The organism is Ruegeria sp. H4 (assembly GCF_056533065.1).
The window spans coordinates 614,346-671,232 of sequence record NZ_JBQFOC010000002.1 but is presented as its reverse complement, the minus strand read 5'-3'; the positions used below and the strand labels follow the sequence as shown (position 1 = coordinate 671,232).

Sequence of the window (56,887 nt, the reverse complement as noted above, 5' to 3'; positions counted from 1 at the left end):
ATGCGCTTTTCTTAACGTCGCTGCGATGCAGCATCAATTCTTTAATTTACTTCGGGTCAGCTGATCCAAAGAAAAGGCGCCCATCTGTCCCATGTTGGACAGCATATCTTGTTTCAGAATCTCGATCACATGGGCCGGACCTAGCGGTCCCAAGGCTGCCATCCCGTACAAAAAAGCCCGCCCCAGCATGACAAAATCCGCCCCACAGGCCAGCGCGCGCAGGATGTCCAGGCCACCTTCGATGCCACTGTCAAAGATCAGGGGCAGGTTGGTTGCCGAACGCAGCTCTGGCAAGACGTCGATACTGGCGGGGGCCGCATCGAACTGGCGTCCGCCGTGGTTTGACACCCACAGCGCATCAACGCCCTCGCGCTCCAAAGGTTCGGCGTCTTCGGCACGCATCACACCTTTGATGATCAATGGCCCGTCCCAGTGATCGCGCAGCCAATTAACATAGTCCATGTCTGGCGAAGTGCGCAGCAGGTACCCCACATGGGCGGTTGGCGGCAGGTTCTGTCCGCTGTCGATATACTTGTCCAGCGTGCGCATTCTGGGCGACCCCTGCCGCAACATCCCTAACGCCCAGGCCGGTCGCATCGCGATCTGTGCCAACAGTCGTGGCGTCAGCCTTGGGGGTTGGGTAAGGCCCGAGCGTGTTTGACGTTCACGCCGCGAGGCCACTGGAACATCAACGGTCAGCACCAAAGTCGTAAAACCCGCGTTTCGTGCGCGCGATAGCAAATCGGCGCGTATCCCAGGGTCTTTGGGCGGATAGAGTTGGAACCATGCATTGTCGCCAATACTGGGTGCCAGATCTTCGGGGCTTTGTGCCGCGACCGTAGAGAGCGTGTAGGGCAGGCGGGCCTTGGCGGCGGCGCGGGCCAACAGACCTTCGGCATCCGGCCAGACCAGTCCGGACATGCCGATCGGGGCAATACCAAATGGCATCGGGTAGTTCTGGCCCAAAAACTGTGTGCGGGTGTCAAAATCTCTCTCACCACGCAGGATTGCGGGATAAAGGACCACGCGATCCAACGCATCCCGGTTGCGCTGCAGGGCGGTTTCCATCCCTGTTCCGCTTTCTACGTAGTCCCAGACAAAGCGCGGCAACCGCCGCCGCGCACGTTGCTTCAGGTCCGAAGTACCAGGGTAAGTGCTATGCAAATCCATGCGGATTGATCCGCCTTGTGCTGCGATTCGGCAAGCATCTGAGGTTGTTCTACGGGTCTGACTCTACTTTCAGGTGGGGTTCGTGCGTGATTTGTGGGTATTCGGCCTCAAAAAAAATGAGTGAACAAGCCGTGAACAAACTCTTCCCCTCGGCACGCAACCCGCGTAGTTTAGGGGTATGAGCAGTTACGACGAAATGGACGCCTTCGAGGGCGCATCGCTTTCGGCGCGGGCGATGCCTGCAGCCTCGGCAGAGTATCTTAATGATCTCAACCCGGCGCAGCGCGAAGCGGTTGAACATCTGGACGGGCCGGTTTTGATGCTGGCTGGGGCTGGAACGGGCAAAACCAAGGCTCTGACGGCGCGGATCACCCATCTGCTCAGAACCCACCAGGTGCGCGAAAACGAAATTCTGGCGGTGACCTTCACCAACAAAGCTGCGCGCGAGATGAAAGAGCGTGTTGGGCGTATGCTGGGTCGGCCCGCCGAGGGTATGCCGTGGCTTGGCACCTTCCACGCGATCTGCGTCAAGCTTTTGCGGCGTCACGCAGAGCTTGCCGATCTGAAATCGAACTTCACCATTCTGGACAGTGACGATCAGTTGCGTTTGCTCAAACAGTTGGTGCAGGCGGCCAATATCGACGACAAGCGCTGGCCCGCGCGTATGCTCGCCGGCATCATCGATGACTGGAAGAACCGTGCGCTAACACCTGACAAAGTGCCCGCTGCGGATGCGGGGGCGTATAATAACAAGGGCATTGAGCTTTATGCTCAATACCAGACCCGATTGCGCGAGCTGAACGCTGTGGATTTCGGCGACCTGCTTTTGCACATGGTCACGATCTTCCAGACCCATTCGGACGTGCTGGAACAATATCAACGCTGGTTCCGCTACATCTTGGTGGATGAGTATCAGGATACCAACGTCGCCCAATACCTCTGGCTGCGTCTGTTGGCTGGGGGGCACAAGAACATTTGCTGCGTGGGCGATGATGACCAGTCGATCTACGGATGGCGCGGGGCCGAAGTGGGCAACATCCTGCGGTTCGAGAAGGACTTCCCCGGCGCTTTTGTGGTGCGGCTGGAACAGAACTACCGTTCCACACTGCATATCTTGGAATCGGCGACCAATGTAATTGCTGGAAATGCGGATCGGCTTGGCAAAGAGCTTTGGACAGACGCCGAGAAAGATGGTCACAAAGTTCGGTTGATTGGTCATTGGGATGGTGAAGAAGAGGCGCGTTGGATCGGAGAGAAGATTGATGACCTTGTTAGCGGTAGGGCAATCGAAGCACAGAACAGGTTTAATCCTAGGCTAAGAAGCTTCGAGCAGGAGTTGGATCGACGAGCAAAGGCAGGGCTGGGTCCAATTGACAAGCACACATACATCAAAGAGGCGTTTGAAACGGGTGCTGTTTATATCGATATCAAGACCCAGAATCTCGTAGTTGAGCTGCTATCTGGGGATGAAAAGTCATCCAATATGCTTCGGTCTGTTTTGGTGAGTCGATCGAAAAAGTTCAGTCTCGACGAGATCGCCATTCTGGTCCGCGCCTCTCACCAGATGCGCGCGTTTGAGGATCGGTTCTTGACCATCGGTCTGCCTTACAAGGTGATCGGCGGGCCGCGTTTCTATGAGCGGATGGAGATTCGCGATGCTATGGCCTATTTCCGGCTGGTGGTCAGCCCTGAGGATGACCTGGCGTTTGAGCGGATCGTGAACACACCCAAACGCGGTTTGGGAGACAAGGCACAGCAGACGATTCAGGTGGCGGCGCGTGAGAACGGGGTGTCTCTGGTCGAAGGCGCACGGCTTGCGGTCGAAAATGGCCTGATCAAAGGCAAGGGCGGCACGGCGCTGCGCGAACTGATCGACGGTCTGGCGCGCTGGAATACGATGACACGGGGCCCGCGGATTGAGGTCGATGATGACTCGGTCATCGACGATGGCGTGTCGCCGATCCGCTATGGCGCGCCCGAGCATACGCATATCGAGCTGGCGCAGATCATCTTGGACGAGTCCGGCTATACCGGTCACTGGCAGAACGAAAAAACACCCGAAGCGCCGGGGCGGCTGGAAAACCTCAAGGAACTGGTCAACCAGTTGGACAATTTCGAGAACCTGCAAGGGTTTCTGGAACATGTCAGTCTGGTCATGGACAACGAGCAGGATTCCGATGGGGCCAAGGTTTCCATCATGACGCTGCACGCAGCCAAAGGGCTGGAGTTTCCCGCCGTGTTCCTGCCGGGGTGGGAGGATGGTCTGTTCCCCTCGCAACGGTCGATGGACGAATCCGGGCTTAAGGGACTCGAAGAAGAACGGCGCTTGGCTTACGTGGGTATCACCCGTGCGGAAGAGGTCTGCACGATATCCTTTGCGGCCAATCGGCGGGTGTTTGGGCAGTGGCAGAACTCCTTGCCCTCGCGATTCATTGACGAATTGCCCGAGGATCATGTGGAGGTGCTGACACCTCCGGGGTTGTATGGCGGCGGGCAGGTCTCGGCGGGTATTGAAACCCGCGCAGCCGAGGCGAATGTGTACAACTCGCCGGGCTGGAAGCGGATGCAGGCGCGGCAGGGGCAATATGGGATGTCGCAACCCAAAGAAAGCCGCAATACGGTGATCGATGCAACGGCAGTGGCTAGTTTCACCTTGGGTGAGCGCGTCTTTCATCAGAAATTCGGCTATGGCGGGGTGGTTGGTATCGAGGGTGACAAGGTTGAGGTCGAATTCGACAAGGCGGGGACCAAGAAAGTTGTCTCTCGGTTTCTGACGACCAAGGACGACGTGCCGTTTTGATCTTTTGCGAGGCTCTGCCTCGCGCTCCGAGGTATTTTTGAACAGAAGAAGGTGGGGGCGTTCGCGCCCCTTTTTGCTGTTTGCAAAGTAAAAACGGCGGTTCCCAGGGAGGAGGGAACCGCCGTTCTTTGCAACATCAGGGCAGGGAGGAGGAGAGCCCTGATGTATCAGCACCCGGGTTTGAACCCGGTATGAGGAAGACGCGGCGACGTCAGGGAGGAGGTAGACGTCACCGCGCGCTTTCAACATCAGAGCAGGGAGGAGGAGAGCCCTGATGTATCAGTTTCCGGCTATTTGGGCCGGTATAAGGCGCGGCAGCATCAGGGAGGAGGTAGATGCTGCCGCTGATTACAGACCCTAAAGGGAGGAGGAAGGGCCTGATCTCGGTTGTTCTGGGCGCTTAGCGCGCTGTGTGTTCGTCGGCGGCTTGCTTGGCCAGACGTCGGATCATCGAGCGATGCAGGCCGAGATCGGCGAGTTCCCGATCCGAGAGGTTGGACAGCTCATTGACTGTCTGACGATACATCCGGTAGCTGGCGAAGCGGGTTTTGGCGGCTTCGATCCATGCGTTCAGCCCGTTGCTGTGTGCGCCTTTCAGCGCGGAAGTGTTGGTTGCGACTGCCATGTGCTCACTCGCTTTCATCTCTCTGTGCTGGTCATTTCCAGCGTTTGCTTGAGACTGAAGATAAGCCAATGCTGCAATTGCACAATAGGTAGCGATAACAATGCTGCTATGCAGCAAATGCATAGATATCAAAAACTTGATGCCCTGCACCTCGATTGCCCCTAAAAACATGAGTTCTGGGCAGATCATTTGCAAAATCGTTACATTGAAAAAAAATTGATGCACGATCTGAGTGCGCGATGTTTGAGCGACAAATCACAAAATTTAGGCGTTCACGGACCGGGTATCGAACGGTGTTGGGGTCCTTTGGAGGCGTCCTATGACCTTGCTGGGAATTCGTGGGATGCGGTGAACTCGGGCGATATCTCTGAGTTTTTTGAGAGGTGATTCGACTTCACGAGCAAGAAAATCGGTTAAAACACCCGGTTCTCTGAAAAAATCTGAGAATGTATGGGAAATCATGGGGTCAAATGGGTCGACGAGATTTGCATACATATAGTGCCTTGCTTGACGAAAGGCACTACAGGAGGTGCCTGAGGTTTGCTACAGAAAGATTTGAGGGCCATTGTTTGGCCACTGAGCTGGTATCGGGCCTAAATTTCCTGTTGATTTCCATGAATTCCCATGGCATCCCTATATGCATCCGATGAGGACGAGGCAGCAGGGGCACAAAACGACCCCAAACCAAATAACAAACAGGTTTCATACAGGCACTTCGCTTTCATCACTCTGAAGATCCGGCGCGCGAGCGAGCAGACATCCCCCCAGGTGGCGCGCGCAGCTGGACATCCCGCACAGCGGGTCAATGCGGCGGGTTGATCAGTGGCAGCAGATCAACTCGCCGTTTTTCATCCGGGGGACGTGAATTTTGAGGTGGGGCGCAAGCGAAAGGGACAGTCGTCTTGGCGCGCAGGTTTAGAGGTGAAAGCCACCATAAGGTGGACACGAAGGGCAGGGTGTCGATCCCGGCTTCGTTTCGCCGTGTGCTTGAAGCTTCTGATCCCAACTGGCAGCCCGGTGATACTCCTGAGCTTGTGATTGTCTATGGCGACCACCGTCGCAAATACCTTGAATGCTATACGATGCAGGCGATTGATGAGGTCGATGACAAGATCGATGCCTTGCCGCGCGGCTCGATGGAGCGGCGGATGCTGCAACGTATGTTCCACGGTCAGTCCTTCCCTACGACCGTAGATGAGACCGGACGTCTGGTCCTGCCCGCCAAGCTGCGCAACAAAATCGACCTTGGAAATGAGGCATTCTTTATTGCTGCCGGTGACACCTTCCAGATCTGGAAGCCCGAAACCTATGAGGTCGAAGAACTGGCCAAGACCGAAGAGTGGATGGACGATCTGCCAGATGATTTCGACCCGATGGTCTATCTCGATGGCGTTGGGGACGCGTAACGGCATGTCCGGCGCGGTCTCCTCATCTTCGAACCCACATATTCCTGTCCTGCTACGCCCTTTGCTGGCGGCGGTGTCTCCGGTGTCGGGTGTATGGTTGGACGGAACCTTCGGCGCAGGCGGCTATACGCGGGGTCTGCTTGAGGCCGGCGCCGACAAGGTGATCGGCGTGGACCGCGATCCGCTTGCGTTTGAGATGGCAGCAGATTGGGCGCGTGACTATGGTGACCGGCTGGTGATGCAGCCGGGTGTGTTTTCGCGGTTGGATGAATATGCGAAGGATTTGGAAGGAGTCGTTCTGGATCTTGGCGTGTCGTCGATGCAATTGGATCAGGCCAAGCGCGGGTTCTCGTTCATGAAAGACGGGCCGCTTGATATGCGCATGAGCCAAGAGGGCGAAAGCGCTGCTGATCTGGTGAACGGCGCAACCGAAGCTCAACTGGCCGATATTTTGTTCCATTTTGGCGAAGAACGGGCCAGTCGGCGTATTGCCAAAGCGATCATCAAAGCACGGACTGAGGCACCGATCACAACGACGTTGCGATTGGTCGAGATCATCGAATCTTGCCTGCCGCGTCCGAAACCCGGTCAATCTCACCCGGCGACGCGCAGTTTTCAGGGGCTGCGGATTGCTGTGAATGCCGAATATGAGGAGCTATTTCAAGGGCTTATGGCGGCTGAACGGGCCTTGAAACCTGGCGGACAATTGGCCGTTGTGACCTTTCATTCCATCGAGGATCGGATGGTTAAGCGGTTCCTCCAATCGCGCGCGGGCAAGACCGGTCGGGCCAATCGCTATGCGCCCGAAATCGAACAGGAACTGCCGCAATTTACCCTGAAGACCCGCAAGGCCGTGGGGCCGGATGAGCAGGAGTTGCAGGAAAATCCACGCGCGCGTTCTGCCAAGCTGCGCGTTGCGGTTCGGACAGAGGCTCCGGCAGGGGAAATCGATGCGCGGGCCATTGGCATGCCGCAGCTGGGGGAGAAGGCAAGATGAAGAGTATTCTGTATGTGTTGACTGCCATGTCGGTGTTTGGTTTGGCGCTTTGGGCGTATCAAGAGAACTATCGCACCCAGCAGGTTTTGAAGGAAACTCAGTCACTGCAACGCGAAATTGGTACGGCGCAGGTGAGGCTGGCGGTTCTAAACGCCGAATGGGCTTATCTCAACCGACCGGATCGGTTGCGTGAACTTGCCGATCTGAACTTCGAACGTCTGGGCCTGCTGCCCTTGCGGTCTGAACAGTTCGGGCGTGCAGATCAGATCGCCTATGCCGAGGATCCTGATCTGCCAATTGTTGATCCGATTGAATTGCAGGCCATTACGGATCTGCAGGCTCTGGGCGAGGTTCAGCTGCCATGACACGTACCCCACTTCGCCCACTGGCCCGTGTTCTTGAAGCGCGCGCGAAAGGGGAGAACCCCAAGGTCATCGAGCGCGAGAATATCCGGCAACGCCACGAGCAGATGAAAGATCGCGCGCGTGCCCGCGCTGAGGGGCGTTTGCTTGTGCTGGGCCTGTTCTTTTTCTGCGCGTTTTCGGTTGTTGGGGTCCGTATGGGCATGCTTGCGACCTCTGAAGCGCAAGAGCCGCTGGCGAGCGCGCCTGGGGCTTCGATTGCTATGCAACGTGCCAATATTGTGGATCGTGAAGGCCGTATTCTGGCGACCAATCTGGACACCTATTCCGTCTATGCCCAGCCGCCGTTGATGATCGACCCAATTGCGGCGGCAGACCAGTTGGTAGCGATCTTCCCCGATCTGGAAAAAGAACTTCTGGTCAAGGACTTCACTGGCAATCGCAAGTTCCTGTGGATCAAGAAGCGCATCTCACCTGAGCAGAAACAGGCTGTTCACGATATCGGCGATCCGGGCATTCTGTTTGGCCCGCGCGAAATGCGCCTGTACCCCAATGGCAAACTGGCTGCGCATATTCTGGGGGGGTCCGGTTTTGGACGTGAGGGCGTAAGTGCCGCCGAAGTGATTGGCGTCGCTGGCGTCGAAAAGAAGTTTGATAACTATCTGCGCGACCCGGCCAATGGTAACAAACCGCTACAACTGTCACTGGACCTGACCATTCAAGCCGCAGTTGAGCAAGTTTTGTATGGCGGCATGAAGATTATGAATGCCAAAGGGGCCTCGGCGGTTCTGATGGATGCGCATACGGGCGAGGTGATCTCAGCCGCGTCTCTGCCTTCGTTCGATCCCAATGATCGCCCGCGCCCGCCGACCTCGGGTTTTGATCCCTCCGACAGCCCGTTGTTCAACCGCTATGTGCAGGGCGTGTACGAGCTGGGCTCGGTGTTCAAGATTTTCACCGCAGCACAGGCGGTGCAGCTTGGGTTGGTGAATTCTGAGACTATCATCGATACTTCAGGCCCAATGAAGATCGGTCGTTTTCCGATTGGTGAGTTCAACGGCAAGAACTACGGCAAGATCAGCGTGGCTGATGTGATCGTCCACAGTTCGAACCGGGGAACCGGCCGGCTGGCCCTGCAGATCGGGGCCAAAAGACAGCAGGAGTTTCTGGAAACGCTGGGCATGTTCGAACCAACACCGTTCGAGATTGTCGAGGCCTCCGGGGGCGCGCCGCTTAAGCCCAAGAAATGGGGTGAGTTGAGCACGGTGACCATTTCCTATGGCCACGGCCTATCGACCAGCCCGATGCATCTGGCAGCGGGCTATGCGGCGATTGCCAATGGTGGCCACTATGTCAGCCCAACGATCCTGAAGAAAAACGGCCCTCAATACGGCCCGCGTGTCTTAACGGACAGTGCTGCTTCGCAGGCGCAGAAGATGCTGCGCAAGGTGGTGACCAACGGCACTGCCAGCTTTGGTGATGTCAAAGGCTACGATGTGGCGGGTAAAACCGGAACGGCAGACAAGCCAATGCCGCGCGGCGGCTACTATGATGACAAGGTTATCGCGACCTTCGCCACGATCTTTCCGGCGTACGATCCGAAATACGTGCTGATTGTTACGCTGGATGAACCGTCGATTGTGGCCTATGGCGAAAAGCGCCGGACAGCGGGGTGGACGGCTGTCCCTGTAGCGGCAGAGTTGATCGGACGTGTGGCGCCACTGTTGGGCTTGCGTCCGCGTCTTGAGCCCGAGGCGGGCGCTGCTATAACCCTAACCTCGAATTAGGGTGCCAGAGAACAGGTGGGTCATGGGCGCAAGAACAAAAAAACTCAGCCAACTGGCCCTAACCGCACGCGGTGGCGCAAATCCGGATATCACCGGGCTGGCCGTTGACAGCCGCGAGGTCAAAGACGGTTTTCTGTTTGCAGCCCTCCCCGGCACTCGGGTTCATGGTGGCGAGTTCATCCAATACGCCTTGCGCATGGGGGCCTCAGCCGTTTTGACCGATGCCGAAGGTGCACGGATCGCGGCGTCCGAGCTCTCCGCCTCCGATGTCGCTCTGGTTGTGGTCGAAGACCCTCGTCAGGCACTGGCGGGGTCCGCCGCGCTTTGGTTCGGTGCGCAGCCTCAGACGATTGTCGCTGTCACCGGGACCAACGGCAAAACCTCGGTTGCCACATTCGTCCGCCAGATCTGGGCTGAGCTTGGCCATGCCGCCGTCAATCTTGGCACGACCGGGGTCGAGGGCGCATGGACCGCGCCGCTGGCTCACACAACGCCCGAACCGATCACCCTGCATCGCTGCCTGTCCGAGGCCGCCGAGAATGGCGTGACCCACGCAGCGATGGAGGCGTCCTCTCACGGGTTGGAACAGCGGCGTCTGGACGGCGTGCATCTGACTGCCGCCGGGTTCTCGAACTTCACGCAGGATCATCTGGACTATCACGAAACCTTCGAGGCGTATTTCGCTGCCAAGATGGGGCTGTTCGACCGGGTTCTGCCACAGGACGGAACTGCGGTCGTCAACCTTAGCGACCCCAAGGGCGCTCAAGTCCGTAAGATCGCCGAAGCGCGGGGGCAGTCGGTGCTGACCGTTGGGCTGGGCGAGGCCGACCTGTGCTTGATGAACCAAAGGTTTGACTCGACCGGGCAGGATTTGCGGTTCTCGTGGCAGGGCAAAACCTTCCAGACGCGCCTGAACCTGATCGGTGGGTTCCAGGCTGAAAACATCCTGCTGGCCTGTGGGCTGGTCATCGCAGCAGGCGACGACCCTGAGAGAGTGTTCGAGACCCTGCCGCATCTGACAACGGTCCGGGGTCGCATGCAACTGGCCGCCACCCGCGACAATGGCGCGGCGGTGTTTGTAGACTATGCTCACACGCCCGACGCTGTTGCGACGGCTTTGAAGGCGCTGCGCCCGCATGTAATGGGCCGCTTGATCGCCATCGTCGGCGCGGGCGGAGATCGCGATGCCACCAAGCGCCCGTTGATGGGCAAGGCCGCAACCAATCACGCCGATATCGTTTTCGTCACCGATGACAACCCGCGCAGCGAAGATCCAGCCACCATCCGCGCGGCCGTGATGGAGGGTGCGCCAGGCGCGACCGAAGTGGGTGATCGGGCCGAAGCGATCTTGCGCGGCATTGACGCTTTGCAACCCGGTGACGCGCTGTTGATTGCAGGCAAAGGCCATGAAACCGGCCAGATCGTTGGTGATCAGGTTTTGCCCTTCGATGATGTTGAACAGGCGAGCATCTCCGTGGCCGCCCTGGATGGGAGGGTCGCATGACGCTCTGGACAGCGGCAGAAGCTGTCGAGGCCACCGGCGGTCGTGCGACGACTGATTGGACGGTGGATGGCGTGTCGATTGATACGCGAACCTTGCAACCGGGCGACCTGTTTGTTGCCTTGAAAGCTGCGCGAGACGGGCACGATTTTGTGGCTCAGGCGCTTGAGAAAGGCGCGGGGGCAGCCTTGGTCTCGCATGTCCCGGAGGGCGTGCCCGAAGATGCACCGCTGTTGATTGTTGAGGATGTTCAGGCCGGTTTGGAATCACTGGGCCAAGCCGCGCGTGTGCGCACTGAGGCACGTATCGTCGGGGTGACAGGCAGCGTCGGCAAGACCTCGACCAAAGAAATGCTGGCGACCATTCTGGAAAGACAGGGTAGGACCCATGCCAGCGTTGCCAGCTACAACAACCATTGGGGCGTGCCACTGACACTGGCGCGTATGCCGCAGGACACGGAATATGCTGTGATCGAGATTGGGATGAACCACCCCGGCGAGATTGCTCCACTCGCGTGTCAGGCCCGCCCGCATGTGGCTTTGGTGACAACGGTAGCCGCGGTGCATCTTGAGGCGTTTGAGTCGGTTGAAGGGATCGCCCATGAAAAGGCGGCAATTTTCGAGGGGCTGGAACCCGGCGGCGCAGCCATCGTCAATGCCGATATCGAGCATGCCAAAATTCTGCGCCACACGGCGCAAGCCCACGGCGCAGGGATCGTCGAGTTTGGCCGACAAGCCGCAGATTACAAACTGACGGATGTGACCGCCGGGCCGGATTCGATTCAGGCCCAAGCCTCGGTTGGCGATACACGGTTCACCTTCGACGTCCAATCCGCTGGTACGCATTTTGCAATGAACGCGTTGGGGGCCTTGGCGGCCTGTGTCGAACTGGGCATCGATCTGGAACAGGCCATCGATGGGCTGCAGCACTGGTCTCCGGTCAAAGGTCGCGGAGTGCGCGAGACTTTGCCTTTGGCTAATGGTGGGCAAATCGAACTGTTGGACGACAGCTACAATGCCAACCCGACCTCGATGGAGGCTGCTTTGGATGTTCTGGCGGCATCCCAAGGTGCGCGCCGGATCGCCTTTTTGGGGGACATGAAAGAGCTTGGGCCGCAGGAACAGGCCATGCACGCGGCGATGGCGCAGGTCAATGCGATGGCCGTTGTGGATAAGGTGCATTGCATCGGCCCGCTGATGCAAGCGCTGCATCGGGCTCTGCCAGATGATAAGCGCGGGCTCTGGTTCGAAACCAGCGCTGAGATGGCTGAGCACCTGCCTGACCTGATCAAAACCGGCGATAGCGTGCTGGCCAAGGGCTCGCTAAGCATGGCCTTGGCGCGGATTGTTGACGGTCTGCGCAAAATGGGGCAAGGGGGCGCGCTTGACGGGTGAACTTGCCCATGGGCCTCGTGTAAGAAAGGTTTTGTAATGCTGTATTGGTTGACCGCCTTGTCGGATGGAGGGGATTTCTGGAACCTCTTCCGCTACATTACCTTCCGCGCAGGCGGGGCCTTTCTAACGGCGCTGATCTTTGGCTTCATCTTCGGAAAACCGCTTATTAATGTGCTGCGCAAGAAGCAGGGCAAAGGCCAGCCGATCCGCGACGACGGCCCTGAGGGGCATTTTTCCAAGGCTGGTACCCCAACCATGGGCGGGTTGCTGATCGTCGGGGCTCTGGTCACTTCGACCCTCGTCTGGGCGCGGTGGGACAACCCTTATGTCTGGATGGTTCTGTTCGTAACTTTGGCCTATGCGGCCATTGGTTTTGCGGATGACTACGCAAAGGTGTCAAAGCAAAACACGAAGGGCGTTTCCGGCAAGATGCGGATGGCTTTGGGTGTCATCATCGCTGTTCTGGCATCGCTATGGGCAGTTCTGCACCATCCTGAAGCGCTGCAAAATCAACTTGCTGTGCCCGTTTTCAAAGATACGCTCGTCAATCTGGGCATCTTCTACATCCCGTTCTCGATTGTCGTCATCGTGGGGGCGGCGAATGCGGTGAACCTGACCGATGGTTTGGACGGCTTGGCGATCATGCCCGCGATGATCGCGGCCTCGACGCTTGGAATCATCGCATATGCCGTCGGGCGGGTCGACTTTACCGAGTACTTGGACGTGCATTATGTGCCCGGGACAGGAGAAATCTTCATCTTCACCTCGGCCCTCTTTGGCGCGGGGCTTGGCTTCTTGTGGTACAACGCCCCGCCCGCCGCGGTGTTCATGGGCGATACCGGATCACTGGCACTGGGCGGCGCGCTGGGGGCTATTGCTGTGGCGACCAAGCACGAGCTGGTGCTGGCCGTCGTCGGCGGGTTGTTCGTGGTCGAAGCGCTGAGCGTGATCATCCAGGTCCTCTATTTCAAACGCACCGGCAAGCGCGTTTTCCTGATGGCCCCGATCCATCACCACTATGAGAAAAAGGGCTGGGCCGAGCCGACCATTGTGATCCGCTTCTGGATCATCTCGCTGATCCTGGCGATGATCGGGTTGGCGACGCTGAAGGTTCGGTGAAGAAGCGTCGGGTTGTACTGTCCGGATGTTCGGGCGGTGGCAAGTCCACCCTACTAGAGGAAATGGCGCGACGCGGCTATGCCACGGTCGCGGAACCGGGTCGTCGGGTGATCGCAGCCGAGCAAGAGCACAGCGGAGATGGTTTGCCCTGGATCAATCCCGATTCGTTTTGCCGTAAAGTGATCCAAACATCTTTCGATGATGTGACCAAGGCTCCAGATGGTTTGGTCTTATTCGACCGTTCCGCGCTGGACGCTTTGATTTGGTTTGATCGAACCGGCGCCAATCTGGAGAGTTCACTCCGGGATAAGATACTAAGCCTAGGATACGATCACTGCGTTTATCTGTTCCCACCGTGGCGCGAAATTTATGTAAAAGACGAACAGCGAAGGCATGACTTGTCCGACGCACTTGAAGAGTATGAGGCTTTGTGCGACCGCTTACCAAAGCTCGGGTTCCAAACTGCGCTTGTTCCGAAAAAGCCAGTTGCAGACCGAGCAGATTGGTTTGAGGCGCAGCTAAACAAAGGGCAGACGACATGATCCCGGTCAAAGGGTTTTCAGGACAAAAAGTTGCGGTTCTGGGGCTGGGCCGATCTGGGCTGACCACCGCACGGGCGCTGCGTGCGGGTGGGGCACAGCCGGTGTGTTGGGATGACAACCCGGACGCACGGGACGCTGCTCAGGCCGAGGGGTATGACTGTACTGATCTGCGCCGAAATGGGGCGTTCGAGGGCATTGCGTCTCTGATAGTCTCGCCGGGAATCCCGCATCTTTATCCTTCACCAAATCCTATCGTTGCGACCGCCTTGGAGGCAGGCGTTCCGGTGGACAATGATATCGGCCTGTTCTTCCGCTCCTTCGCAGGGCCGGAATGGAACAACTTTGATACTCCACCGCGCGTGATTGCCGTCACAGGGTCGAACGGGAAATCAACCACCGCTGCTTTGATCCACCACATCCTGACCGAGGCAGGACGATCAGCCGAACTGGCCGGCAATATCGGGCGTGGCGTGCTGGATATTGATCCCGGCACGGATGGTTCGGTCGTGGTTCTGGAACTCAGTAGCTATCAAACCGAACTGGCCCGGTCGCTGACACCGGATGTGGCCGTGTTTACCAATCTTTCGCCAGATCATCTGGACCGCCATGGCGGCATGGGTGGTTACTTCGCCGCCAAGAGACGGCTGTTTTCCGAAGGTGGGCCCGATCGGGCTGTCATTGGCGTGGATGAGGCCGAAGGCGTGTTTCTGGCCGGGCAGATGGCAGAGGGGCCAGCGGATGACCGGGTTATCCGTGTCTCGGTTGATCGTAAGCTGACGGGTCCGGGTTGGCAGGTCTTTGCGCGCAAGGGGTTCTTGTCGGAATACCGCAAGGGGCGACAGGCGGGCTCAATTGACCTGCGCGCCATAAAGGGCTTGCCGGGGACACATAACCACCAGAACGCTTGTGCGGCATATGCCGCCTGCCGTTCGTTGGGCCTGGCCCCTCGGGTGATCGAGGACGCGCTGCACAGCTATCCGGGCCTGCCGCATCGCAGCCAAATTATCGCCGAAGCGCAGGGTGTAACTTATGTGAACGATTCCAAAGCCACAAATGTCGACAGTGCGGTCAAGGCGCTGGGGGCGTTCAAGCGTATACGCTGGATCTGTGGCGGGCTGGAGAAAGAGGGTGGGCTGGCTGCTCTGAACGAGGCAACCACCGACGTGCTAAAGGCTTATGTCATTGGGCGCGAGGCTGCGAAATTTGCAATGCAATTGAACGTCGAAGCACAGGTTTGCACAACCATGGCTGTTGCGGTTGAACAGGCGATGGCAGATGCCGAAGCCGGTGATACTATTTTACTTGCGCCTGCTGCTGCAAGTTTTGACCAGTATGATAGTTTTGAACGACGTGGCGAGGATTTTGCTGACAATGTTCTGCAAAGACTGGCTGAATAGAGCGATTACAGTTTGCCGCTTGTTCACAAGGGCAAATGGGCTATCGTCTTGACGCCCTAGCGGATTTGGTCTTGCCTTGGCAGGACTTTAGAAAACGAGGTTACGGATATGTCCAACCGAAAGAAATTTATGGTGTTGCCAGCGGTGCTGTTGGTCGGAGCCTGTGCCAGCTCTGGCGCGAACTACACGCCTATCATCGATGGCAATATCGGTCCCAATTACAACGCAGACCTGGCGCAGTGCCAGGCTCTGGCCCGAACACAGCCAACGGTTGATGGCAGAACAGCGGGTGCGGCGGCGATTGGTGCTGCAGGTGCCGCTGGTACAAAAGCGATCATCGATGACAGTGCCAGCGATCTGGGCCGTACCGCCGTTGCCGGTGCTCTGATCGGTGCGGGTGCAAGCGCGCTACAGAACACCCAAAATCAAGAGGTTATCGTGCGCAACTGCATGCGCGGGCGTGGCTATAACGTCGTCGGCTAAGGGTTGATCGTCAAAACGAGTGGCTTGCGATTGCGGTTCCAGCGGCGTGGCCGGAGGACCATGCCCATTGGAAGTTGTACCCACCCAACCATCCGGTGACATCCACCGCTTCACCAATTGCATAGAGGCCGGGGACATCCCTGGCCTCCATCGTTTTTGAGGACAGGTCATCTGTGTCGATCCCGCCCAGCGTGACCTCGGCCGTACGGTAGCCTTCGGTGCCCGATGGGGTCAGTTGCCAGTTGGACAGGGCAGAGATCAGATCGCTGAGCGCCGCATCAGACTGGTCGGCCAAATTGCCATGCATTGGCATCTGCTGGCTGAGGTAATCGACCAGTCGCGCGGGCAAGTGGCGCGCCAGTTCGGTGGTCAAATCCTTACGCCCAGCGCTTTGGCGTTGATCCCGCAGCAGGTCGAACAGCGGCAGATCGGGGATCAGGTTCACGCAGATCCCCTCTCCCTCGCGCCAATAGCATGAGAGTTGCAGTACCGACGGCCCACTTAGGCCGCGATGGGTGAACAGTAGCGCTTCGTCAAAACTGGTGCGCTCGTTTGACAGTCGTGCGGGCAGCGAGACGCCCGATAGGTCTTTGAACTTCCCATCTGAGAACGTGAACGGGACTAGCGCGGCGCGGGTTTCGGTCATTCGCAACCCGAATTGCAGCGCGATATCATAGGCCAGCCCTGTCGCGCCCATTTTGGGGATTGACTTGCCGCCTGTGGCCAGAACCAGATTGGAGCAAGTCAGGCTTCGGCGCTGTCCTTCGCGCTCGACCTCCAGTGTGAAGCCACATTCGGTCTTGCGCAGGTCCTTGAGCTCGGTTCGCACCCACAGCTCCGCTCCGGCACGTGTCATCTCATCCAGCAACATCTGGATGATTTGCTTGGAGGACCCGTCGCAGAATAGTTGGCCGAGTGTTTTCTCGTGCCATGCGATGTTGTGGTGTCCGACCAGATCGACGAAATCCCACTGCGTATATCGCGCCAGGGCGGATTTGCAGAAATGTGGGTTCTGCGACAGAAAGTTTCCCGAGCGCGCATACATGTTGGTGAAATTGCACCGCCCGCCGCCCGAGATGCGGATTTTCTCACCCGGAGCCTTGGCGTGGTCGATCACCAAAACGCGCCCGCCGCAATGGGCGGCGCACATCATACCTGCTGCACCGGCCCCGAGGATGATCGTGTCATAGGTCATGGGTGGGGGATGGCTTGGATTGAGCCGGAACGCAAGAGCGTGCCATCGTCTCGTTCAGGCTGCAATCCCGCGCGGGAAATCCGGATTGCCAGTTGCCGGACGCACTGTCATCCTGCGGTGATAACTTACCTGCATAGAAGGAACAGTTTATGCAATTCCCGGATTTTATGGTGGCCTTTCCAAAACTCGACGTTCCTTTCCCCGAAGATGTGGTACAGACGGCCGTAATTCGCTCGGACGCGGGGCTGGTGGCGTTCTTTACCTTTCTGAAGGAAGTGGAGCTTCCGCTCCATTCTCATGGCGCGCAATGGGGTACAGTCGTTGAAGGTGAGATTGAACTAACAATCGGAGATCAGACGAAAACCTACCGTCCTGGTGAAAACTACTCGATCCCAGCCGGGGTCGAACACGGAGGCCGGATCAAGGCAGGTACGCGCGTGATTGATGTCTTTGAGGAACCGGACCGGTACCCGATCAAAGCGTAACGCACTTTCATATCTCTGGGGCTGATCGAATTCCGCCTATGCCCCTCATTTCCCTAGCCCAATCCCCAAAATCCCTGTACACTTCTACCCAGACCCCGAAAACGGGGCGTTAACGAGGCAGTAAGTGGCGGTATCTCATGACTGAGATGGTGTATGGCGCGGTCCAGGACCAGCGCGGCGAACCGATTCTACCAAAGTGGTGGCGCACGATTGATCGCTGGACGATGTCCTGCGTTCTGATCCTGTTTGTCATCGGGCTATTGTTGGGGCTGGCATCTTCGCCGCCACTGGCAGGGCGCAACGGATTCGATCCGTTTCACTATGTCGAACGGCAGGTGCTGTTCGGTGGGCTGGCGCTGATTGCGATGTTGCTGACCTCTATGATGTCGCCGACCCTGGTACGCCGTCTGGCAGTGTTGGGCTTTCTGGGGGCCTTTGTCGCGCTCGCTTTCTTGCCAATCTTCGGCACGGATTTCGGTAAAGGGGCGGTGCGTTGGTATTCGCTCGGCTTTGCCTCACTGCAACCGTCGGAGTTTCTCAAGCCCGGATTTGTGGTTGTTGCCGCGTGGTTGCTGGCGGCATCGCAGGAAATCAACGGTCCGCCGGGGCGGTTATGGTCTTTTGCCCTGTGTATGGCGATTGTTGGGATGCTGGTGATGCAGCCTGATTTTGGGCAAGCTTGCCTTATCCTGTTTGGTTGGGGCGTGATGTATTTCGTGGCAGGCGCACCCATGCTGCTGCTGGTTGGCATGGCGGGTGTGGTCATTCTGGCGGGGATGTTCGCCTATTCCAACTCGGACCATTTCGCGCGCCGTATTGACGGATTTTTGAATCAAGAGGTCGATCCGACCACTCAGCTTGGCTATGCCACCAACGCCATACGTGAGGGCGGTTTGTTTGGCGTCGGCGTGGGCGAGGGGCAGGTCAAATGGTCTCTGCCCGATGCGCATACAGATTTCATTATCGCCGTCGCAGCCGAGGAGTACGGCCTTATCCTGGTGCTGATCATCATCGCGCTCTATTCGATCATAGTGGTGCGCTCGCTGCTGAGGCTGATGCGTGAACGGGATATGTTCATCCGCTTGGCGGGAACTGGTCTGGCCTGCATGTTTGGCGTTCAGGCAATGATCAATATGGGTGTTGCGGTGCGACTGCTGCCTGCCAAGGGTATGACGCTGCCTTTTGTCAGTTACGGCGGCTCGTCGTTGATTGCAGGCGGTATCGCGATCGGCATGTTGCTGGCCTTCACCCGAACCCGCCCGCAAGGCGAACTGGGCGATATTCTGCGCGGACGAAGCTGATGGGCAAACCCTACCTTCTGATTGCGGCGGGCGGCACCGGGGGCCATATGTTCCCGGCGCAAGCCCTGGCTGAGGCGATGTTGCACAAAGGTTGGCGGGTGCGCCTGTCTACCGATGCCCGTGGGGCCCGCTATACCGGTGGCTTCCCGCACAGTACCGAGATTGTCGAAGCCTCGTCAGCCACTTTCGCGCGAGGCGGTTTGGCGGCTAAGGCACTGGTCGGCCCTAAGATTGCTGGTGGTGTCGCCAGCATGGCGTTTCAGATGATGCGGGACAAACCGGATGTGGTCGTGGGCTTCGGCGGATATCCCTCGATCCCAGCCCTGGGTGCGGCGGTGATGCTGAAACTCCCACGCATGATCCATGAGCAAAACGGGGTGCTGGGCCGGGTGAACCAGCTGTTTGCCATGCGCGTTTCACAAGTGGCCTGCGGTGTCTGGCCGACCGATCTGCCGGACAGTGCGCAGGGCATACACACCGGCAACCCGGTCCGAGCCTCGGTTTTGGAGCGGGCCGGGGCGCCCTATATCCCGCCCGGCGAATATCCGATGTCGGTTCTGGTGATGGGCGGCAGCCAGGGTGCCCGTATTCTCAGCGATGTGGTGCCTGAGGCGATTGCCGCTCTGCCCGAGTTCCTGCGCGGATTCATCCGCGTTTCACACCAGGCCCGGGACGAGGATGGCGCGCGCGTCACGGCCTTCTACGCCGATCACGGTATTCGCGCCGATGTTCAACCGTTCTTTGACGATGTGCCACGGCGCATGTCGGATGCGCAGCTTGTCATCAGCCGTTCGGGCGCGTCGAGCGTGGCCGACATCTCGGTGATCGGTCGGCCCTCGATCCTGATCCCTTTCGCCGCCGCTGCAGGGGATCACCAAACCGCCAACGCCCGAGGGCTCGTGCAGGCAGGGGGGGCGATCATGATCCCTGAAAATGCTCTTGACGTTGCCGCGTTGACCGAGCAAATGACCACGGTTCTGACAAACCCCGAAGCCGCACAGAAAATGGCCCATGCCGCCTTGTCGGTCGGGGCACCGGACGCCACCGAGCGTCTGATCGCCCTTGTCGAGCAATTGGCGCAGAAGGAGACCACATGACCCCAGCAACCAAACTACCGCAGGACGTAGGACCTATCCATTTTGTTGGGATCGGCGGGATCGGGATGTCGGGCATCGCCGAGGTGCTTTTGAACCTAGGGTATCAGGTGCAGGGGTCAGACCTGAAGGCTTCAAAGATCACCGATCGGTTGGCCTCGCTGGGGGCGGAGATATTCGTGGGTCAAAAGGCCGAGAACCTGCAAAACGCTGCTGTCGTGGTTACATCCACGGCGATCAAGCCTGGCAACCCGGAACTGGATCAGGCGCGCGCGCAAGGTCTTCCTGTTGTCCGTCGTGCGGATATGCTGGCCGAGCTGATGCGCCTGCGGTCGAACATCGCCATTGCCGGGACCCATGGCAAAACCACCACGACAACGATGATGGCCGAATTGATGGTGGCGGGTGATTTCGACCCCACCGTCATCAATGGTGGCATCATCCACGCCTATGGCTCGAACGCGCGGATGGGGCAGGGCGAATGGATGGTGGTCGAGGCCGACGAATCCGACGGCTCGTTCAACCGCCTGCCCGCAACCATCGCCATCGTCACCAATATTGACCCCGAGCATATGGAGCACTGGGGCGATTTCGACAGGCTGAGGGATGGGTTTTATGAGTTTGTGTCGAACCTGCCCTTCTACGGCCTAGCCGTTTGCTGCACGGATCATGCCGAGGTGCAGGCACTAGTGGGCCGTATCACTGACCGTCGTGTGCGCACCTATGGGTTCAACGCGCAAGCTGATGTGCGCGCCGAAAACCTGACCTACAAAGCCGGTGTCGCGCATTTCGACATTCATCTGCAATACGAAGACAAGGTGATTGAGGGCTGCACGCTGCCGATGCCTGGCGATCACAACGTCTCAAACGCGTTGTCTGCCGTGGCTGTTGCCCGTCATCTGGGGATGAAAACCACTGAAATCCGCGAGGCGCTGGCCAATTTCGGCGGCGTGAACCGGCGTTTCACCAAGGTCGGAGAGATTGATGGCGTCACCATCATCGACGACTACGGCCATCACCCGGTCGAAATCGCCGCCGTCCTGAAAGCGGCCCGCCAAGCGACCGAAGGCCGCGTGATCGCCGTTCACCAGCCGCACCGCTACTCGCGCCTCGCCAACCTGTTTGACGACTTCTGCACCTGTTTCAACGACGCGGATGTGGTGGCGATCGCCGACATCTTCGCGGCTGGGGAAGACCTGATCGAGGGGGCCTCGCGCGATGATCTGGTGCAGGGGCTGATCCGCCACGGCCACCGGCACGCCCGGGCCTTACTGGACGAGGACGATCTTGAACGCCTCGTGCGCGAGCAGGCGCGCCCCGGAGATATGGTCGTTTGCCTGGGGGCGGGTACAATCAGCGCTTGGGCCAATGGGTTGCCGGAAAGACTTAAGAGAACACTCGCTTGACCTACTACAGCGTGGCGTTTGTGTATTGGCTCATTCTCGGTCTCATTCCGAGCGAGCATTTTCGTGGCGCTGCATTGGGGATGATTGGCTTTACCTTCGGCTACATCGTTTTTGGAGCGTCAGGCAGTACGGAAGCGATGGTGTTCGTGTTAAAGACACTTTGGCCGTTTGCGGCGATTGGTTGGTGTATAGGCCGGTTCGCGCGTCGGATGTATCTTGCAAGGGCGAAGTGATGGTCAGGAATTGCAAAGAAAACAAACAGTTTGGTGCCAATCCTCATTTGCAGCACAACCTGAAAGTGTGATACAATAACCTCAGCTACCGCGAGTCCTCGGAGGGGGCGCATGGACTATTCGATGATCTTTGCCGCGATTTGGGTGATCTGCGCCACCATTGTGGCGTTGTTGCCTATGCGGCTGCAATTCCCTCCGGGTTTCACCTTGTTGATTTGCGCGCCAGTTCTGATTGTCTGGCTGGGCTATGATCACGGCTGGTTCTGGTCGGTTCTGGCCTTCGGAGGTTTCGCCTCAATGTTCCGCAACCCGATCCGTTACTACTGGCGCAAATGGGTGCGCGGGGAGGTGATGGAATGAGCTGGTCGCTTGCACTGGCCGCCCTCTGGGGCCTTGCCGCCAACCTGTTGGCCATGATCCCCAGCAAGGACAACCACTGGACTCGCGCCTATGTCCTGATCGCAGTGGGCATTCCGATTTTGGGCTATGTTACCTATGAGAACGGCCCATGGATCGGGTTGTTGGTTTTGGCTGCGGGCATGTCCATGCTGCGCTGGCCGGTGATCTATCTGGGGCGCTGGATCCGTAGACGCATTTGATGTCTGGGTTTCGGATACAGGTTGCCATATCCCTCTGAATCCGCGATCTAGCATTCATGAGAACACTTCCTGCGCCGCGTGGCAAACTGTCCGAAAATCGTAACCTTAACGACCTGACATGGCTCCGCGTTGGTGGCCCTGCAGACTTTCTGTTCCAGCCTGCCGATCTTGAGGATTTGCAGGCCCTCCTGCGCGAGCTACCCGAAGATTTACCGGTCTTTCCCATGGGTGTTGGCTCTAACCTGATCGTGCGTGACGGTGGCTTGCGTGCCGTGGTGATCCGGCTGGGGCGTGGCTTCAACGGAATTTCGGTCGAGGGAACGACCGTCACGGCAGGTGCTGCCGCCTTAGATGCGCATGTTGCGCGAAAGGCGGCGGATGCGGGGGTTGATCTGACATTCCTGCGCACGATCCCCGGATCGATCGGTGGGGCGGTGCGAATGAATGCGGGTTGCTACGGCAGCTATACGGCAGACGTCCTACGCAAAGCCACAATCGTCACGCGGCAGGGTGAGTTGATAGACCTCACCGCCGCCGAACTGAACTTCCGCTATCGCCAATCCGACCTGCCTGAAGGGGCTGTTCTGGTGTCGGCCACATTCGAAGGCCCCAAGGGCGACCCGGCAGAGCTGCACGCCCGAATGGAGGCGCAGCTGAAGAAACGTGACGAAACCCAACCCACCAAGGACCGCAGCGCCGGATCGACCTTTCGCAATCCAGCGGGGTTTTCCTCGACCGGGCGGGCGGATGACGTGCATGACCTCAAGGCATGGAAGGTGATCGACGATGCCGGGATGCGTGGCGCAACCAAAGGTGGTGCGCAGATGAGCCCTAAGCATTCGAATTTCCTGATCAACACTGGTGACGCCAGCGCGGCTGATCTGGAAGGTCTGGGCGAAGAAGTGCGAAAAAAGGTTTACGAAACAAGCGGCATCACGCTAGAGTGGGAAATCATGCGGGTCGGTGATCCGCTGACAGAATAAAGCCCCAACCGTCAGACCAAAACAGGCAAATTCAGGCGACGGATCAAAGGCATAAACGCAGTACGGACCATTGCATAAGGTCCGGGGACATTGAGGCGCACATTGGGTATGTCGAGCAGGACAAACCCCAAAGTGGCGGTATTGATGGGCGGCCCCTCGGCGGAACGCGAGGTGTCTCTCAGCTCTGGGCGCGAATGCGCGGCCGCCCTTGCGGGAGAAGGCATTGACGTGGTCGAGCTGGACGCGGGTCCGGACCTCTATGCGCGCCTGATGGAAATCAAGCCGGATGTGGTTTTCAACGCCCTGCATGGCCGCTGGGGCGAAGATGGCTGTGTGCAGGGGCTACTGGAGTGGATGCAAATCCCATACACGCATTCCGGCGTTTTGGCCTCGGCCCTCGCAATGGACAAGCAGCGTAGCAAAGAGGCGTTTCGCATAAACGGCCTACCCATTGCAGACAGCATCATCGTGTCCAAGCAGGGCGTGATGGCCGATCACGTAATGGCGCCACCTTATGTGGTCAAACCCAACAACGAGGGCTCCAGCGTCGGTATTTACCTGGTGCATGAAGATGCAAATGGCCCTCCACAGCTATCCGATGACATGCCGGATGAGGTGATGGTCGAGCAATATGTGGCCGGTCGAGAGCTGACCGTGACCGTCATGGGTGACCGGGCCCTGACTGTGACCGAGATCATGACCGATGGCTGGTACGACTATGACGCCAAGTATAAGCCCGGTGGCTCGTGGCACGTTCTGCCTGCTGAGATTCCCGCAAAGATTTTTGACCTGTGCATGGACTATGCCCTGCGCGCCCACAATATTCTTGGCTGCAAAGGCGTCAGTCGGACCGATTTCCGTTGGGATGATACCAAAGGCGTTGATGGTCTGGCGTTGCTGGAAACCAATACTCAGCCGGGGATGACTCCCACCTCGCTGGTCCCCGAACAGGGTGAGCATTGCGGCATGACATTCGGCCAGCTTTGCGCCTGGATGGTGGAGGACGCCTCATGCGACCGCTAAGCGCCACCCGCGCGCCGGTGATCCACCGGACCAAACCCGTTGCAGGGCCGGATGCCGATTTCGAATCTGCAGATACAGAAACGCATGAGGTGGACCCCGTCTTGCGTTTGCGCGGGGCGCGGCTGTTTGGGCGTACGTCACGCGGCTCTGACCCAGCGCCTTCGCGGCTGAGCTATCGGTTTCAGCGGTGGATGCTGACGCCTGGCATTCGATTGGGTGTCAAACTGGGGTTGCCGATTTGCGCGGTCGTTGCGGGTGTGGGGCTTTACTTTGCTTCTGCCGAACGGCGTGAGGCGGTCAGCACCTACATTGCCGATATCCGCACTTCGATTCAGGAACGTCCAGAATTTATGGTCAACCTAATGGCCATCGATGGCGCGGGATCAAGCCTTGCTGAGGATATCCGCGAGCTCGTGCCGCTGGATTTCCCGATCAGTTCCTGGGATCTGGATGTCGAACAGATGCGCGACACGATCATCGGGTTGGACCCCGTGAAAACGGCTAGCGTGCGCATCCGGCCCGGCGGAATATTGCAGGTCGATGTGATCGAACGCCAGCCCGTCATTGTCTGGCGCACCCGGAATGGCATTGAACTGCTGGATGAAACCGGGGTTCATGTCGATCAGATCACCTCGCGCAAGGATCATGTTGATCTGCCGCTGATCGCGGGCGAGGGCGCGGACCTGCACGTTGCCGAAGCGTTGGAACTTTTCCGGACCGCGCGCAGCCTTGGCACGCGGGTGCGCGGGCTTGTGCGCATGGGCGAACGGCGCTGGGATCTGGTTCTGGATCGCGGCCAGCGCATCATGCTGCCGACCGAGCGTCCGGTGCGCGCGCTGGAACGGGTATTGGCAGTCAATGAAGTGCAAGACCTTTTGGAGCGCGATGTCGCCACCGTCGACATGCGCCTTGGGCAGCGTCCCACGGTCAGAATGACCAAAGCCGCCAGCGAAGACTGGTGGAACACAAAAACAGACGTGAGTAACGGGCAGTAACGACCATGATGACCGATCTTTATCAGTCCCAACGCGCCATGCGGCAGATGCGCAGACAAGCGATGCAGCGGGGTGTCATTGCCATTCTGGATGTGGGCAGTTCCAAGATTGCCTGCCTGGTGCTGCGCTTTGACGGAACCGGTCGCCTGAACGAGGATAACATGATCGGATCCATGGCGGGTCAGACCGGGTTCCGCGTCATCGGTGCCGCCACGACGCGTTCGCGCGGGGTACAGTTCGGCGAAGTCACCGCCATGCAGGAAACTGAGCGGGCCATCCGAACCGCCCTGCAAGCGGCGCAGAAAATGGCCGATATTCGCGTTGATCATGTGATTGCCTGTTTCTCGGGCGCAAATCCGCGGTCTTACGGTCTGGACGCTCAGGTTGATCTGGAAGGCCAGTTGGTGACCGAGGCAGAGGTGGGCCGCGTACTCAACGCTTGCGACGTTCCGGATTATGGGGCAGGGCGCGAGGTGTTGCATGCGCAGCCTGTGAACTTTGCGTTGGATAACCGCTCGGGCCTGATCGATCCGCGTGGGCAACTGGGTCAAAGCCTGGCCGTTGATATGCACATGCTGACTGTCGATGCGGTCGCGATCCAGAACATTGTGCGCTGTATCAAGCGCTGTGATCTTGAACTGGCTGGTATTGCGAACTCGGCCTATGTGTCGGGTGTTTCGGCATTGGTTGAAGACGAGCAGGAGCTGGGTGCGGCCTGTATCGACATGGGCGGTGGTACGACCAGCGTGTCGATCTTTATGAAGAAGCACATGATTTATGCCGATTGCGTACGCATGGGGGGGGATCACGTGACCGCTGATATCTCAATGGGGCTGGGCGTACCGGCGGCCGTGGCTGAGCGGATCAAAACCTTCAATGGTGGTGTCCACGCGACCGGGGCCGATGATCGGGACCTGATCGATATCGGTGGGGACACTGGCGATTGGGAGCATGATCGCCGCACCGTTAGTCGGGCCGAGTTGATCGGCATCATGCGCCCCCGCGTAGAGGAAATCCTGGAAGAGGTACGCGTGCGTTTGGATGCAGCAGGCTTTGAGCATATGCCGAGCCAGCAAATCGTTCTCACTGGCGGCGGCAGTCAGATCATGGGGCTGGATGGGCTGGCAACGCGCATATTGGGTCAACGTGTGCGTTTGGGCCGCCCACTGCGCGTTCATGGCCTGCCGCAATCGGCAACGGGGCCGGGCTTTTCGTCTGCCGTGGGGCTCAGCTTGTTTGCGGCTCATCCGCAGGACGAATGGTGGGATTTCGAAATTCCGGTCGACACCTATGCCGCGCGTCCGTTCAAACGCGCCGTCCGGTGGTTCCGTGACAATTGGTAAGGTTCTCGGCCTTTCCGCTCTGACGCTGTGGTCGGGCGCTGCCGCGGCTCAGACCCGGATAACGCCCGAAGCCTTTCTGGATGCCGTTGTTGGCAAAACCGTCATGTTCTACGAGATTCGCAGCGGCGATCTGGTCGGGACCGAAGAGTTTCTGAATCACCGAACCTCGGTCTGGCGGGAAGAAGGGCGCGGCTGCGTCTATGGTCAGATCACCACGCCCGACGGTCAGATTTGTTTTCTGTATGACAATGACGCGGACGGGGTGCCTGTTTGTTGGTGGCCGTTCCTTTATCAGGACCGTCTGATGGTGCGACTGGCCTCATTATCGGATGGTGAGATTCAGGAAACGCGAAACATATCTGAAACAAGTTTGAACTGCCCCAACGCGCCCATCAGCTAAAGAAACCGGTTGCAGCGCTGAGATTTATCCATAAAGATATCCACAAGGCCCGTCAGAGGCCCGGCGGCAGGACCATGAGCAGTTTTCCGCCCTGTGAACCTGGGAATTCGACCCACCCGTGAGCTGAGAGGCGTCGCGTTAATTTCGCCTGACTTGTGGCATCCTTAAGGCAATCCGCTAGATTTCGCGGGTAGTGCGAAATACCGCCGGATAGTGCCTCATTTCCTCCATATTTTGTGGGAATTCGCGATTTTTAGCGTGACCTTTGCGCATCACAACGATAGAATCGAACAAGGATAGGTAAGAAAAACACCGCTTTGGCGGGACAAAAATACAGGCGGACAGAGCATGACATTGAACCTTTCGATGCCCGGGCACGACGAACTGAAGCCTCGGATTACAGTATTTGGTGTTGGCGGTGCGGGTGGCAACGCAGTCAACAACATGATTGAAAAGCAATTGGACGGCGTTGATTTTGTAGTTGCCAACACCGACGCGCAGGCGCTGCAGCAAAGCCATTCCTCTGCACGCGTGCAGCTAGGTGTGAAAGTCACCGAAGGTCTGGGGGCAGGGGCCCGCCCAACCGTCGGCGCAGCCGCCGCAGAAGAAAGCATCGAGCAGATCGTCGATCATCTGGCCGGCGCGCATATGTGCTTTATCACCGCCGGTATGGGCGGCGGCACCGGTACGGGTGCTGCGCCGATCATAGCGCAAGCTGCTCGTGAACTGGGCGTGCTGACCGTTGGTGTTGTTACCAAGCCCTTCCAGTTCGAAGGGGCCAAGCGGATGCGTCAGGCCGAAGATGGCGTTGAATCGCTGCAACAGGTCGTCGACACACTGATCATCATTCCGAACCAGAACCTGTTCCGGTTGGCCAACGAAAAAACCACCTTCACCGAAGCCTTCTCGATGGCTGATGACGTTCTGTATCAGGGCGTCAAAGGTGTTACCGACCTAATGGTGCGCCCCGGCCTGATCAACCTCGACTTTGCGGATGTTCGTGCGGTGATGGACGAGATGGGCAAGGCGATGATGGGCACAGGCGAAGCAACTGGTGAAGACCGCGCCATTCAGGCGGCCGAGAAAGCCATCGCCAACCCGCTGCTGGACGAAATCAGCCTCAAAGGTGCCAAGGGCGTGTTGATCAACATCACAGGCTCGCACGACCTGACGTTGTTCGAACTGGACGAGGCCGCCAACCGCATTCGCGAGGAAGTGGACCCCGAGGCCAATATCATCGTCGGTTCGACCCTCGATACCGCGATGGAAGGCGGAATGCGCGTTTCGGTGGTGGCAACCGGGATCGATGCTACGGAAAAAACCAGCGATGTGCCGGTCGCGCGCCGTTCGATGTCCGAGCCGCTAACTCGCACCGTATCTGCCGAAGAACCGACCCCCGAGGCAGCGCCTGTTGCTGCTGAGGTTGCTGAACCTGCGCCTGAAATGGTGGAAAACCGTGAGCCGACGTTGTTCGAAACCACCGAAGACCCGGCAACCCGGTTCCAGCCGCAGGATCAGCAGGAGGATGACGGCCTGCCTCCGCCAGCCTATCAGCCTCGGGTCGCCGAGTTTGAACCGCAGCCGGAGCATTTCGAACAGACCCCCGAAAGCTATGTTGCGCCGCAGCCGGAACCCGCAGGAACACCTTCGCCAGAAGCGCTGCAGCGGTTGCAGGCCGCTGTGCAGAACGTGCCTTCTTCGGCGCAGCGTCTGACGGCGACCCGGGCACAGGAACCGGCGCCTCAGGCGCAGGCAGAAACCGAGGAACGCTCGCGCTTTGGCTTCAACCGATTGATCGATCGGATGACTGGACATGCGGCAGACACACCGTCTCAGCCAGCCCGTCAGCAGCCCGCGATGCGCCAGGTTGACGCCACGGCACCTGCGCATGAAGAGGCCGACCCCGATCAGGATCGGATCGAAATTCCTGCTTTCCTGCGCCGTCAGGCCAACTGATCGCGGTAACAAAATGAATGCAAAGGGTCGCCTTCCGGCGATCCTTTTTTCTTTGTTAACAGATGGATATAGGGGGATAAGCAGGGTTTTGCCGATCTGTCACATCCATGTTTCATTCAGTTACAAAGAGTGAGTTGAGCATAGACCCGTGCTTCCTTAACTGAGTGGCCAACACAGCTGTAACAGGCTGGACACCACTCGCTGAGGCCCAATTTGCAACATACGCTCAAATCTCCGGTTACCTTTAACGGCGTCGGACTGCATGGCGGTCAGCCTGTCGTTATGGTTCTGAAACCCGCTGCGGCAGGTCATGGAATCTGGTTCAAGCGGACGGATATTGAGCTGGGCAATGCATTGATCCCGGCGATCTATGACGTGGTCGAGCGGACACCGCTCTGCACCCGTCTTGTGAACGATGCGGGTGTATCGGTTTCTACCGTGGAACATATCATGGCCGCACTTGCTGGCTGTGGTGTTCACAACGCGCTGATCGAGATTGACGGCCCCGAGGTTCCGATCATGGATGGCTCGTCGATTGATTTCGTGCGCGGCATCATGGCCAAGGGCGTGCGCCGTCAGGCCAGCCCGGTTCTGGCTTACGAAGTGCTCAAGCCCGTTACCGCGTCCCGCGAAGGTGCAAGTGCAACGATTGTGCCTGCGGATGGTCTGATCATCGATTTCCACATCGACTTTGAAGATGATGCAATTGGTAACCAGACCAAGACGCTGGACATGCGCAATGGCTCGTTTGTACGTGAGCTGAGCGATTGCCGCACTTTCTGTCGCCGTATTGATGTCGAGACAATGCGCGAAAATGGATTGGCCTTGGGTGGTACGCTGGAAAATGCAGTGGTGGTGCAGGGCGAAGAGGTGCTGACACCAGGTGGTTTCCGCCACGCGGATGAGGCCGTGCGCCACAAGATGCTGGACGCCCTAGGTGATCTGTATCTGGCCGGAGGGCCGATTCTGGGTCATTTTACCGGCGACAAGTCCGGTCATTCCATGACCAACACGCTGTTGCGGAAGCTGTTTGAAACGCCGGGTGCTGTGCGTCCGATCCTGTGTACCCCTGAACAGGCGGCTCGTCTGCCTGGGCAAGGTCTGGTTCAGGAAGAGATCCCGGCGGTGGCCTGAGCCGTTCACCTTTGACGACATTTGCGACAGAGGGTGCATAAGGCGTTTTGCACCGGAAATATCTATGCTAGACCATGGCTCAATTCGGGGCGAACCCCGGTGAGTAAGATGACAAGGATGGGCGGTATGGTTGGCAGCAAAGCGGCAGTCAGGTTCGCAGGTGCGATTCTTCTGGCAGCAGTTTTGACGGCATGCGGCAACAGGGGCGCAGACCGCGATCAAAACCTCGAAGGCTTCACGCCCGAGCAGATCTATACCCGTGGTGAATACGAACTGTCGCAGAATCGCTCGGATGATGCGGCTTGGTATTTCTCGGAAGTTGAGCGTCTCTACCCCTATTCTGACTGGGCAAAACGCGCGCTGATCATGCAGGCATTTTCGTTCCACTCCGACAAGAATTATGAAGAAAGCCGTGCCTCTGCGCAGCGCTACATCGATTTCTATCCCACGGATGAAGATGCCGCCTATGCGCAGTATCTGCTGGCACTCAGCTACTATGATCAGATCGACGAAGTGGGCCGCGATCAGGGTCTGACCTTTCAGGCGCTGCAAGCTCTGCGAACCGTGATTGAAGTCTATCCCGATAGCGAATACGCGACCTCTGCGGTGTTGAAGTTCGATCTGGCTTTCGATCATCTGGCGGGCAAGGAAATGGAGATCGGGCGCTACTATCTGCGTCAGGATCACTATGTCGCGGCCATCAACCGATTCCGCGTTGTGGTTGAGGATTTCCAGACTACGTCCCACACAGCCGAAGCCCTGTATCGTCTTGTCGAGGCGTATTTGTCTCTGGGCTTGTTTGATGAGGCGCAGACCGCTGGTGCGATCCTGGGCTATAACTACCAATCCTCGGAATGGTATGACGATGCCTACAAGCTGCTGACCTCGCGCGGGTTGGACCTGAAGAGCCGCGGCAACAACTGGCTCAGCCAGATCTATCGTCAGACGATCAAGGGCCAATGGTTGTAAGCTGGTGACGGGCAGGGGATGCTAACACCCGATGCTGCGTGCCTTAGATATCCGTGACATGTTGATCATCGACCGGCTGGAATTGACCTTCCAGCCGGGACTGAACGCGCTGACCGGTGAGACCGGGGCGGGTAAGTCGATCCTTCTGGATTCGCTGGGATTTGTTCTGGGCTGGCGCGGGCGGGCCGAACTGGTCCGGCAGGGGGCTGCGCAAGGCGAGGTCGTGGCCGAATTCGAACTGACCGAAGGCCATCCCGCGCACGAGATTTTGGCTGAGGCTGGACTGCCGGGTGGGGAAGAGTTGATCCTGCGCCGTGTCAACACTGCCGAAGGCCGTAAGACCGCCTGGGTCAATGACCGCCGCTGTTCCGGTGAAGTTCTGCGCGCCCTGTCCGAGACTCTGGTCGAGCTTCACGGCCAGCATGATGATCGCGGCTTGCTGAACCCGCGGGGGCATCGCCTGCTGTTGGACGATTACGCTCAGGTCTCGGAGCAACTAGCCGCAGTGCGCCGCGCATGGTCCGAAGTGTCGCGCAGCGGCAAAGCGCTGGCCGAGACCGAGGCCGCGCTGGCTGCGATGCGGGCCGAAGAAGAATTCTTGCGGCATTCCGTTGCCGAACTGGACAAGCTGGACCCGCAACCGGGTGAAGATGCTGAATTGGACGCCCGCCGCCGCATGATGCAGGGGGCTGAACGCATCCGCGACGATGTCGCCCGGGCTTTTGACCTGCTGGGTGGCGAAGGGGCCGAAGGGGCGATGTCGGATGCGATGCGCTGGCTGGAAGGTGTCGCGGACAATGCTGGCGGGCAGTTGGAAGGGCCAATCGGTGCTTTAGGCCGCGCGCTGATCGAGCTGGGCGAAGCGCAGGACGGCGTGAACGCCTGCCTTCAGGCGCTGGATTTCAACCCGGCCGAGCTTGAAGCGGCCGAGGAGCGCCTGTTTGCGATACGCGCACTTGCCAGAAAGCATGATGTCGCCCCGGATGACCTGGGGGCCTTTGCGAATACCCTGCGGGATCGGCTGGGTCGTTTGGATGCAGGCGATGCCGATCTGGCCGATCGACGCGCATCAGTCGAGGCCGCGCAGGCCGCTTACAACGCCGAGGCTGCGACCCTCAGTACGGCCCGTCAAAAGGCGGCCGGTCAATTGGATGCAGCGGTCATGGCCGAGCTTGCGCCGCTCAAAATGGAACGCGCCGTGTTCCAGTCTGAAATCACTATAGCGGAGCCGGGTCCCGAAGGTATCGACGCGGTTGCATTTACCGTGGCCACGAACCCCGGCGCGCCATCGGGTCCGTTGAACAAGATCGCTTCTGGCGGCGAGCTCAGCCGCTTTCTACTGGCGCTCAAGGTCTGTCTGTCTGGAGATGACAGTGCGCGCACCATGATCTTTGATGAAATTGACCGGGGCGTCGGCGGCGCCACCGCCGATGCAGTTGGCCGGCGGTTGGCTGCATTGGCTAAAGGAGGGCAAGTTCTGGTCGTGACCCACTCACCTCAGGTGGCCGCACGGGCGGCACACCACTGGCGGGTGCAGAAACAGGTCAGCGACGGACAGACGCTGTCGACCGTTGTACCGCTGGCCGAAGGTGACCGTGTGGACGAAATTGCCCGGATGGTGTCGGGCGATACGATCACCGACGAAGCGCGCGCCGCAGCACGTGCGCTGTTGAAGGCGTGATGTATCAGCGCCGCCTTCTTTGTCCTGCCATGCTTTTATATGACCGCCCCTTGGCTTACTAAGGGTTAAGTGACGAGCCCCGAAGGCAGATGACTCAATCAACCTATACCGTACTGCGCAACCAGCTGAATCAGGCCATCGCCGCGATCAAGGATGCCTTTTGGGTGATGCGCCGACGCGGGCCCAGTCAAATACAGTTCTGGTTCATCGCTTTGGTGATCGGGATTGCCGCCGGGTTCATGGCCCTGGGGTTCCGCAAGGCGATCCAGTTTTTACAGGCCTATCTGTACGACACAGATAACATCCTGCTGCTGCACAGCCATGCGGAGAAACTGCCGTGGTACATGGTTCTGATCATCCCGATCCTGGGCGGTTTACTGGTTGGCGTGATCCTGAACCGGTTCACCGATGATGGCCGCGTACGGTCGGTCGCGGATGTGATCGAAGGATCTGCTGTCACCGATGGTCGCGTCGAGGTGAAGGCGGGTATCGCGTCCTTCTTCGCCTCCCTGATCACGCTCAGCTCTGGCGGTTCGACCGGTCGGGAAGGGCCGGTTGTGCATATGGCAGGGGTGATCTCGACTTGGGTCAGCAACCGTATTCACGCGGATGGGATCACGGGCAGGGATCTGTTGGGATGCGCTGTTGCGGCTGCTGTCTCGGCCAGTTTCAACGCGCCCATTGCGGGGGCTTTGTTCGCGCTTGAGGTCGTGCTGCGCCATTTCGCGGTTCACGCCTTTGCACCCATCGTCATTGCCTCGGTCGCGGGAACGGTGATCAACCGGCTGGCCTATGGGGATGTAACTCAATTCGCGCTGGATACGCCGGGGTCCCTGAAGTTTTATGTGGAACTGCCTGCCTTTCTGATCCTTGGCCTGATCTGCGGGCTCGTCGCTTTGGTATTGATGCGTTCGATCTTCTTTGCCGAAGACATCGGCACCCATGTGCAGAATCGCTTGTCTTTACCGGGATGGCTGCGTCCGGCGGTATCGGGGGCAATGCTGGGCCTTTTGGCCATCTGGTTTCCGCATATTATCGGTGTCGGCTACGAAACCACGATCCGCGCGTTGACGGGTGATCTGGTTCTGACCACCGCGATCCTGCTGGCCGTGGTCAAGACCATCGCGGTGGCCATAACCATGGGCGGCCGCATGGGGGGCGGGGTGTTTTCGCCCTCGCTGATGATCGGGGCGCTGACCGGGTTGGCCTTTGGCTTGATTGCAACGGGATTGCTGCCGGATGTCTCGGGGACCCATACGCTTTATGCCTTTGCGGGTATGGGAGCGGTTGCCGCTGCGGTACTGGGTGCGCCGATTTCGACCACACTCATTGTGTTTGAACTGACTGGAGACTGGCAGATCGGTCTGGCTGTGATGGTCTCGGTATCCATGTCGACGGCGTTGGCATCTCGTTTGGTGGACCGGTCTTTCTTCCTGACCCAGCTGGAGCGCCGAAATGTGCATCTGGCCGCTGGCCCGCAAGCCTATCTGCTTGCCATGCTACGCACCGGGGCAGTGATGCGGCCAATCGGCGACGCACGCTCGATTACCGCGGATGAGGCGCAGGAACTGATCGCCCGGGGCCTCTGCGTCAAAGCCAGCGCCACACTGGAAGCCGCCATGCCTTATTTCGACCGAGAAGACATTCCATGCATTCCGGTGATTGTGCTTGAAGAGGACGGGTCAGAAACTCCCATCGGCGCGCTCTATCATGTCGATGCGCTCAAGGCTTATAACAGGGCGTTAGCGGCCACTGCGGCCGAGGAGCATTCCTAGCCATCATAAACGCTGGCAGCGTCACCCAGATAGTTATCCCAGGCAAACCAATAAGAGATATGCCCGGCGACGCGCAGTAGCTTCGCGCCATCTGGTCCGGTCAACATCTCTTCGGACAGGGTCCATTTGCGACCGCTTTCGTCCACTAGCCCGCCGTCAGAGGCTGTGAACCTGTGCCCCGCTCGCTCATAAGCCCGCACGGTCCGGCGATCCGGGTTTCCGATCAGAACCAGAGGGCGGTTCGCAATTGCATCATTGATCACACGGGTACGGCTGAACGCATCCAGTGGCCATGCACGCGCAGCGCCGAACTGGCGGATCGTAAAAATGTAGTCCTTTTGCCGGTGTTGGGACTGATCGACCTGCGCGGGGAACATCAATTCGGGCGAGGCGAAATACTCGCGGTAGACCACGCCAGACCCATAGTTGCGGCGATGCCCGGTATCCAGCGACAGTACGCGGGTACCAGGGTGCGAAGTCTTCCAATTGTCCCAGGTCGTGATCACAACGGGTCGCTGTTTCAATTCGATCCCGCTGTCGACCAACGGGCCGACCACGGGTTTGCCGGTATATTGATTCCACAGCGAGTGTGTTTCGCGGTCAAACATCAGTTTGTTCGACCGGTAGAGGAAGCCAGAGGAACCAAAGACAAACGGTTTGCGCCGACCCGCAACCTGCGTTTCAAACAGAATGCCTGACCCGCACAGGGTACAATAGGCAAGTGCGACCGGAACTCCTCCGATCACTTCGTTGAACATTTCATGCCACCCCATGATCCGCAACGGATAGGCGCGTACATCCCCATTGATCGAGACGCCAAAGACCAGATCGTCACCCTTGAGGTAGCTGGCATCAGCCGCCGAGATGAGGGTTGGATTGTCCAACGAAGGGATACCGTCTTTATAAACCCCACCCCAGGCGATCTCTTCCAGCCTGATTTTCATCCGGTCCCGTGCCAGGTATTCGGGCCGGAGGAACAGATCAAAGTTTTGGTCGAGGCCCAGCAGAACCTCGCGCTTGAAGGGGATCAGTGATGGGTGGGGGATCAGCTGCGGGTTCCGCTCTTGCCAGAGCATCCAATCAAACCAATCGGTGCCCAGCTTTTGCCCACTGAGGGTTTCCATCACCTCCGAGATTTCATCCCGTCGCCGATCCCCGTATCGCATGGCGGTCAGCAGGGCAGGCACCACATCCGGCTTTCCGCGCTGCGTCAGATAGGTCATCTGCGCCTCAAACTCGGTTCGACCGGAATAAAGCGTGCTGCGCAGCGCCTCGAGCACCGGGTCCTGCTGCGCCCATAGCACTCGTGGTGCCAGCACGCTGAGACCCAGCCCCCCAACAAAGCTGCGGCGTGAAACTGACATGGCATCCTCCATGGTCGTACATGTATAGTATGCCTTCAGTTGCACTCACTTTCATTCAACAGCGTCGTGATTGGGGCGTGAGCCTTTCGTTTCGCGCGTCGCAGCCGATTCCAAACACATCGCATTTGAATAAATCGGCATATTCGAGGAGCGACCCCTGCATCCCAACTGAAGGTCAAGATCCTAAGTGTGTCACTCAGTTAGCAATCCGTATTTGCGGATCTCGGATTTTGACATCTTGTGTATGTCGTCAGCCGGGGCCGCATCGATTGTGAACCAGTAGAAAGCGTCATGCCCTAGCATGCGTTCGACATAAAGTCGGTTTTGCTCGTGTTCAGGCGCGCCGCGCGGGTAGTCGGATGCTTCTTTTGAACCATCTGACCATGCGTGTACACCAATCTCTGCCCCGTCATCCATGGTTCTTCTGACACCTGCCAGAAAAAGATCAACCCCGCCCGAGTGGATGAGACTGGATGATGTGAGATGCGTGTTGAGGCCCAGTTCGCGCACTCGGTAGGCCAATGCGATCATGGTATCGTCATCCAGTGAGCCCGGCACATCAAGTTCAACCAGGGTCTCGATGTCGGGGTGTTGGGCATAGATTTCCTCGAATTGTTTTAGGGTTTTCGAGTTGATCGCTCCATGCATAAACAGCTTTGTGCCTTCGACGCGGAACCCGGTCATTGGGACCTGGTTCCACGCCATAACAGCCATCTGGGTACATCCAGATAGCACGACGGCCACCAATGCTGCCAATACAGCAGCATACTTTCCAAAGCGCCAGCGGCGGGTGCGTCTCAGACTAGCCGACGACATTATGCCCTCGACCGCGCATGCAGTTAAAAACAATACTCTTTCTCGCTTCATCTAGCTCGCTAGAGTCTTCTGCCGTTCCCAGAAGCCCTCCGACAGCTGCGCCGACACCCAGCCCGGCAAGCGCATCTCCGCTATCGGCTTCGGCAGCACCTACAAGCCCGCCTACTATGGCACCTGCGATAGCAGAGTCATTGGATTTCTCTTTTTGCAAAGACACCTGCTCGCACGCTGCCATATCTGATTGGAAGTTTGGGTTTCGGTGTCCGTCTACGATCAGTGGGTCATTCGGGTCAGCGCACGCGGTCAGGGTTAGTCCGAGCGCCATCAACCCATATGCTTTTTTCATTTTCATAAGCCTTTGTCCTTCTGTTCAGTCTGAATTGCTCGGAAGCTGAGGTAGAGTTTCAATCTCAATAAATCAACAACGTTTTTATGTTTTATTTAAATTACGTAAAGTAAGGATTTATTGATTTGATGATTTGCGCTAAAGAGCGCTTGCTACAGCAGGAGGACTGATGACTTTTTTTGCAAAAGCCGCCATGGCGCTTAGTCTGAGCTATTATTTCCTATTGTTCGGATTCGTCTGGATTGGTGAGATGTTGGGGATTCACGGTCTGGTTTGGGATATGTTCGACTTTCCCGAACAAGACACTTCGCCGCCATTCTGGACGCTGGTTGTTGGTCTGATTTTAACCCTGATAGCGCTCGTGTCCCTTGCTGGCGCCTTTCGCGGTGCATGGCTTGTGCTCAAGGGAGGGCCAGAACAGGATTTTCGGGATCTTGGACGAAACCTACGGCATATGGCCTGGGGGCTGATCGGATTTTGGATCGGCTACAACGTAATAGCTCTCGTCATGCCGCATCTGATCGTAATTGGATTGGAATCAACCGAAGGCTTTGATTTTAGTTGGGCGCCGCTCGACCTGGATATTGTTTTTGCGATTACGGGTGTGGTGTTGCTTGCAATATCCCAAACGTTAGAACGCGCCTGGCAGGCTGAAGACGAAAACAAGCACTTTCTCTAGGGGGCACCATGGCTATTCAGGTAAATCTCGACCTGATGCTTGTTAAGCGCAAGGTCTCCTCGCGTGAGTTGGCTGCGGCAATCGGATTGTCCGAAACCAACTTGTCGTTGATCAAGTCCGGCAAAATCAAGGGTGTCAGGTTCTCAACGCTGGAGGCTATCTGCAGATATTTGGACTGCCAGCCGGGCGATATTTTGAGCTTCGAACCGGATTAACCCGGTACCAAATCTGTGCGTAGGTCAGTCTGACAGTGCACTAAACTGTCAGATCTGCTCTACCTTCACCGACTCCACAGGATAAAACGCGATGTAGTCCTGAATCTGCGCCACACCAGGGATCGGGTTCTCATAGCTCCAGGCAGCATTCTCGGTGACTGATGACTTGTTGACGATCGAGAAATGAGTTGCGTCCCCTTTGTGCGGGCAATGTGTCACCTTGTCCGTTTGGTCCAGGAAGGCCATCGCGATGTCAGACCGAGGGAAATAGATCACGGGTTCCAGATCACCTTCCAGCAGTATCAGAGCATTGTTTGTTTCGCCAAGAATGGCACCGCCTGATCGGACGCTCCACTTGCCATCAGCCTTCTCGATTGTGATCTCTGTCATTTCTTGCCTTTCCCTCAGCTTCGCGTGGGGCTCTCCTCTGCCCGTTCTATGTAACAGTCCGGTGTCAGACCGGCGCGGTTGCGGCATCCAACCACAGTTGAGCGTCAGGGCCCAGCCTTGGTCGGATTTTTCCCGCAACGTCGTGGTGATAAGCGTTTAGCCAGCTGCGTTCGGCGGCGGTCAGCATGTCTACAACGATCAGCCGACGATCAATAGGTACATAGGTCAGAGTGCGCCAATGCAGCATCGCGCGTTCATCATCGCCACCAGGCAGGGCTGGAGCATCTTCGACGACGACCAGATTTTCGATGCGTATGCCAAAGGCCCCTTCGCGGTAGTATCCCGGTTCGTTGGACAAGATCATCCCGGGTCTCAGCGGCACATGGCTGACGCGTGACAGGCGTTGCGGGCCTTCATGGACGCTAAGATACGCGCCCACACCATGGCCGACGCCGTGATTGAAATCCTGCCCGGCCAGCCACAGTGGCGCCCGTGCGATACACTCAATGTCGCGCCCAGCCAAACCGACAGGCCAACGCAACATCGACAGGCCGATCATGCCCTTTAGAACACGGGTGAAACAGGCTTTTTCGTCATCACCCACCTCACCAATGGCGATGGTTCGGGTGATGTCAGTAGTGCCGTCCAGATACTGCCCACCGCTGTCCAGAACCAGCAGGTGGCCATTCTGTAGCCGACTGTCGGTCTCCTCGGTCACTCGGTAGTGCATGATGGCTCCATTCGGGCCGGTACCTGAAATTGTGTCAAACGAGATGTCCTGCAAGGCATTGTCCTTGCGCCGGTTATGTTCCAGCCGGGCCACGACCTGCGTTTCGGTCACGCTGCCGGGCTGTTGCGCATCCAGCCAACACAGGGTCTCGACAACTGCGACCGCATCGCGCAGATGCGCCTCGGCGCTGCCTGCAATCTCGGCCAGGTTTTTGCAGGCCTTGGGCAAGGCGCATGGATCGCCGCCATCGACCATCTTATCCCCCAACGCATCTGCCACGATCTGTGGCACAGTGCCCGCGTCGACCTGCACGCGCCCGTTCAACTGCTGAACAGACTCCAAAAACGCTGCAGGATCATGAACCGAGACCTGATCATCCAGATGATCGCGCACCTCGATAAGCTTCTCGGCAGCCATGAACAAATCTACCTGGCCTGCGGCGTGCAAAATTGCGAAACCATGAGCAACCGGATTATAGGCGATATCAGAGCCGCGAATGTTCAGCAGCCACATGATCGAATCCGGCAACGTGATCAGCGCTGCCGTACACCCAGCCTCCTGCACCCCACTCGCCAATCGCGTGATCTTGTCACGCCCGGCTTCTCCCGCAAACTCTAACGGGTGTGCTTTGACCGGGTTCATCGGCGGGGCAGGCTGGTTCTCCCACACTCGGTCGACCAGATTGTCGGAGCGCACCAGTTCGATTCCGCTGCCTTCAAGCTCCTTTTCCGCGGTAGAGATTTGCCCCGCCGCGTGCAGCCAGGGATCAAATCCGATCTTTCCACCTTGCGGCAATTGCTCTTTCAGCCAGGTGCTTAGGCTGACATCCGGCCATGGTATGGGAGTGTAGTCATCAGCGACCTGAGCCTTAACCTGCGTGCGGTAACGCCCATCTATGAACACACCCGCCACATCCCGCAGCGCGGCGCAGAACCCGGCAGAGCCTGTAAAACCGGTCAACCAGGCCAGACGTTCATCCCGAGGCGCTACGTATTCACCTTGATGCGCATCCGCGCGGGGAATCAGAAACCCATCGAGCCCCGCGCGCGCAATCTCGGCGCGCAGTGCAGCCAGCCGGGGTGGCCCCTGTTCCGGGCGCGCGGTGACTTGGAAAGACTGGAACATTTCGGGCCTCTTGGGTGTGTCGCTGTTTGCGCAAACTGCGGCGACTTGGCCCAAATGTCCACATCAACAATGCAGTTGGTTGGGGCGGCACGAACCGCCCCTGCCGCCTTAACTTGAAGGTGCCGCAATGTTGGACAACGACAGCCGGGTACTTTTGGTCGATCCGGTGGCCGAGAAATAGGCGATATCAGCGGTGTTGGGATTGTAGGTGAACCGGAATGGAGATTCGATGTCATCCCCGGCTTGCACCCACATATACATCCAGACCTCGTTGCCCGCTTGCAGCGGTGCGTTTTCCAATTCGAAATAGGTGCATTGCTGGGTTTCCCCCGACCCGCCGCCGCTCATGGTCGAGCTCCACTTCCAACTGCCCCAATTCGACCGCGGAACCGCAGTCTGCGGTTGCGGTTGGCCGTTATTCACCCAGAACATGGTGAAGGCGCAGTTGTACCAGCCCTGATCCAGCAGGTTGAACCCTGCGATATCCGCAATGGGCCCGACCGAGTTGCCAGCTTTTGCAGTCAGAAAATCCCTATGTGTCTCGATTTCGGGAACAAAGCGTAATGTGTGCAGGGCCCATTCCTCATCCTCTGCTGCCTTTTCGATCAAAGGGTCCCGGTAGTCCCCCAGATCATCAAGCGATCGCAATGCCTGATAGGCCCATTCTGGATCGTTTCTCAGAATGTGATCTACCAGCTTGTCCAAGCCGACCTCTTGCCGTGCGGTGGTCAATATGTCCTTGTAACAACTGTTCTGATCCCGGATTTGGCGCAACGTATTGTCCGCGTGTTCCGAAACCGCCGCCCGAACACCGGCGCGTCTTTGCTTATCATATTGCATGGTATCGTCCCTTGAATTGAATAATTTCAGTACGAAAACACTGCAGCGACACCGCCTCAAGAAAACGGCGTAATACTTTGCAATTATGAAATTTAATGAGATATTCTGATAAAAGAAGGCAACTGGTCACAGCTTGTACGCCGTGAATTGCATAGCAGAAATTCACATTTGAAACAAATTGGCTACGGTTTCGGGCCGTGGCCAAGCCGGTGTCACCCGTTGGTCAGAAACTCCTGCAAGGTATCGATATAGGTCTCGTAGGCTGCATTTCCGGGCAGCGGAATGTGATTGGCGGTTTCAAGCACCACCAGCGAGGCATCGGGTATACCTGCGGCCAGTTTGCGGGCCTCGGACAGCGGGTGCACCGAACTGTTGCGTCCGTGCATAACCAGGGTCGGGCATTTTATCTTTGGCAGCAGATGCAGAACGGAAGCGGTGTTGCCGCTGTCGCGCTGGTAGAGCTTTTGCTCGACGGAATACAGCGTCTGCATCTCGTCCACGATCTCGCGCACGGTTTCCAGCGGCCCCTCGGGAAAGTAACTCAGCAGCGATCCCATGGCATAGCCGCTGCCGGGCTCCTGCCAGCCTTCGAGGATCAGCGTGCGGATCGAATCCGGCCCCTCCACCCCCGCACGGTGATCACGCCCTTCGGCCCAGCCTCCGACGATGGCAAGCTTGCTGACGCGCTCGGGATACTGGGCCGCGAATCTCAGAGCAGAAAACAATCCGCCGAATTCCGAGATGATCGCAAAGCTGTTAAAATCTGCGGCTTTGGTAACCGCGAGAATATCCTCGACAACACCATCATAAGACGTTTGTTCTGGCTCACCCCAACCGCTTTGATGGTGTTTATTGTATCGCAGCAGGGTAAACTTGGCCTCCATGGCCTGCAGGTAGGTCCTTTCGGACGACAACCGCCATTCTGCTTCGATATCGTAGACAATCGATCCGACACGCAGCACCGGATGGCCGGAACCAGCAACTGAAAAGGCTATTGCCTGCCCATCGCCCCCCTTGGCATAGCGCAGTTTCCGTGTGGGCGCGGCCCCGCCCTCGGTGATTTCTGACTCACATGTGACATCCGCGGCCAATTGCAGCCCGCGCCGCACGATTGTGCGGATGATCCGTTGTGCTTTGCCATCATCGCCAACGGCCCGCCGCGCGGCGGCCACACGGGCGCTGATGGTGGATTCCGATACAAAACGCCCGTTCCAGACCCGCTCGATGATCTCATCCCGCGCCACCAGTTTGCCGGGGTGTTCGGCCAACAATTTCAGCAGATCAAAGACCTGCGGTTCAACAGGCACTGCCTCGCCCTGGCGGGTCAGGACGTGGCGATCCACGTCCAGAACACAATCTGCAAATTCGTAGCGCATGGGATCACTACATCCGGTTTTGGGCGGTCTCACAAGCGCCAAAGGCAATCCCAAAGGTTTCTTAGGGATTTCTCAATGCGGCCTTCAAGCGCTCAGCTTAGCTGGGTGGCAAAATGACAATCAACATTAGGAGATCGCAACATGATGCCGCCCTTTGACACAGCTCTCCTGCGCTACCAACCTGCACGCTACCGGTTGCGCAACAGCGCTGCCCGCCCTCCAAAACCAGGCCGACATTTCGCGCAGGCCGTTCTTTGGTTTCTATCAGGCCTCAGGACGCCTCAGGCGCAGCGAACCTAGCTGGCCTTCTTCATCCCCATGACGCGGGCACGGGCACGCGGGTCGCTGTCAAACAGTGCCGCCAGCTGTTCAGTCATCGCACCGGCCAGTTGCTCGACATCGGTAATGGTCACCGCGCGGTCGTAGTAGCGGGTCACGTCATGGCCGATACCGATGGCCAGCAATTCGACCATCTTGCGCTTTTCGACCATGGCGATCACATCGCGCAAATGTTTTTCCAGATAATTCGCCGGGTTCACGCTGAGCGTTGAATCGTCGACCGGCGCACCGTCGGAAATCACCATCAAGATCTTGCGCTGCTCGCGCCGGGCCAGCATGCGGCGATGGGCCCATTCCAGCGCCTCACCGTCGATGTTTTCCTTCAGCAGACCTTCTTTCATCATCAGGCCCAGATTGGCACGGGCGCGCCGCCAGGGCGCATCAGCACCTTTGTAGACGATATGGCGCAGGTCGTTCAGACGGCCCGGTTGCTGCGGGCGGCCATCGTTCAGCCAGGCCTCGCGCGCCTGCCCGCCTTTCCATGCCCGGGTGGTAAAGCCCAGAATCTCGACCTTCACATTGCAGCGTTCCAGCGTCCGGGCCAGAACATCCGCACAAACAGCCGCGATCGAGATCGGGCGTCCGCGCATTGAACCAGAGTTGTCCAGCAGAAGGGTCACCACCGTATCGCGGAACTCGGTATCCTTTTCGACCTTGAAGCTCAGCGGAGTGGTTGGATTTGCCACCACGCGGGCCAACCGACCGGCATCCAGAATACCTTCTTCGCGGTCAAACTCCCACGATCTGTTCTGTTGCGCCTGCAAACGGCGCTGCAGCTTATTGGCCAGTCGGCTGACTGCGCCTTTCAACTGATCCAGCTGTTGATCCAGATAGGCGCGCAGCCGTTCCAGTTCGGCCGGTTCGGCCAGGTCCTCGGCGGCAATCTCTTCGTCATGCGTGTTCAGATAGACCTTGTAGTCCGGGTCCGCCTCGGACGCGGGTGGAGGGGCAGGGGGCTCCAGCGGGGCTTCGCCATCTGGCATCTCGGCCTCATCCGACATCTCTTCGTCGGCCATCTCGTCCATCGAGACCTGTGCCTGAGACTGGTCCTGCTGTTCTTCCTGCGTCTGCTCAGGCGTGGCGTCAGCGTCTTGTTCGTCCTGATCATCCTGCCCGGTGCTGTCCGGATCGGGCTGTTCTTCGGCGTCTTCCTCGGCCTGATCTTCCTGTTCGTCGTCCAACTCGTCGGGGTCGTCGCCCAGTTGATCGCCGTATCCCAGATCCTTGATCATCTGTCGCGCGAACTTAGCGAATTCGGCCTGATCCGAGAGCACCTCGTCAAGGTTCTCCAGCACGCCGCCGGCCTGTTCCTCGATAAACCCGCGCCACAGGTTCATGACATTCTCAGCCGCAGGCGGCAGATCGCGCCCCGTGGCCAGATGCCGGATCAGGTAGCCCGCGGCCACGGACAAAGGCGCCTCGGCCGGTTGTTTGCACTGATCATATCCGCGCCGCAGCGCTTCATGGCCGATTTTCACATCGATGTTAGACGCCGTACCGGGCATATCGCGCGCGCCCATCGCCTCGCACCGCGCGGTTTCCATCGCCTCATAGAGGTCCCGCGCCATATCTCCCGGAGGGGCATAGCGGTTATGGGTCGCGTCGTCATGATAGCGGCGTTGCAAGGCCAGTGCATCCGCTGTACCCCGCGCCAGTAGAACCTCTTCGCGGGTCATCCGGCGGCTGACCTGAGGCAGACGCATCGATTCACCCGATAGGCCAGACGGGTCGACCGTATAGCTTACCGACAACTCAGGATCGTCGGCCATCACCTTGGTGGCCTCGGCCAGAGCCTTCTTGAACGGATCAGCGGGGTTGTCGTTTGGTTTGCTCATCTGTCCGCCCCTGCTTCTTCAAGCGTCATTTCATCACTTGCCAGACACGCCAGCACGTCCACGTGGACATCCAGCGCATCAACAACTCTATAGCCGGGATCTCGCCCGTCAAAGGCAAGGTTCAGATCTGTCCCGGCCAAAACGATGGCGTCGGCATTCAAATCATCCACCATACGGCGACCTGCGTCCAGAAACAGCGCGCGATCCCGATCCGAGCAAATCCCGGCAACCGCCATCTTCTGATAGGTTTGTCCCAGCACTTCGATCTCATCTTCCAACGCAACCGCCCGGGTTTGCCCAAGCTGACCATAAAGTTTGGTCTGCATCACAACACGCGTTCCCAGCAGCCCAACAGTGCCTAACCCTTGCGAGGCGAAATGCGCATCCAGAGGCTTTACAGCCGAAATAAGGGGCAACGAAGACAACGGCACGGTTTCATCATAGCAGAAATGCCCACCCAGCGACGTGATTGCTGCACAATCCGCACCTGCCGCTTTAAGGCGATCAATGAGCCCCGCGTAGACTCGCGCCTGTGCATCCCGTTTGTCCGCCAGATTGTTGCGGATCAATTCCTGCACATCCGCATGTATGATGGTCAGTTCCATCGACTGTCCACGCGCCGCCATCGCCGCACTCAGCCGCTGATAGTAAACCACCGTTGCAGCAACACCGATCCCGCCAATCAATCCGATATGCATGGCGGTCCCCCGTCACCCCACGCTGGCGCTCGCTGCGCTTTCTGGCAGTTCCTCGTCGAAGCAGCGCTGATAGAACTCGGCCACGGTCTGGCGTTCCAACTCGTCGCATTTGTTCAGGAAGGACAGACGGAAGGCGTAGCCGACATCGCGGAAAATCTCGGCGTTCTGGGCCCAGTTGATCACGGTCCGAGGGCTCATCACGGTCGACAGGTCACCGTTCATGAAGGCGGTCCGGGTCAGGTCGGCAACGGTAACCATCTGGCTGACGGTCTTACGCCCCTCGGCGGTGTTATACAAAGGCGCTTTCGACAGCACGATCATCGTTTCGGCATCGTGGCTGAGGTAGTTCAGCGTTGAGACCAGAGACCAACGGTCCATCTGCGCTTGGTTGATCTGCTGCGTGCCGTGATAGAGGCCGGTGGTGTCGCCCAGACCCACGGTGTTTGCGGTGGCAAATAGGCGGAAATTCGGGTTCGGTGTGATGATTTCGTTTTGGTCCAGCAAGGTCAACTTGCCGTCATGCTCGAGCACGCGTTGGATCACAAACATCACGTCGGCCCGGCCTGCATCGTATTCGTCGAACACGATGGCAACGGGGTTGCGCAGGGCCCAGGGCAGGATGCCCTCGTGGAATTCGGTGACCTGCTTGCCGTCGCGCAGCTTGATCGCATCCTTACCGATCAGGTCGATCCGGCTGATGTGGCTGTCCAAGTTCACACGCACGGCGGGCCAGTTCAGGCGGGCGGCAACCTGTTCGATATGGGTCGATTTACCCGTGCCGTGATAGCCCTGGATCATCACGCGGCGGTTATGGGCAAAGCCCGCCAGGATCGCCAGCGTGGTTTCCGGGTCGAACTTATAGGTTGGGTCGATGACCGGTACACGGTCACTTGCTTCCGCAAAACCCTTGACCGCCATGTCGCTGTCAACTCCGAACACTTCACGAACCGAAATCTCTTCGGTTGGTTTTGCGTTGATGTCGATCGATCCGTCAGCCATGCGCTTTGTCCTTATCCTTTGGCCCGTTCACCGGGTTTGAACCCGTGTGTGGTGCAACATATTGCAGACAAGGGCAAGGGAAAGCCGCGTGATGAAATGGCTGACAGGATCTTTCTTTCAAACTGGCCTTATGGCGGGCAGAACCACGCTTAATCCAGAATGGCGTTGCGCATCCGGATCAGGCTGCGTTCATCAACGAAACGCGGGGTCTGATGCATGTAGTCGCGGAATGCGCGGCCATAACCCTGTAGCAGCCAGCGTTCTTCGTTCAGAACGAACAGAAAGTAGATCACGAACAGAATAGCGGCCAGACCAAGGGTCAGCCAAGACCCGCTAGCGATACCCAGGCCAATCGTTGCCAGAACCGAGGTGACGTATTGCGGGTTGCGCGAATAGGCATACATGCCGCCGGTTACCAGCCCATCACTTTCGCAATAGGTGTTATCGAGCCCCAAGAACCGATAGCCCCAAAGCGTGATGCCAAAGGACATCACCATGATCGGCAGGCCCAGCACATAGCGGCTCCAATGGCCCCAGCCATTCACCCACACTTCGGACAGGGCAAACACAACGGTTGCACCGCAGAACAACCGAAAAAGGCCAAAAGCCGTGTGGTGCCGCCATCCGTTTGCGCTGGGCCAAAGGCCAAGCTGCGGCAGGCGCAGATTCAGAGCAAGATATCCGCTCAGCAACAGGGCCGAGCCCAGAGCAACACAAAGAGCAATCGTATGAACGTGATAGATGAGGGGTTCCATATCGAATTCCGTTGTCACAGGTCATGTTCGAATATGGGCAACATGCGCAGCCCATAGGGACAGGCCGTAGCAAGGCTTTGTAACAGGTTGAGGACGCAAAAGCCGGTTAACGGTTCAGTGCGACGCCTCGGTTGTTTTGAGAGTCACGAAAAGCGCGCGAAAGTTCGTTTCTGACAGAAAATAACTCGAAACCCGATGCATCTGTCGGTAGGATTACGACCAACAAAAAAACGATTATGTAGAGCGTGTTCTAGTTCGGAAATGATTGATATTGATGATGAAAAACTGAGCAATATTAATGCTCTAGTCAAACTCGTTGAAAGACGCGAATCCGTTGATCGAGATTTCGGACGCGTTATTGGAACCCTAAAGGATAATCTGGTCTACATAGACAATGCCCTAAGAGCCGAGCCTGCCAAGTGGCGGCAAAACAGGGCATTCCATATCGTTCATGTGCCAAGCTTCCTCGCCATCATGTCGATATTCGATGACATGGATCAGATGGTGTCTATATCGGATGATGAAAAACACCAGATTCTGATTTCGGTTCATCGAGCTGCGCAGCTAGCCAAAGTAGCTAGACGACGCATGGAACAATCCAAGTTGATAGATGCCAAGACCGAGCTTGAGGTGCTTGCCCAATACGCGGCAGTCCCGGACGAACCCTACCAAACGCCGTCGCGCCTCACGCGCGTGCTCGATGGCCTTGCTTCGGCTTCGGACACCGCGTGGCAGGGTACGAAATCGCATGCAACTGCAATGCCTAATCTGGTTAGCGGCCTTCAGAGCGGTGTTTCAGGTACACTGTCGCGCGCCGCGTCTGCTCCGGCATTGTTCGAGAATTTGCAGAAAACCGTGTCTGGTGCACTGTCTGACACCGTTTTGACTCCGATATCCATGCGGCTGAATGCAGGGGGGCGAGCTCTGAAACATGGCGTCGGGGCCGGGGTCGGGTTGGGTGTTGTGGTTGGGGTCCTGTGCCCACCATTGTTGCCGCTTACGGCAGGGGGCGCAGTGCTTGCTGCGATGCGCGCCTGGCGCAAAGACATGGACAAAGCAGCCACGCTACATCAGGCCGAACGCGAACAGCGCATTGCAGAGCTGCAATCCGAGCGAAAGGCCGCCCTGCGCCATTTGACCCACGGAGCGCCTGCGTTGCAGATGGAAACCGAAGACCTCAGCATGACACTGGATGTTGAAACCGGTCGCGCGGATGCGGTGATTTTGAAAGGCGATCACACGGGCTGCCTGTGGTCAAACTTGTCCCCGGCTGACAAAGCAGAGCTTGGGATGGATCTGGCCGAAGGCGCAGCCAGCCTGCTTAATATCTTAGAGCTTGCGATAAAGGACTAACCTTCAGCCCCAAGCTACTTAAAGTTCCGGCTGTCCTTGATTTGATCCCAGGCCCAGACCACCTCTTGCAGCTGTTCCTCTTGTGACCGGTCGCCGCCATTCATGTCAGGGTGCAGGACCTTGATCAGCTTTTTATAGGCTTTGCGTACTTCGGCTTTGGACCAGCTGTCATTGGCCTCAAGAATCTCAATGGCGCGACGCTCGGTCGGCGGAAGGCGGCGACCGCCACCACCTGACGTGCGGCCTTTGTTCTGGGTGCTGTTTGCGCCAAGAACCTGATGCGGGTCCTCGATGCCCAGACGGGCCCAAGCGCGGGCTTCAGGGTCGCCCATGGGCTTTGTTTCACGTTCCCACACCTTGTCTTTCGAGCGTTGCGCATTCAGCTCGGCCTCGGTGGTGCCATCGAAAAAGTTCCATTTCTGGTTATATTCACGCACATGTTGTTGGCAGAACCAGTAGAAATCATCCAACACATCCGGGGCCTTGGGTGCACGGTACTTTCCGGGCTCCTGACATCCGGGATGGTCACAGATTCGCACCGAGGTTTCAGACGCACCCGACATGCCCCGACGCCCGCGCGGGTTCTTTTTCTTGGCGCTGGAAACGGACATATCGAATCCAAAGGGGTCTGATTTCGCCATGCTTTATCCTCACGAACGCATCTTTTCGACTCGGAGGCAGCAGTTTAGTCTAAGCTGCCGAAAGTAGAAGAGGGGGGCGGCAAGTTTTTTGCCGCTGAGCACAAAATTGAGCATAACCGAGGACATCCGAACCCGCCTTCAAGCCGCCTTCGACCCGCGGGAGTTAGAGGTGATCGACGACAGCGAAAGCCATCGCGGCCATGCAGGCTTTCAGGAAGGCGGGGAGAGCCATTTCAACATCCGCATCCGCGCCGCCGCGTTCGAGGGTCAATCGCGCGTCGCGCGTCACCGGGCAGTGCACAAGGCGTTGGGCGATGTCGTGCCACGCATCCACGCACTGGCGTTGGATATCGACGATTAAACAACTGCGCGACAAGCAAATAATACGAGGCCGAGGTTGAACAGAAATACATATTACATCGAATATCTGATCGTCGGCAGTATTGCCGTGGCACTATATCTGCAAGGCATCGGGTTGAACGCTGTCACCCCCGAAAATGAGTCAGACAGTTTCATTCTGATCTGGACTCTGATGATCATCCCGGCAGCCTATGTCTGTGGAATATTGGTGGATGGGATCGGTGTCATCTTTTTTGAGCTGCCCTTACGGCACTATACAAATGATTCAAATTTGTTGCGCAGGCGTGCGGATTCGCGAACTGCAGAGATCATCGCTTTTGATGACAATCTCTACAGCAATTTACGTACGTTGCGCAGCCGTGACCGGATCGTCCGGGGCAGTGCGGTGGCTCTGCTGGCCACATGCCTGTTCGACATTGCCCCATCCGACAGTCTAATGCGTCCAATTCCATCTTTTAGTATTGATTTGGACAAGGACTGGCTGCTTTGGATGGCCACGCTATTGTTGTTTGGGACCTGGGGCTTTCTGCACTACCAGACACGCAAGTTCAAAGCCGCCGCCTATGAATTGGCCATGCGGAAAAAAGGCTAAATCTCTGAGCTGGGGTTAAATCTTTTCAACTTTGTCCTCGGCGCTGCTGGTCAAGGGCGGTTCATCCGCTTCCTCGGAAATCGGCTCAGGCGCCTGCACCATATCCGGGCCGGGCACGGGCTGTGCCAGTGCGACGCCGTCGGGTGTTTCCTTTGGGGACGGGGTCGCTACCGGGGCGGTAGGGGGCTCGGCGGGTTGTTCGATCAACCGCCGAAACACCAATACATTGCGCCAGTTCGTTGTCGACCCGGTCAGGCCCGAGCGTTCCTCGCTGGGCAACAGTTCCGCGCGCTGGTATTCCCATCCATCCTGGCCCAACTGGTTCAACACCTGCTCGACCGAGGCGGCAAAGCGGCCCTCGGTCGTTTTCACGCCCTTGGCTTTGACACCTTTTTGAGGGGCGGGGATGACCTTGTATTCGTAGCGCTGCATCAACTGTTCCTAAACCATATTCGCGCCAACTTAACATGCTGGTCCCCGGGCGAAAGCATCGTTGCGGGATCGGCGAGATTTAGCTCCGCATGTTGCCGCTGGCCTGTGCCGCTTTGGTCACAACTGACAGGCAAAGCTGGGTTGCCAGCGCCATGTCCTGGACCGAGATCCACTCCAGCGGTCCATGTATACACTGCATACCGGTGAACAGGTTGGGGCAGGGTGTGCCGAATTCGGTCAGCCGAGAGCCATCGGTGCCGCCGCGGATCGGAACGGAGAGGGGCTCGATGCCCAGTTCCTGACAGGCTTCACGCGCCAGATCTACGGGGGTCATGTCATTCTCGAGCCAATAGCGCATATTGCGGTACTGATGGCTGATTTCGCAGGTGATGGTCGCGCGCGGTTCCGAGGCCTGAACAGCGTCGCAGACCTTGCGCACCAGATCGCGCTGGGCCTCAAGCCCCTCCATCTCGAAATCCCGCAGGATCAGCTTGATCTCCATCTCGGAGGAGCCGCCATTCATGTCAGTGACATGGATGAACCCTTCGCGCCCGTCGGTGACTTCGGGGGTCAACGTCGCCTGCGGCAGGGTCTGTACGATCTTTGCGGCCAGATGGGTGGCATTGACCATCTTTTCCTTAGCTAGACCGGGATGGATCGAAACGCCGGTGATCTTGATCACCGCACGGTCGGCCGAGAAGCTTTCATATTCAATCTCGCCCACTTCCTGCCCGTCCAGCGTGTATGCGAAATCGGCCTTGAGGTCCTTTGGCAGTTGCTCGGTCACGCCGCGCCCGATTTCTTCGTCAGGGGTGAAGGCAATGCGGATGGGGCCGTGTGGAATGTCTGGATTTTCGATCAGGTGCCGCGCCATGGTCATCAGAATCGACACGCCGGCCTTGTCATCAGCGCCCAACAGAGTGGTGCCCGACGCGGTGACCAGATCATGACCAATTTTTTCGGCTAGATAGGGATGTTCGTCCGGGGATAGAACCAGATCGGGATCGTCGGGAAAGGTGATCTCGCCGCCGTTATAGCCTTTGATAACGCGCGGTTTAACGCCGGTTGCGTTGAATTGAGGGGCGGTGTCGACATGGGCGAGGAACCCCACGGTCGGCCCTTCGGCGGTGCCAGGAATGGTCGCCACAACGACGCTGTCGCCGGTCATCTCGACATCCTGCGCGCCGATCTCGGTCAGTTCGTGCCTGAGCAGGTTCAGCATGTCGAACTGAATGGACGTACTCGGGGTCGAAGGCGATGTCTCATCGCTTTGGCTGTCGATAGCCGCGTAGCGCATCAGACGGTCTTCAAGTTCCTGATCGAATTTTCTGGTCATGGCACCTCTCCTGCGCGGAAGAAAGGGCGCAAAAGAAAGCGGAGTCAAGCGGATGGCCTGACTCCGTCGCAGAACTTTGAAAACGGGCTTACGAACCCAGCTTTTGGGCAACCAGCTCGTTGACAGCCTTGGGGTTAGCTTTGCCGCCGGTGGCTTTCATCACCTGACCGACGAACCAGCCAGCCAGCTTGGGGTTCACTTTAGCTTTTTCGACTTGCGCCGGGTTGGCGGCAATGATCTCGTCCAAAGCGGCCTCGATCGCGCCGGTGTCGGTGACCTGCTTCATGCCGCGTTCTTCGACGATCTGCGCCGGGTCACCGCCTTCGGTGTAGACGATTTCGAACAGATCCTTGGCGATCTTGCCCGAGATGGCATCGGACGAGATCAGGTCGATGATCCCACCCAACTGCGCCGGAGATACGGGCGAGTCGGTGATGTCGTGGTCTTCTTTCTTCAACCGACCAAACAGTTCGTTGATCACCCAGTTGGCAGCCAGTTTACCGTTGCGGCCCTTAGCGACCTCTTCGAAATACGCGGCGCTTTCGACCTCGGCGCTCAGGACTGAGGCGTCATAGTCGGTCAGGCCGAACGCTTCGATGAACCGCGCTTTTTTCTCGTCGGGCAGCTCAGGCAGCTTGGCGGCGATGTCATCAACCCATGCCTGTTCGATCTCCAAAGGCAGCAGGTCGGGGTCTGGAAAATAGCGGTAATCATGCGCTTCTTCCTTGGACCGCATCGAGCGGGTCTCACCCTTATCCGGGTCATACAGGCGGGTTTCCTGATCGACCTTGCCACCGGCTTCGACAATGGCGATCTGACGGCGGGCTTCGACCTCAATCGCCTGCTGAATAAAGCGCATCGAGTTCATGTTCTTGATCTCGCAGCGGGTGCCCAGATGCGAGAAGTCCTGCGTTTCCTGATACTTCTCATAAGCACCCGGCAAGCAGATCGAGACGTTCACGTCCGCCCGCAGGTTGCCGTTCTGCATGTTGCCATCACAGGTGCCCAGGTAGCGCATGATCTGGCGCAGCTTGGCGATATATGCGGCGGCTTCTTCGGGGCCACGGATATCGGGGCGCGACACGATCTCCATCAGGCAAACGCCCGTGCGGTTCAGGTCGACGAAGGACATATGCGGGTCCATGTCGTGGATCGATTTACCGGCGTCCTGTTCCATGTGGATGCGTTCGATACGGACCATACGTGCGGTGCCATCACCCATCTCGACCAGCACTTCACCTTCGCCCACGATGGGGTGGTAAAGCTGCGAAATCTGGTAGCCCTGCGGCAGGTCAGGGTAGAAATAGTTCTTGCGGTCAAAGGCCGATTTCAGGTTGATATCCGCCTTCAGACCCAGACCCGTGCGTACGGCCTGTTCCACACAATATTCGTTGATCACAGGCAGCATACCCGGCATCGCCGCGTCCACAAAGGCCACGTTCGAGTTCGGCTCGGCCCCGAATTGGGTCGACGCGCCGGAAAACAGCTTGGCATTGGATGAGACCTGAGCGTGCACCTCCATCCCGATCACCAGCTCCCAATCGTGCTTGGCCCCGGCAATGGTTTTGGGTGTGGGCATTTCGTATGTCAGGTCGAGCATGGCGCGCCTCTATTTCCGCAGAAGTCTAGGCTTGCGTATTAGGCCCGGCGGGGCCTAGGGGCAAGGGGGAAAGGCGCGATTCAGTGCTGCGAGAATTGCAGACCGGTAGGAGTAAAGGTCACATCCTTGCCGCTGCCCAACTCATCCCGGAAGAAATCGCCGATCGTACGCAGCGCATCGCGCTGTCCACGTGCTGCAAATCGCTCGGGTGAATTGATACGCACTGAGTTGTTGAAGCCCGCAGTTGCATGGGCCCAAATCAGCGGATGCAGCTCGGTCAGATGGTCGCGGATCAGCCAATTGGCGGTCTCGCGCATCTGGCTGCGGACCTGATCGGCCTTCTCGTTCAAACCCAGTCCATTTTGCACTGTAATCGCGCAATAGGCGGACAGCATATTAACCATTTGCTGACCGGGGTGCAGCCGCAGAATATCGCGCAGGCCTTCAAGGAAATACTCGACATCCACCCGCGCGCAAGCTTCGGCATCCATCGCGATGGCGTCGAACTGGACCCATGTGTAACCGCCTGCGCCCCATGTGTCGTGTGTTCTGGCCGCGTTGCGCAGGGCTTGTAGTTCAAGTTCTTCATAGCTGCCAAACCAGCGAGGCAACAGATGGCTGCCCATCGCGCGCATATGGCGCTGGTTTTTCGGGTCGAGGCCAATTAGGCGCTCATACTTCTCGGCGACCCGAGCGGTCTCTTTGCGTTGACCGGCCAGCAACGCACAGTTCGCCGCAGCGATGAGCGGGCTATCAGGTGCGGCAGCCGTGCAGTCCGGCAGGATTTGCCCGGCGCGGTCGAAATGGGCCGCGCAACGCGAACTGTGCAGCGCAGGCAAAGCCGCATCCGCCGAATTGCCTCGCCAAGCCCACGCAATATCAATATGTGCCAGCGCGACGATTGCAGCAATCATTGGATCACCCGGATGATCGCGCATCTCGGTTTCAAGTTCCGAAATTCCCCCCAGAAGATCATAGTCGGAAACGGCCTTGCCATCTGACAACGCATGTTCCGCCGCCAAAACCACGTCAGACCGGGCGCCAAAACCCAACAAATCGGCAATCGGCATCCCATCCGGTGCCGTCGCGCCTGTCTGATCCGCAGCGTGCATTTCTGCGGACAATTCATCCCACCGATCCTGACGCGCCAAATGACGCCCGCGCTCGATCGTCTCTCGGCCCACAAGATCCTTGGGGTCAAGCTTGGCAACGGGAATGTTCAACTGGCCCTGTTCGGGTAATGCTGCGGCCAAGGCAGAATTAGCTGGACAGAGATCAGGTGCAGCTTGCGGTTTCTGAGGTGAAAATCGGGCAGAGATTGCCCGTGCAATGCGGAACATAGTGGAACTCGAGAACTTAAAAACTGGTAACTGCAAGGTAGGCTGGCCGGAAAACCCGACGATTTCAAGTTAAATGCGCGTTACCTTCCATGAATCCGGTGTAATCGCACTCGGCTGCGTGGATCGTTTCAGAAAACAGAGAAATGATGGCGCTCAACGCGGAAACCGGCTTGGGTGACAACGTTTTCAAACTCTCGATGCGGCGGCAACGACTCATCGGGCAGGCGGATGCGTTTTTCCGATTTCAGCACCAGTGAGACGCGGACCGAGAAATCCCAGCGCGTATCAAATCGAAAGAAATCAACCTCTTCCAAAGCGATCTGGCCCTGTCGTTTGCCGGAATACCAGCGCAGCGTATCCTGATCGAATTGAATACCTGCGCTGCTGTCGTGCAAAACATCCCATATCGCGGGCAGGGTGGTCAAAGCCAGCAAAGCCATCAGCCACCATACGGCGTCAAACAGAATAATCAGCGCAAGCAAAGTCGCGTAGATGCTGATCAGAAGAATGACTGTCCGAGGGTTCCGATTGCGCCGCGTAAACGTGTAGGTCGTCATGCGTTTAGTATGCGCGAGATCATTTCGGTCGTGTCGCGCGACAGGTTTGGTGTTTCGGAAATGCGGGTCAGTTGCGCCTGAATCAGGTCCTGTCGGCCCGCATCATACCGCCGCCAGGTCTGGAAGGCCGAACACATGCGCGCCGCGGTTTGCGGGTTCACGGGATCCAGTTTGATCAACCAATCGGTCAGTAGTTGATACCCTGCGCCATCAAGCTGATGAAAGCCTGCATGATTCATCGCCAAACCACCCAACACAGCGCGGAATCGATTGGGATTTTTCCAATTGAAGTCAGCATGTTCCGTTAGCTTCTGTGCGACATCAGCTGTGGCTTCGGGCGCGACCATTGCCACTTGCAAACCGAACCATTTGTCGATGACCAATCGATCATGCTGCCATTGATCATAGAATCCGACCAATTCCGCCTTGCCTTTCCGGGCACGCAGAAGGCAGGACAGGGCCGAGAGTTGCAAGGTCATGTTATCCGACTTCGCGTAGGATTCAGCCGCCAGTGCGCCTCCATCCAGACGGGTGGTCAAAGCCAATGCCGCACCGTCCAGTGAGCGCTTGCCGGATTGTTCGGCATCCGGCGTATAGGGCGCGTCCACGAGGGCTTCGCTATGCAGGCGGGGCAACAGGTCTTGCAGGTGCTGGGCTGTGGCTTGTCGCAAGGTTTCGGTTGCGGTCCAGATCGCCATCGGATCGGGCGTACGGCCCCTTTCGTGCAAAGCCGCTGCAAGTTCCGATTGTGTAGGCAGGCCCAGCATCAGCGCTCGGTAGGCGGGGTCTAAATCCCCATCGCGTAGCACGGCCAGCAACCCGTCCAGGTAGTCAGAATCTGGTGTTGCGTCCTCTGTAATCATGCGCAGTAGCGTATCTTCGGCCAGCGAACGCCCGGCTTGCCAGCGATTGAACGGGTCTGTGTCATGGGCCAGTAAGAAGGCACGATCTGCGTTGGTGTGATCGTGTTCAAGGATCACAGGGGCCGAGAAATCCCTCAGGATCGACGGTATCGGCTTGGCCGCGAGACCGGAGAAGGTAAAGCTCTGCTCGGCCTGGGTCAGTTCCAGCACTTCGGTGGCGCGCACTTCGTCCCCGTTCGGACCAAGCAGGCCGACTGCGATGGGGATGACCTGCGGCAGCTTTTCGGTCTGGCCTTGTGTCGGCTCTGTGCGCTGGCTCAGCGTCAGGGTATAGGTCCCATCGTTCCAGTCTTCGGCGACCGAAACCTTTGGCGTGCCGGATTGGCTGTACCAGCGCTTGAACTGGCTGAGGTCGCGGCCTGTCGTGTCTTCGAACACTTGTAGCCAGTCCTCGATCGTGCAGGCCTGCCCGTCATGGCGGTCAAAGTAGAGGTTTAGCGCTTTGGCATATGCCGCATCCCCGACCAGCCGTTTCAACATCCCAATCACCTCGGCGCCTTTTTCATAGACTGTCGAGGTGTAGAAGTTGTTGATTTCCTGAAAACTCTCAGGTCTGACAGGGTGCGACAATGGCCCATTATCCTCGGGGAACTGGCGTGCGCGCAGGTCGATAGCATCGTGAATGCGTTTCACCGGAGCTGAGCGCATGTCGGAGGTGAACTGCGCATCACGGTACACTGTCAGCCCCTCTTTTAAACACAGCTGGAACCAATCGCGGCAGGTGATGCGGTTGCCGGTCCAGTTGTGGAAATACTCATGCGCGATGATGGCCTCGATCCGTTCGAAATTCATGTCGGTTGAAGTTTCGGGGCTGGCCAGAACTGCGGAAGAGTTGAAGATGTTCAGCCCCTTGTTCTCCATCGCGCCCATGTTGAAATCATCCACGGCGACGATGTTGAACACGTCCAGATCGTATTCACGGCCATAGACGTCTTCATCCCATTTCATGGACTTCTTCAGCGCCTCCATCCCGAAGGCGCATTTGCCTTCGTCACCGAGGCGGACCCAGAGGTTCAGCTCGACCTCGCGGCCGGACATGGTGGTGAATTGACCGGGATGGGCGATCAGGTCTCCGGCGACCAGCGCGAACA

The 56,887-nt window shown here is 58.0% G+C and carries 54 protein-coding genes (1 of these 54 running past the window's edge); 33 read left to right on the top strand and 21 right to left on the bottom strand.

Annotation, left to right across the window (positions count from 1 at the left end; genetic code table 11):
* Positions 1-33 precede the first annotated feature (33 nt).
* A complete protein-coding gene (locus ACR0KG_RS14820) occupies positions 34-1,170 on the bottom strand; it encodes an alpha-hydroxy acid oxidase (RefSeq protein ID WP_480827698.1) in 1,137 nt (378 codons plus the stop codon).
* A gap of 178 nt (positions 1,171-1,348) precedes the next feature.
* Here ACR0KG_RS14820 and ACR0KG_RS14815 point away from each other — a divergent pair, with 178 nt between their 5' ends.
* The gene (locus ACR0KG_RS14815; protein WP_480827697.1) at positions 1,349-3,970 is read left to right on the top strand and encodes an ATP-dependent helicase; all 2,622 of its coding nucleotides are present in this window, start codon (positions 1,349-1,351) and stop codon (positions 3,968-3,970) included.
* 400 nt (positions 3,971-4,370) lie between these two features.
* On the opposite strand, the gene ACR0KG_RS14810 is transcribed toward ACR0KG_RS14815, so the two are convergent.
* Positions 4,371-4,820, bottom strand: a complete 450-nt coding sequence (locus ACR0KG_RS14810) for a DUF1127 domain-containing protein (protein WP_480547645.1) — start codon at positions 4,818-4,820, stop codon at positions 4,371-4,373.
* Positions 4,821-5,497: 677 nt separating this feature from the next.
* On the opposite strand from ACR0KG_RS14810, the gene mraZ reads away from it, so the two are divergent.
* The 10 genes from mraZ (at position 5,498) to ACR0KG_RS14760 (ending at position 15,583) form a co-directional block, all read left to right on the top strand.
* Positions 5,498-6,001, top strand: coding sequence for a division/cell wall cluster transcriptional repressor MraZ (mraZ, locus tag ACR0KG_RS14805; protein ID WP_170532118.1), 504 nt, complete (start codon positions 5,498-5,500; stop codon positions 5,999-6,001).
* 4 nt (positions 6,002-6,005) lie between these two features.
* On the top strand, positions 6,006-6,998 hold the full coding sequence (gene rsmH / locus ACR0KG_RS14800; protein ID WP_480827851.1) for a 16S rRNA (cytosine(1402)-N(4))-methyltransferase RsmH: 993 nt from the start codon (positions 6,006-6,008) through the stop codon (positions 6,996-6,998).
* The gene (ftsL, locus tag ACR0KG_RS14795; protein WP_480540662.1) at positions 6,995-7,363 is read left to right on the top strand and encodes a cell division protein FtsL; all 369 of its coding nucleotides are present in this window, start codon (positions 6,995-6,997) and stop codon (positions 7,361-7,363) included. Before rsmH ends, ftsL begins: the two co-directional genes overlap by 4 nt.
* Positions 7,360-9,147: a peptidoglycan D,D-transpeptidase FtsI family protein gene (locus ACR0KG_RS14790; RefSeq protein ID WP_480827696.1), complete on the top strand. Its 1,788-nt coding sequence runs from the start codon at positions 7,360-7,362 to the stop codon at positions 9,145-9,147. The genes ftsL and ACR0KG_RS14790 overlap by 4 nt, the downstream gene beginning before the upstream one ends.
* A gap of 22 nt (positions 9,148-9,169) precedes the next feature.
* Positions 9,170-10,651, top strand: coding sequence for a UDP-N-acetylmuramoyl-L-alanyl-D-glutamate--2,6-diaminopimelate ligase (locus ACR0KG_RS14785; RefSeq protein ID WP_480827695.1), 1,482 nt, complete (start codon positions 9,170-9,172; stop codon positions 10,649-10,651).
* Entirely contained in the window at positions 10,648-12,042 is a 1,395-nt protein-coding gene (locus tag ACR0KG_RS14780; RefSeq protein WP_480827694.1) for a UDP-N-acetylmuramoyl-tripeptide--D-alanyl-D-alanine ligase, read from the top strand. The genes ACR0KG_RS14785 and ACR0KG_RS14780 overlap by 4 nt, the downstream gene beginning before the upstream one ends.
* A 36-nt stretch (positions 12,043-12,078) precedes the next feature.
* Positions 12,079-13,161, top strand: coding sequence for a phospho-N-acetylmuramoyl-pentapeptide-transferase (gene mraY, locus ACR0KG_RS14775; protein ID WP_170532124.1), 1,083 nt, complete (start codon positions 12,079-12,081; stop codon positions 13,159-13,161).
* On the top strand, positions 13,158-13,703 hold the full coding sequence (locus ACR0KG_RS14770; protein ID WP_480547655.1) for an AAA family ATPase: 546 nt from the start codon (positions 13,158-13,160) through the stop codon (positions 13,701-13,703). Before mraY ends, ACR0KG_RS14770 begins: the two co-directional genes overlap by 4 nt.
* Positions 13,700-15,100, top strand: a complete 1,401-nt coding sequence (gene murD / locus ACR0KG_RS14765; protein WP_480827693.1) for a UDP-N-acetylmuramoyl-L-alanine--D-glutamate ligase — start codon at positions 13,700-13,702, stop codon at positions 15,098-15,100. The genes ACR0KG_RS14770 and murD overlap by 4 nt, the downstream gene beginning before the upstream one ends.
* Positions 15,101-15,208: 108 nt before the next feature.
* A complete protein-coding gene (locus tag ACR0KG_RS14760; protein ID WP_170532131.1) occupies positions 15,209-15,583 on the top strand; it encodes a glycine zipper family protein in 375 nt (124 codons plus the stop codon).
* Between the two features lie 10 nt (positions 15,584-15,593).
* Here the strand turns inward: ACR0KG_RS14760 and ACR0KG_RS14755 are convergent, their stop codons facing one another.
* The gene (locus ACR0KG_RS14755; protein ID WP_480827692.1) at positions 15,594-16,778 is read right to left on the bottom strand and encodes a BaiN/RdsA family NAD(P)/FAD-dependent oxidoreductase; all 1,185 of its coding nucleotides are present in this window, start codon (positions 16,776-16,778) and stop codon (positions 15,594-15,596) included.
* 149 nt (positions 16,779-16,927) lie between these two features.
* Between ACR0KG_RS14755 and ACR0KG_RS14750 the strand changes: the two genes are divergently transcribed.
* The 17 genes from ACR0KG_RS14750 to ACR0KG_RS14670 all read left to right on the top strand — a co-directional run bounded on the left by ACR0KG_RS14750 (position 16,928) and on the right by ACR0KG_RS14670 (position 34,155).
* Positions 16,928-17,263: a cupin domain-containing protein gene (locus ACR0KG_RS14750; RefSeq protein ID WP_480547663.1), complete on the top strand. Its 336-nt coding sequence runs from the start codon at positions 16,928-16,930 to the stop codon at positions 17,261-17,263.
* Positions 17,264-17,400: 137 nt separating this feature from the next.
* Positions 17,401-18,564, top strand: coding sequence for a putative lipid II flippase FtsW (gene ftsW / locus ACR0KG_RS14745; RefSeq protein ID WP_480827691.1), 1,164 nt, complete (start codon positions 17,401-17,403; stop codon positions 18,562-18,564).
* Positions 18,564-19,661: a UDP-N-acetylglucosamine--N-acetylmuramyl-(pentapeptide) pyrophosphoryl-undecaprenol N-acetylglucosamine transferase gene (locus ACR0KG_RS14740; RefSeq protein WP_480827690.1), complete on the top strand. Its 1,098-nt coding sequence runs from the start codon at positions 18,564-18,566 to the stop codon at positions 19,659-19,661. Before ftsW ends, ACR0KG_RS14740 begins: the two co-directional genes overlap by 1 nt.
* A complete protein-coding gene (gene murC, locus ACR0KG_RS14735) occupies positions 19,658-21,064 on the top strand; it encodes a UDP-N-acetylmuramate--L-alanine ligase (protein ID WP_480827689.1) in 1,407 nt (468 codons plus the stop codon). Before ACR0KG_RS14740 ends, murC begins: the two co-directional genes overlap by 4 nt.
* On the top strand, positions 21,061-21,297 hold the full coding sequence (locus ACR0KG_RS14730) for a hypothetical protein (protein ID WP_480827688.1): 237 nt from the start codon (positions 21,061-21,063) through the stop codon (positions 21,295-21,297). Before murC ends, ACR0KG_RS14730 begins: the two co-directional genes overlap by 4 nt.
* Before the next feature lie 111 nt (positions 21,298-21,408).
* A complete protein-coding gene (locus ACR0KG_RS14725; protein WP_480827687.1) occupies positions 21,409-21,657 on the top strand; it encodes a DUF2484 family protein in 249 nt (82 codons plus the stop codon).
* The gene (locus ACR0KG_RS14720) at positions 21,654-21,896 is read left to right on the top strand and encodes a DUF2484 family protein (protein WP_480498914.1); all 243 of its coding nucleotides are present in this window, start codon (positions 21,654-21,656) and stop codon (positions 21,894-21,896) included. Before ACR0KG_RS14725 ends, ACR0KG_RS14720 begins: the two co-directional genes overlap by 4 nt.
* Before the next feature lie 56 nt (positions 21,897-21,952).
* Positions 21,953-22,879: a UDP-N-acetylmuramate dehydrogenase gene (murB, locus tag ACR0KG_RS14715; RefSeq protein ID WP_480827686.1), complete on the top strand. Its 927-nt coding sequence runs from the start codon at positions 21,953-21,955 to the stop codon at positions 22,877-22,879.
* Positions 22,880-22,987: 108 nt separating this feature from the next.
* A complete protein-coding gene (locus tag ACR0KG_RS14710; protein ID WP_480547675.1) occupies positions 22,988-23,902 on the top strand; it encodes a D-alanine--D-alanine ligase in 915 nt (304 codons plus the stop codon).
* Positions 23,890-24,897: a cell division protein FtsQ/DivIB gene (locus ACR0KG_RS14705; RefSeq protein WP_480827685.1), complete on the top strand. Its 1,008-nt coding sequence runs from the start codon at positions 23,890-23,892 to the stop codon at positions 24,895-24,897. The genes ACR0KG_RS14710 and ACR0KG_RS14705 overlap by 13 nt, the downstream gene beginning before the upstream one ends.
* A gap of 8 nt (positions 24,898-24,905) precedes the next feature.
* The gene (ftsA, locus tag ACR0KG_RS14700; RefSeq protein ID WP_480827850.1) at positions 24,906-26,240 is read left to right on the top strand and encodes a cell division protein FtsA; all 1,335 of its coding nucleotides are present in this window, start codon (positions 24,906-24,908) and stop codon (positions 26,238-26,240) included.
* Positions 26,227-26,640 (top strand): hypothetical protein, encoded by a 414-nt coding sequence (locus ACR0KG_RS14695; RefSeq protein ID WP_480827684.1) that lies wholly within the window; start codon positions 26,227-26,229, stop codon positions 26,638-26,640. The genes ftsA and ACR0KG_RS14695 overlap by 14 nt, the downstream gene beginning before the upstream one ends.
* 348 nt (positions 26,641-26,988) lie before the next feature.
* Positions 26,989-28,596 (top strand): cell division protein FtsZ, encoded by a 1,608-nt coding sequence (ftsZ, locus tag ACR0KG_RS14690; RefSeq protein ID WP_480540694.1) that lies wholly within the window; start codon positions 26,989-26,991, stop codon positions 28,594-28,596.
* 213 nt (positions 28,597-28,809) lie between these two features.
* A complete protein-coding gene (gene lpxC, locus ACR0KG_RS14685) occupies positions 28,810-29,730 on the top strand; it encodes a UDP-3-O-acyl-N-acetylglucosamine deacetylase (RefSeq protein ID WP_480827683.1) in 921 nt (306 codons plus the stop codon).
* Between the two features lie 126 nt (positions 29,731-29,856).
* Positions 29,857-30,699, top strand: a complete 843-nt coding sequence (locus tag ACR0KG_RS14680; RefSeq protein WP_480827682.1) for an outer membrane protein assembly factor BamD — start codon at positions 29,857-29,859, stop codon at positions 30,697-30,699.
* A gap of 31 nt (positions 30,700-30,730) precedes the next feature.
* Positions 30,731-32,380, top strand: coding sequence for a DNA repair protein RecN (recN, locus tag ACR0KG_RS14675; RefSeq protein WP_480547685.1), 1,650 nt, complete (start codon positions 30,731-30,733; stop codon positions 32,378-32,380).
* Between the two features lie 89 nt (positions 32,381-32,469).
* Positions 32,470-34,155 carry a chloride channel protein gene (locus tag ACR0KG_RS14670; protein WP_480827681.1) on the top strand — a complete coding sequence of 562 codons (1,686 nt, stop codon included), beginning with the start codon at positions 32,470-32,472 and terminating at the stop codon, positions 34,153-34,155.
* Here ACR0KG_RS14670 and ACR0KG_RS14665 read toward each other — a convergent pair.
* From ACR0KG_RS14665 to ACR0KG_RS14655, 3 genes are all read right to left on the bottom strand, one after another.
* Positions 34,152-35,519, bottom strand: a complete 1,368-nt coding sequence (locus ACR0KG_RS14665; protein ID WP_480827680.1) for a DUF3179 domain-containing protein — start codon at positions 35,517-35,519, stop codon at positions 34,152-34,154. The two genes, ACR0KG_RS14670 and ACR0KG_RS14665, sit on opposite strands and share 4 nt — an antisense overlap.
* A gap of 192 nt (positions 35,520-35,711) precedes the next feature.
* On the bottom strand, positions 35,712-36,335 hold the full coding sequence (locus tag ACR0KG_RS14660) for an alpha/beta hydrolase (protein WP_480827679.1): 624 nt from the start codon (positions 36,333-36,335) through the stop codon (positions 35,712-35,714).
* Complete coding sequence (locus ACR0KG_RS14655) at positions 36,322-36,687, bottom strand: glycine zipper family protein (protein ID WP_480547693.1); 366 nt, start codon at positions 36,685-36,687, stop codon at positions 36,322-36,324. The genes ACR0KG_RS14660 and ACR0KG_RS14655 overlap by 14 nt, the downstream gene beginning before the upstream one ends.
* Before the next feature lie 163 nt (positions 36,688-36,850).
* On the opposite strand from ACR0KG_RS14655, the gene ACR0KG_RS14650 reads away from it, so the two are divergent.
* Both ACR0KG_RS14650 and ACR0KG_RS14645 read left to right on the top strand, forming a co-directional pair.
* The gene (locus ACR0KG_RS14650; RefSeq protein WP_480547695.1) at positions 36,851-37,360 is read left to right on the top strand and encodes a hypothetical protein; all 510 of its coding nucleotides are present in this window, start codon (positions 36,851-36,853) and stop codon (positions 37,358-37,360) included.
* Positions 37,361-37,368: 8 nt separating this feature from the next.
* The gene (locus ACR0KG_RS14645; protein ID WP_480540708.1) at positions 37,369-37,575 is read left to right on the top strand and encodes a helix-turn-helix domain-containing protein; all 207 of its coding nucleotides are present in this window, start codon (positions 37,369-37,371) and stop codon (positions 37,573-37,575) included.
* 48 nt (positions 37,576-37,623) lie between these two features.
* On the opposite strand, the gene ACR0KG_RS14640 is transcribed toward ACR0KG_RS14645, so the two are convergent.
* The 8 genes from ACR0KG_RS14640 to ACR0KG_RS14605 all read right to left on the bottom strand — a co-directional run bounded on the left by ACR0KG_RS14640 (position 37,624) and on the right by ACR0KG_RS14605 (position 46,662).
* On the bottom strand, positions 37,624-37,965 hold the full coding sequence (locus ACR0KG_RS14640) for a DUF427 domain-containing protein (RefSeq protein ID WP_480540710.1): 342 nt from the start codon (positions 37,963-37,965) through the stop codon (positions 37,624-37,626).
* A 64-nt stretch (positions 37,966-38,029) separates the two neighbouring features.
* Positions 38,030-39,820 carry an aminopeptidase P family protein gene (locus ACR0KG_RS14635; protein ID WP_480827678.1) on the bottom strand — a complete coding sequence of 597 codons (1,791 nt, stop codon included), beginning with the start codon at positions 39,818-39,820 and terminating at the stop codon, positions 38,030-38,032.
* Positions 39,821-39,928: 108 nt separating this feature from the next.
* Positions 39,929-40,660 carry a hypothetical protein gene (locus ACR0KG_RS14630; protein WP_480547699.1) on the bottom strand — a complete coding sequence of 244 codons (732 nt, stop codon included), beginning with the start codon at positions 40,658-40,660 and terminating at the stop codon, positions 39,929-39,931.
* A 212-nt stretch (positions 40,661-40,872) separates the two neighbouring features.
* Entirely contained in the window at positions 40,873-42,036 is a 1,164-nt protein-coding gene (locus ACR0KG_RS14625; RefSeq protein WP_480827677.1) for an alpha/beta hydrolase, read from the bottom strand.
* Positions 42,037-42,332: 296 nt separating this feature from the next.
* Positions 42,333-44,210, bottom strand: a complete 1,878-nt coding sequence (cobT, locus tag ACR0KG_RS14620; RefSeq protein ID WP_480827676.1) for a cobaltochelatase subunit CobT — start codon at positions 44,208-44,210, stop codon at positions 42,333-42,335.
* Positions 44,207-44,908 (bottom strand): aspartate/glutamate racemase family protein, encoded by a 702-nt coding sequence (locus ACR0KG_RS14615; RefSeq protein WP_480547705.1) that lies wholly within the window; start codon positions 44,906-44,908, stop codon positions 44,207-44,209. The genes cobT and ACR0KG_RS14615 overlap by 4 nt, the downstream gene beginning before the upstream one ends.
* Positions 44,909-44,920: 12 nt before the next feature.
* Positions 44,921-45,907 (bottom strand): cobaltochelatase subunit CobS, encoded by a 987-nt coding sequence (cobS, locus tag ACR0KG_RS14610; RefSeq protein ID WP_480547707.1) that lies wholly within the window; start codon positions 45,905-45,907, stop codon positions 44,921-44,923.
* A gap of 149 nt (positions 45,908-46,056) precedes the next feature.
* Positions 46,057-46,662, bottom strand: coding sequence for a methyltransferase family protein (locus ACR0KG_RS14605; protein WP_480827675.1), 606 nt, complete (start codon positions 46,660-46,662; stop codon positions 46,057-46,059).
* Between the two features lie 261 nt (positions 46,663-46,923).
* On the opposite strand from ACR0KG_RS14605, the gene ACR0KG_RS14600 reads away from it, so the two are divergent.
* The gene (locus tag ACR0KG_RS14600) at positions 46,924-48,015 is read left to right on the top strand and encodes a hypothetical protein (RefSeq protein ID WP_480827674.1); all 1,092 of its coding nucleotides are present in this window, start codon (positions 46,924-46,926) and stop codon (positions 48,013-48,015) included.
* Positions 48,016-48,029: 14 nt separating this feature from the next.
* Here the strand turns inward: ACR0KG_RS14600 and ACR0KG_RS14595 are convergent, their stop codons facing one another.
* Positions 48,030-48,656 carry a J domain-containing protein gene (locus tag ACR0KG_RS14595; protein WP_170532183.1) on the bottom strand — a complete coding sequence of 209 codons (627 nt, stop codon included), beginning with the start codon at positions 48,654-48,656 and terminating at the stop codon, positions 48,030-48,032.
* Positions 48,657-48,762: 106 nt separating this feature from the next.
* On the opposite strand from ACR0KG_RS14595, the gene ACR0KG_RS14590 reads away from it, so the two are divergent.
* Positions 48,763-49,017 carry a BolA family protein gene (locus ACR0KG_RS14590; protein WP_480547713.1) on the top strand — a complete coding sequence of 85 codons (255 nt, stop codon included), beginning with the start codon at positions 48,763-48,765 and terminating at the stop codon, positions 49,015-49,017.
* Between the two features lie 36 nt (positions 49,018-49,053).
* Positions 49,054-49,608, top strand: a complete 555-nt coding sequence (locus ACR0KG_RS14585) for a hypothetical protein (RefSeq protein WP_480827673.1) — start codon at positions 49,054-49,056, stop codon at positions 49,606-49,608.
* Positions 49,609-49,623: 15 nt separating this feature from the next.
* On the opposite strand, the gene ACR0KG_RS14580 is transcribed toward ACR0KG_RS14585, so the two are convergent.
* The 6 genes from ACR0KG_RS14580 to pepN form a co-directional block, all read right to left on the bottom strand.
* Positions 49,624-50,040: a DUF4177 domain-containing protein gene (locus ACR0KG_RS14580; protein WP_480827672.1), complete on the bottom strand. Its 417-nt coding sequence runs from the start codon at positions 50,038-50,040 to the stop codon at positions 49,624-49,626.
* A 79-nt stretch (positions 50,041-50,119) separates the two neighbouring features.
* On the bottom strand, positions 50,120-51,376 hold the full coding sequence (pepT, locus tag ACR0KG_RS14575) for a peptidase T (protein WP_480827671.1): 1,257 nt from the start codon (positions 51,374-51,376) through the stop codon (positions 50,120-50,122).
* 88 nt (positions 51,377-51,464) lie between these two features.
* Complete coding sequence (gene gatB / locus ACR0KG_RS14570; protein ID WP_480827670.1) at positions 51,465-52,976, bottom strand: Asp-tRNA(Asn)/Glu-tRNA(Gln) amidotransferase subunit GatB; 1,512 nt, start codon at positions 52,974-52,976, stop codon at positions 51,465-51,467.
* Positions 52,977-53,056: 80 nt separating this feature from the next.
* On the bottom strand, positions 53,057-54,316 hold the full coding sequence (locus tag ACR0KG_RS14565) for a hypothetical protein (protein WP_480827669.1): 1,260 nt from the start codon (positions 54,314-54,316) through the stop codon (positions 53,057-53,059).
* A gap of 128 nt (positions 54,317-54,444) precedes the next feature.
* The gene (locus ACR0KG_RS14560) at positions 54,445-54,873 is read right to left on the bottom strand and encodes a hypothetical protein (RefSeq protein ID WP_480827668.1); all 429 of its coding nucleotides are present in this window, start codon (positions 54,871-54,873) and stop codon (positions 54,445-54,447) included.
* Positions 54,870-56,887, bottom strand: the 3' portion of a protein-coding gene (pepN, locus tag ACR0KG_RS14555) for an aminopeptidase N (RefSeq protein WP_480547729.1). It continues 535 nt past the right edge of the window; 2,018 of the gene's 2,553 nt are visible here — the last part of the coding sequence; the start codon falls outside the window, past its right edge; it ends in the stop codon at positions 54,870-54,872. Before pepN ends, ACR0KG_RS14560 begins: the two co-directional genes overlap by 4 nt.

What these genes read in the sequence shown, in the direction of transcription:
- ACR0KG_RS14665 (WP_480827680.1), bottom strand. Translation starts at nt 35,519, where the DNA reads ATGTCAGTTTCACGCCGCAGCTTTGTTGGGGGGCTGGGTCTCAGCGTG.
- ACR0KG_RS14650 (WP_480547695.1), top strand. Translation starts at nt 36,851, where the DNA reads ATGACTTTTTTTGCAAAAGCCGCCATGGCGCTTAGTCTGAGCTATTAT.
- ACR0KG_RS14595 (WP_170532183.1), bottom strand. Translation starts at nt 48,656, where the DNA reads ATGGCGAAATCAGACCCCTTTGGATTCGATATGTCCGTTTCCAGCGCC.
- gatB (WP_480827670.1), bottom strand. Translation starts at nt 52,976, where the DNA reads ATGCTCGACCTGACATACGAAATGCCCACACCCAAAACCATTGCCGGG.
- ACR0KG_RS14565 (WP_480827669.1), bottom strand. Translation starts at nt 54,316, where the DNA reads ATGTTCCGCATTGCACGGGCAATCTCTGCCCGATTTTCACCTCAGAAA.
- ftsZ (WP_480540694.1), top strand. Translation starts at nt 26,989, where the DNA reads ATGACATTGAACCTTTCGATGCCCGGGCACGACGAACTGAAGCCTCGG.
- ACR0KG_RS14720 (WP_480498914.1), top strand. Translation starts at nt 21,654, where the DNA reads ATGAGCTGGTCGCTTGCACTGGCCGCCCTCTGGGGCCTTGCCGCCAAC.
- murD (WP_480827693.1), top strand. Translation starts at nt 13,700, where the DNA reads ATGATCCCGGTCAAAGGGTTTTCAGGACAAAAAGTTGCGGTTCTGGGG.
- ACR0KG_RS14755 (WP_480827692.1), bottom strand. Translation starts at nt 16,778, where the DNA reads ATGACCTATGACACGATCATCCTCGGGGCCGGTGCAGCAGGTATGATG.
- ACR0KG_RS14680 (WP_480827682.1), top strand. Translation starts at nt 29,857, where the DNA reads ATGGTTGGCAGCAAAGCGGCAGTCAGGTTCGCAGGTGCGATTCTTCTG.
- ACR0KG_RS14790 (WP_480827696.1), top strand. Translation starts at nt 7,360, where the DNA reads ATGACACGTACCCCACTTCGCCCACTGGCCCGTGTTCTTGAAGCGCGC.
- pepT (WP_480827671.1), bottom strand. Translation starts at nt 51,376, where the DNA reads ATGACCAGAAAATTCGATCAGGAACTTGAAGACCGTCTGATGCGCTAC.
- rsmH (WP_480827851.1), top strand. Translation starts at nt 6,006, where the DNA reads ATGTCCGGCGCGGTCTCCTCATCTTCGAACCCACATATTCCTGTCCTG.
- ACR0KG_RS14780 (WP_480827694.1), top strand. Translation starts at nt 10,648, where the DNA reads ATGACGCTCTGGACAGCGGCAGAAGCTGTCGAGGCCACCGGCGGTCGT.
- ACR0KG_RS14630 (WP_480547699.1), bottom strand. Translation starts at nt 40,660, where the DNA reads ATGCAATATGATAAGCAAAGACGCGCCGGTGTTCGGGCGGCGGTTTCG.
- ACR0KG_RS14655 (WP_480547693.1), bottom strand. Translation starts at nt 36,687, where the DNA reads ATGAAAATGAAAAAAGCATATGGGTTGATGGCGCTCGGACTAACCCTG.
- ACR0KG_RS14600 (WP_480827674.1), top strand. Translation starts at nt 46,924, where the DNA reads ATGATTGATATTGATGATGAAAAACTGAGCAATATTAATGCTCTAGTC.
- ACR0KG_RS14705 (WP_480827685.1), top strand. Translation starts at nt 23,890, where the DNA reads ATGCGACCGCTAAGCGCCACCCGCGCGCCGGTGATCCACCGGACCAAA.
- ftsL (WP_480540662.1), top strand. Translation starts at nt 6,995, where the DNA reads ATGAAGAGTATTCTGTATGTGTTGACTGCCATGTCGGTGTTTGGTTTG.
- ACR0KG_RS14625 (WP_480827677.1), bottom strand. Translation starts at nt 42,036, where the DNA reads ATGCGCTACGAATTTGCAGATTGTGTTCTGGACGTGGATCGCCACGTC.
- ACR0KG_RS14640 (WP_480540710.1), bottom strand. Translation starts at nt 37,965, where the DNA reads ATGACAGAGATCACAATCGAGAAGGCTGATGGCAAGTGGAGCGTCCGA.
- ACR0KG_RS14560 (WP_480827668.1), bottom strand. Translation starts at nt 54,873, where the DNA reads ATGACGACCTACACGTTTACGCGGCGCAATCGGAACCCTCGGACAGTC.
- ACR0KG_RS14785 (WP_480827695.1), top strand. Translation starts at nt 9,170, where the DNA reads ATGGGCGCAAGAACAAAAAAACTCAGCCAACTGGCCCTAACCGCACGC.
- mraY (WP_170532124.1), top strand. Translation starts at nt 12,079, where the DNA reads ATGCTGTATTGGTTGACCGCCTTGTCGGATGGAGGGGATTTCTGGAAC.
- ACR0KG_RS14740 (WP_480827690.1), top strand. Translation starts at nt 18,564, where the DNA reads ATGGGCAAACCCTACCTTCTGATTGCGGCGGGCGGCACCGGGGGCCAT.
- recN (WP_480547685.1), top strand. Translation starts at nt 30,731, where the DNA reads ATGCTGCGTGCCTTAGATATCCGTGACATGTTGATCATCGACCGGCTG.
- ACR0KG_RS14725 (WP_480827687.1), top strand. Translation starts at nt 21,409, where the DNA reads ATGGACTATTCGATGATCTTTGCCGCGATTTGGGTGATCTGCGCCACC.
- ACR0KG_RS14815 (WP_480827697.1), top strand. Translation starts at nt 1,349, where the DNA reads ATGAGCAGTTACGACGAAATGGACGCCTTCGAGGGCGCATCGCTTTCG.
- ACR0KG_RS14670 (WP_480827681.1), top strand. Translation starts at nt 32,470, where the DNA reads ATGACTCAATCAACCTATACCGTACTGCGCAACCAGCTGAATCAGGCC.
- ACR0KG_RS14605 (WP_480827675.1), bottom strand. Translation starts at nt 46,662, where the DNA reads ATGGAACCCCTCATCTATCACGTTCATACGATTGCTCTTTGTGTTGCT.
- murC (WP_480827689.1), top strand. Translation starts at nt 19,658, where the DNA reads ATGACCCCAGCAACCAAACTACCGCAGGACGTAGGACCTATCCATTTT.
- ACR0KG_RS14580 (WP_480827672.1), bottom strand. Translation starts at nt 50,040, where the DNA reads ATGCAGCGCTACGAATACAAGGTCATCCCCGCCCCTCAAAAAGGTGTC.
- ACR0KG_RS14760 (WP_170532131.1), top strand. Translation starts at nt 15,209, where the DNA reads ATGTCCAACCGAAAGAAATTTATGGTGTTGCCAGCGGTGCTGTTGGTC.
- ACR0KG_RS14750 (WP_480547663.1), top strand. Translation starts at nt 16,928, where the DNA reads ATGCAATTCCCGGATTTTATGGTGGCCTTTCCAAAACTCGACGTTCCT.
- murB (WP_480827686.1), top strand. Translation starts at nt 21,953, where the DNA reads ATGAGAACACTTCCTGCGCCGCGTGGCAAACTGTCCGAAAATCGTAAC.
- cobS (WP_480547707.1), bottom strand. Translation starts at nt 45,907, where the DNA reads ATGGCTGACGGATCGATCGACATCAACGCAAAACCAACCGAAGAGATT.
- ftsW (WP_480827691.1), top strand. Translation starts at nt 17,401, where the DNA reads ATGACTGAGATGGTGTATGGCGCGGTCCAGGACCAGCGCGGCGAACCG.
- ACR0KG_RS14710 (WP_480547675.1), top strand. Translation starts at nt 22,988, where the DNA reads ATGTCGAGCAGGACAAACCCCAAAGTGGCGGTATTGATGGGCGGCCCC.
- ACR0KG_RS14635 (WP_480827678.1), bottom strand. Translation starts at nt 39,820, where the DNA reads ATGTTCCAGTCTTTCCAAGTCACCGCGCGCCCGGAACAGGGGCCACCC.
- ACR0KG_RS14645 (WP_480540708.1), top strand. Translation starts at nt 37,369, where the DNA reads ATGGCTATTCAGGTAAATCTCGACCTGATGCTTGTTAAGCGCAAGGTC.
- ftsA (WP_480827850.1), top strand. Translation starts at nt 24,906, where the DNA reads ATGACCGATCTTTATCAGTCCCAACGCGCCATGCGGCAGATGCGCAGA.
- ACR0KG_RS14820 (WP_480827698.1), bottom strand. Translation starts at nt 1,170, where the DNA reads ATGGATTTGCATAGCACTTACCCTGGTACTTCGGACCTGAAGCAACGT.
- ACR0KG_RS14660 (WP_480827679.1), bottom strand. Translation starts at nt 36,335, where the DNA reads ATGTCGTCGGCTAGTCTGAGACGCACCCGCCGCTGGCGCTTTGGAAAG.
- cobT (WP_480827676.1), bottom strand. Translation starts at nt 44,210, where the DNA reads ATGAGCAAACCAAACGACAACCCCGCTGATCCGTTCAAGAAGGCTCTG.
- ACR0KG_RS14615 (WP_480547705.1), bottom strand. Translation starts at nt 44,908, where the DNA reads ATGCATATCGGATTGATTGGCGGGATCGGTGTTGCTGCAACGGTGGTT.